Raw genomic sequence first — 56,029 nt, 5'->3', positions numbered from 1 at the left:
GTAGGCGGTGACCAGGTAGGAGACGATCGCCTGCGCGTCGATGCCCATGAAGCGGGCCGAGAGGCCGGGTTCGATCTCGTCCGGGAGGCCGGTCTGGTGCAGTCCGATCACGCCCTGGTCGGACTCGCCCGTACGCATGCAGATGATCGAGCTCGTACCGGCGTCGGTGACCGGGATCTTGTCGCACGGGAAGATCGGGACCCCGCGCCAGGTCTGGATCCGCTCGCCGTCGATCTCGACGGTGTCGGGCACCAGGCCCCGTTTGTTGAGCTCGCGCCCGAAGGCGGCGATGGCGCGGGGGTGGGCGAGGAACAGCCGGGAGCCGCGCCTGCGGGAGAGCAGCTCGTCCAGGTCGTCCGGGCCGGGCACGCCGTCGTGGGGCTGGATCCGCTGCCCGTAGTCGCAGTTGGCGAGGAGACCGAACTCCCGGTGGTTGACCAGCTCGTGCTCCTGGCGCTCGCGCAGCGCCTCGACGGTGAGCCGCAGCTGGTGCTCGGTCTGGTTCATCGGGTGGTTGTAGAGGTCGGCCACGCGGGAGTGGACCTTCAGGACGGTCTGGGCGACGCTCAGCTCGTACTCGCGCGGGGAGGCCTCGTAGTCGACGAAGGCGCCCGGGATGACGGCCTCGCCGACATGGCCGGCGGAGAGGTCGATGGCGGCCTCGCCGTAGCTGTTGGTGCGCTGGCGGGGCAGGGCGGCGACGCCCGCGAGGTGTCCGGCCAGGGAGCCGGCCCGTTCGGCGAGGGCGAGCACGTCGGCGCGGGTGAGTTCGAGGACCGTGCAGGCGGTGGCCGCGCGGGCGGTCCACTCCCAGGTGGCGTCCTCGGCGAGGAGGGCTTCCTCGCCGAGGTAGGCGCCGTCGGCGAGGACGCCGAGGACGGCCTCGTCGCCGTACGGCCCCTCGCCGATCCGCTCGACCCGGCCGTGGGCGAGGAGGACGACGCGGTCGGTGCTGCTCCCGCGGGCGGCGATGACCTCGCCCGCCGCGTACTCCCGCTGGCGGCAGCGGGCCGCGAGCTCGGCGAGGGCGTCCTCGTCCTCGTAGCCGCGCAGGGCGGGCAGCTCCCCGAGCTCGGCGGGGATGACCGCGACCCGCTCGCCGGTCTGCACGAAGGTGACGCGGCCGTCGCCCACGGTGTAGCTGAGCCGCCGGTTCACCCGGTAGGTGCCGCCCTGGACCTGCACCCACGGCAGCGTCCGCAGCAGCCAGCGGGAGGAGATCTCCTGCATCTGCGGGGCCGACTTGGTGGTGGACGCCAGGTTCCGCGCGGCGGCGGTGCCGAGACTCTGCTGCGGCGCCGCCTGATCCGCGCGGCTCTCGCCGTCGACCGAGCCAACCGAACCAACGGACATGGAACTCCCTCTCGTATGACAGATCTGCGAAGGGAAGCCTGTCAGCACGGAGAGTGCCCACGCCATTACACAAAAGAGTGGGTGTTGACGGTGTTCCGCTGGGCATGGCGCACGGTTTTCCACTCGAACAGCGGAGCGCCTCGGGTGTCCGCTGCGAACTCTGTCCTGATCGGCTCGCACGTGGCTCGAACGGATGGCAGCGGAGGGCGCCGCTCCGGTACCTCAGTGGGGCCGGTATCCCCCTGTCTGAAAGGAGCCGGTCATGTCCTCACCCATGTCCGCGAACCGCTTCCTCGACGCGCTGCGCGACGAGGGGCTCGACGTCGTCGAGGTCGGCGGATGGCGCACCCACAACCGCAACCACAAGGGCCCCTGGGGCCCCGTGCACGGCGTGATGATCCACCACACCGTCACCCGGGGCACCAGCAACACCGTCCGCATCTGCCGGGACGGCTACGCCTCCCTGCCCGGGCCGCTGTGCCACGGCGTGATCGCCAAGGACGGCACCGTCCACCTGGTCGGCTACGGCAGGGCCAACCACGCAGGTCTGGGCGACGACGAGGTGCTGCGCGCGGTCATCGCCGAGAAGGGCCTCCCGCCGGACAACGAGGCCACCACCGACGGCAACCGGCACTTCTACGGCTTCGAGTGCGAGAACCTCGGCGACGGCGAGGATCCGTGGCCCAAGGTCCAGCTCGACGCCATCGCCAAGGCCGCGGCGGCCGTCTGCCGGGTGCACGGCTGGACCCAGCGCTCCGTGATCGGGCACCTGGAGTGGCAGCCGGGGAAGGTCGATCCGCGCGGCTTCACGATGGCGTCGATGCGCGAACGCATCGCCGACCGCCTGCGCTGACCCCCGCCCGCCCCCGCCGGCACCGGCCCACGCCCCTGCCGGCACCCGGCCACAGCCCCGCCGGCACCGGCCCACGCCCCCGCCGGCACCGGCCCACAGCCCCGCCGGCACCGGCCCACGCCCCCGCCGGCACCGGCCCACAGCCCCGCCGGCACCCGACCACGACCCTGCCGGCACCGGCCCACGCCCCCCGCCGGCACCCGGCCACGGCGACCCGGCCCCGACCGGGGACGGCCACGCCCACTGTCCGCGAGAATGGGCGGGTGAACGCGCACGACCTCGACCGCCTGCGGCCCCGGCTCCCCTCGCCCCTGGAGGTCGTCGAGGACGAGCGGTTCACCCGGCTCGGCCTCGCGCTGCTGCTCAAGCGGGACGATCTGATCCACCCCGACCTGCCCGGCAACAAGTGGCGCAAGCTCTCCCTCAACCTCCGGGCGGCGGCCGGCCGCCCGGTGCTCAGCTTCGGCGGGGCCTACTCCAACCACCTGCGGGCGACGGCCGCCGCCGGCCGGCTGCTCGGCTTCCGCACGCTCGGCGTGGTGCGCGGCGAGGAGCTGGCCGGGCGCCCGCTGAACCCCTCGCTCGCGCGGTGCGCGGCGGACGGCATGCGCCTGCTGTTCGTGGACCGCGCCACGTACCGGGCCAAGCACGAGCCCGCCGTCCTGGCCGGGCTGCTGCGGCAGGCCGGGGCCCCCGAGGACGTCTACGTGGTCCCCGAGGGCGGCAGCAACGCGCTCGCCGTCGAGGGCTGCACGGAGCTGGGCCGCGAGCTTGCGGGCCAGGCCGACGTGGCCGCGGTCGCCTGCGGGACGGGCGGCACGCTGGCCGGTCTCGCGGCCGGATTCCCCGGCCTCGCCCTGGGCGTCCCGGTCCTCAAGGGCGGCTTCCTGGGCGAGGAGGTGCGGGCGCTCCAGACGGCCGCGTTCGGCGGCCCGCGCGGTGACTGGCGGCTGGACGAGCGCTTCCACTGCGGCGGCTACGCCCGTACGACACCGGCCCTCGACGCCTTCGCCGAGGATTTCGGGGCGCGGCATGAACTCGCCATCGAGCGGTTGTATGTCGCCAAAATGCTGTGGGGTCTCGTGGCGCTCGCCGAGGAGGGCGCCTTCGCCCCCGGCACCCGGATCGCGGCCGTGGTCACCGGCGCGCCGGAGCCTCAGGCGGTCTCCTCCCGGTAGGCCGCCGCCTCCTCCAGGTCGAGCCGGCGCAGCAGGGTGCGCATCATCTCGTCGTCGATCCGGCGCGCGTCGCGCAGCTGTACGAAGACCTCGCGCTCGGCGTCGATCATCTCGCGGGAGAGCCGCCGGTAGGTGTCGTCGGCGGTCTCTCCGGTCAGCTCGTTGACGGCGCCGAGCCGCTCCCACACGGCGTTGCGGCGCCGTTCCAGGACGGTGCGGAGCCGGTCGGCGAGGGGCGGCGGCAGGGCGTTGCGCTCGTCGGCGAGGAGCGCGTCGAGGCGGGCCTCGGCGGCCTGCGAGGCCTCGCTCTGGGCCTGCGCCTCGGCGAGGGTCTCCTGGTATCGGTCGCGTCCGGGCAGCTTCAGGCGGCGGATCAGCGGCGGCAGGGTCAGGCCCTGGACGACCAGGGTGCCGATCACGGTGGTGAAGGTCAGGAAGAGGACCAGGTTGCGGGCCGGGAACTCGACCCCGTCGGTGGCGACGGGGATGGAGAAGGCGATGGCGAGCGAGACGACCCCGCGCATGCCGGCCCAGCCGACGACCAGCGGCGCCCGCCAGTCCACCTCGGGCTCGCGTTCCCGGATGCCCGCGGACATCCAGCGGGGCAGGAAGGTGGCGGGGTAGACCCAGACGAAGCGGACGACGACCACGGCGACGAAGACCCCGACCGCGTACCAGGCCGCCTCCCCCATGCCGTACCGGCCGAGGCCGCGGACGACATAGGGCAGCTGGAGGCCGATCAGCGCGAAGACGGCGGACTCCAGGACGAAGGCGACCATCTTCCAGACCGCCTCCTCCTGGAGCCGGGTGGCGAAGTCGACCTGCCAGTTCTTGTGCCCGAGGAAGAGTCCGACCACGACGACGGCGAGCACGCCGGAGGCGCCGACCTCCTCGGCGGCGGCGTAGGCGACGAACGGGATGAGCAGCGAGAGGGTGTTCTGGAGCAGGGCCTCGGTCAGATGGGTGCGCAGCCAGTGGATGGGCACCATGAGGACCAGGCCGACGCCGATGCCGCCGAGCGCGGCGAGCGCGAACTCGCCGAGGCCGCCGGCCCAGCTGATGCCCTCCCCCACGGCCGCGGCGAGCGCCACCTTGTACGCGGTGATGGCGGTGGCGTCGTTCACCAGCGACTCGCCCTGGAGGATCGTGGTGATCCGGTGGGGCAGCCCGAGCCTGCGGGCGATGGCGGTGGCGGCGACCGCGTCCGGCGGGGCGACGACCGCGCCGAGGACGAGCGCCGCGGTCAGCGGCAGGTCGGGCACGAGGACGTAGGCGAGCCAGCCCACGGCGAACGTCGCGAAGAGCACATAGCCGACGGAGAGCAGCGCCACGGGCCGGATGTTGGCGCGCAGGTCGAGGTAGGAGGACTCGACGGCGGCCGTGTACAGCAGCGGGGGCAGGATCAGCGGCAGCACGATGTGCGGGTCGAGGGTGTAGTCCGGCACGCCGGGCACATAGGCGGCGGCGAGACCGACGGCGACCAGGAGCAGCGGCGCGGGGACCGGGGTGCGGCGGGCGAACCCCGCCACCGCGGCGCTCGCCGCGACCAGTGCCACCAACTGCAGTGCGTCCATGCCCGATCCCGTCTGCGCCTCGCGCCGCTCCCGCTCACGTCACTCCCGCCACAACGTAACCTGGCCATCATGAGCGAGTGCCCGCACCTTGCCGACATGCCGCGCCCCGAACCGGCGCCGCTGAACCCCACCTGCCCGGAGTGCCTGGCCGACGGCACCCACCCCGTCCAGCTGCGGCTCTGCCTCAGCTGCGGGCACGTCGGCTGTTGCGACTCCTCGCTGGGGCGGCACGCGACGGCGCACTTCACCGCGACCGGCCACCCGGTGATGCGGACCTTCGAGCCGAACGAACGCTGGCGCTGGTGCTTCGTGGACGGTTCGATCGTCTGACGGCTGGGTACGTCACCCCTCCGCGGGTCTCCGCGGCCGCCTGGCGGGGGCCGGTCCTCAGGGCCCCCGGCGACACGGCGGGACGGATCGCGATAGCGTCTCGGCGGACTGCGCAACCGACTGCGCACCGCCTGGTCCGGGGGGTTCTTCCCCGGACCCCGAAAGAGCTTGTGCCACCTTGGAGGTGAGGGTGTCCCAGATCGCAGGCGAGCCCGGGACCCAGGACTTCGTGGAAGTCCGGCTGCCCGCTGCGGGTGCCTACCTGTCCGTGCTGCGTACGGCCACGGCCGGTCTCGCGGCGCGCTTGGACTTCACCCTCGACGAGATCGAGGACCTGCGGATCGCCGTCGACGAGGCGTGCGCGATCCTGCTCCAGCAGGCCGTGCCGGGGTCGGTGCTGAGCTGCGTCTTCCGGCTGGTCGACGACTCGCTCGACGTCACGGTCTCGGCTCCGACGACCGACGGCCGGGCCCCCGAGCGGGACACCTTCGCGTGGACGGTGCTCTCGGCGCTGGCCGGCAAGGTGGAGTCGTCGGTGGCGGACGACCGCACGGTCTCCATCAGCCTGTACAAACAGCGCGGCGCGGGGCCAGGCCCGGCGTGAGGCGCGGGGACGCGACGGCCGGCATCCCTGAGCAGCAGGCACGGCCGCATCCGGATGCCGAGGCCGGGTCGGTCTCGGTCGAGACTGGAGTCGAGGTCGCTACGGATCACGCGGAGCAGGCGGACCAGATGAGCGAGCAGGACCAGCAGAACGAGGTTCCGGGGACCCCGGAGGCTCCGGGGTCGCCGGAGGCCGCCGAGCGCCCCGAGCCCCCGGAGCACGCCGAGGCCCCGGAGCACCCCGATCCGCACGACCGCAGCGGGGCGCGGGCGCTCTTCATCGAGCTGCGCGCCCTGCCGGAGGGCTCCGCGGAGAAGGCGGCGCTGCGCGACCGGCTGGTGCGGATGCACCTGCCGCTGGTGGAGCACCTGGCCCGGCGCTTCCGCAACCGCGGCGAGCCGCTGGACGACCTGACGCAGGTGGCGACGATCGGTCTGATCAAGTCGGTGGACCGGTTCGACCCGGACCGGGGCGTGGAGTTCTCCACGTACGCGACCCCGACGGTGGTCGGCGAGATCAAGCGCCACTTCCGTGACAAGGGCTGGGCGGTACGGGTGCCCAGGCGGCTCCAGGAGCTGCGCCTGGCCCTGACCACGGCGACCGCGGAGCTCTCCCAGCAGCACGGGCGCTCTCCCACGGTGCACGAGCTCGCCGAGCGGCTCGGGATCTCGGAGGAGGAGGTCCTGGAGGGCCTGGAGTCGGCGAACGCCTACTCGACGCTCTCCCTGGACGTGCCGGACACGGACGACGAGTCGCCCGCCGTCGCGGACACGCTGGGTGCGGAGGACGAGGCCCTGGAGGGGGTCGAGTACCGGGAGTCGCTCAAGCCGCTCCTGGAGGACCTGCCGCCGCGGGAGAAGCGGATCCTGCTGCTGCGCTTCTTCGGCAACATGACCCAGTCGCAGATCGCGCAGGAGGTCGGCATCTCGCAGATGCACGTGTCCCGGCTGCTGGCCAGGACGCTGGCCTCGCTTCGCGAGAAGCTCCTGGTGGAGGAGTAGGGCTCAAGCTTCCTGGCCGGGGCGCTTGATGCCGAGCGCCTCGGTCGTGGACGGGCTCACCAGCAGGACGAGGCCGGTCACGGCGAGCACCGCGAGGGCGATGCCGGCGGGGATCATGACGCTGTTCGCCTGGAGCAGCTGCCAGGCGACCGGCAGCGCCAGGATCTGGGTGATGACCGCGGGGCCGCGGGCCCAGGAGCGTCGCAGCAGCAGGCCGCGGGCGGCGGCGAGCGGGATGAGGCCGAGGGCGATCAGGGTGGCCCCGCCCATGGCGCCCGAGGTGAGGTCGCCGGAGGCGTCGGTCAGGGTCTTCACCAGCAGGTACAGGCCGCCCGCCACCAGGGCGAGGCCCTCGGCACCGGCCACCGCGGCGGCGGCCGTGAGGCGCCCGGGCCGCGCGGTCCGCTCCGTACTGCTCATCTCTGCACTCTCGGCACTCTCGGCACTGCTCATGCAGGCAGGGTAGCCGGGGCCGCCCGGAGGGCGGGCGGCGCGGGCCTGGGCTGGGCCCGGTACCGCCGGGTAGGTACGCTGGCGACCATGCGCGCGCTTCTCGTGGTCAACCCGGCAGCAACCACCACCAGTGCCCGCACCCGGGACGTGCTGATCCACGCGCTCGCCAGCGAGATGAAGCTGGAGGCCGTCACGACCGAGTACCGCGGTCACGCCCGTGACCTGGGCCGCCGGGCCGCCGACTCGGACGACATCGACCTGGTCGTGGCCCTCGGCGGCGACGGCACGGTCAACGAGGTGGTGAACGGGCTGCTGCACGCGGGGCCCGATCCGGACCGGCTGCCGGGCCTCGCGGTGGTGCCGGGCGGTTCGACCAATGTGTTCGCCCGGGCGCTGGGGCTGCCGAACGACGCGGTGGAGGCGACGGGCGCACTGCTCGACGCGTTGCGTGAGCGGCGGACACGGACGGTGAGCCTCGGGCTGGCGTCCGGTACGCCGGGCACGGAGGACGAGGCGGTGCCGGAACGCTGGTTCACGTTCTGTGCCGGCTTCGGTTTCGACGCGAGCGTGATCGGCCGGGTCGAACAGCAGCGCGAACGCGGCAAGCGTTCGACCCACGCGCTCTATCTGCGTCAGGTGGTGCGCCAGTTCCTGGGCGAGCAGAACCGGCGGCACGGGACGATCACCCTGGAGCGCCCGGGTGAGGATCCTGTGGAGGATCTGGTCCTCTCCATAATCTGCAACACCTCCCCCTGGACCTACCTGGGGAATCGTCCGGTGTACGCGTCCCCGGAGGCGTCCTTCGAGACGGCCCTCGACGTGCTCGGACTGAGCCGGCTCTCGGCCCCTTCGGTGGCCCGGTACGCGACCCAGCTGCTCACCTCGACCCCCGAGCGCGGGCCGCACGGCAAGCATGCGCTGACCCTGCACGATCTGACCGACTTCACCTTGCATTCGAAGGTGCCGCTCCCTCTCCAGATGGACGGAGACCACCTGGGGCTGCGCACGAGCGTGACGTTCACAGGCGTTCGCCGTGCACTGCGTGTGATTGTGTGACCGGAAGGGTCGAAAGTCCTTCCACTCGAACGTTTAGGCTGCCAACCACCCCCTAGAAGTACGGCTGTGACCGAGCCGACACCGAGGAATCAAAAAAAACTTTCCAGAAGGGGTTGTATCCGTTGCTGGGGTTTGGGAGTCTCTTCTTGGCGATCGGGACGGCCCGCAACACCGGCCTCCTCTGAAAGCCAGAACCCCTCCTCAGTAACCAGGACCACACCAGTTCACCTGGCAGTCGGCCCTTCCCTTGCGGGGGGATTCGTGAAAGCGTTCACATTCACAAGCAACTCGCACGTAACACCGAGAGAGGTAGCAGCCATGGACTGGCGTCACAACGCCGTTTGTCGTGAGGAAGACCCCGAGCTGTTCTTCCCCATCGGCAACACCGGTCCTGCGCTGCTGCAGATCGAGGAAGCCAAGGCCGTCTGCCGTCGCTGCCCCGTGATGGAGCAGTGCCTGCAGTGGGCGCTCGAGTCCGGCCAGGACTCCGGCGTCTGGGGTGGCCTCAGCGAGGACGAGCGCCGCGCGATGAAGCGCCGCGCCGCCCGCAACCGGGCGCGCAACGCCAGCGCCTGAGCCACCGTGACAGCCTGAGGCACGCGGCGCGTACACCGTGTACGCAATCACCGCCCTCGAGCCGCAGCACGCAGCAGTAACCCACAGCATTCGAGCCCCGGACCGATTTCCCTCGGTCCGGGGCTCGCTGCTGTGGGTTGCCGCCGTGAACCGCGGAACTCCCCCTCGGGGAAGGGCGGTTCCTACTTCTGCGGCTGCACGGGGATGTCGAGGACCACGCGGGTGCCTCGCTCGGCTCCCGGCTGCATGTCGAAGCTGCCGCCGAGCTCGCCCTCGACCAGGGTCCGCACGATCTGCAGACCGAGGTTGCCGGCCCGCTGCGGGTCGAAGCCCTCGGGCAGACCGCGCCCGTCGTCCTTCACCGTGATCAGCAGCCGGGCGTCGGCCCGGGGCTCGCCGCGCACGGCGGTGACCTCGACGGTGCCCTGCTCCCCCGGCGCGAAGGCGTGCTCCAGGGCGTTCTGCAGGATCTCGGTGAGGACCATGGACAGCGGGGTGGCGACCTCGGCGTCGAGGATGCCGAAGCGGCCGTTGCGCCGGCAGGTCACCTTGCCCGGGGAGATCTCGGCGACCATGGCGATCACCCGGTCCGCGATCTCGTCGAACTCGACCCGCTCGTCCAGGTTCTGGGACAGCGTCTCATGGACGATGGCGATCGAACCGACGCGCCGCACGGCCTCGTTGAGGGCCTCGCGGCCTCCCTCGGAGTCCATCCGGCGGGCCTGGAGGCGCAACAGGGCCGCCACCGTCTGGAGGTTGTTCTTCACCCGGTGGTGGATCTCCCGGATGGTGGCGTCCTTGGTGATCAACTCGCGCTCGCGGCGGCGCAGTTCGGTGACGTCCCGCAGGAGCACCAGGGAACCGATGCGGGTGCCCTTGGGCTTGAGCGGGATGGCGCGCAGCTGGATCACCCCGCCGTTGCCCTCGACCTCGAACTCGCGCGGGGCGTAGCCGGAGGCCATCGTGGCCAGGGCCTCGTCGACCGGGCCGCGGGAGGGGGCGAGCTCGGCGGTGATCTGGCCGAGGTGCTGGCCGGTGAGGTCGGCGGCGAGGCCGAGCCGGTGGTAGGCGGAGAGCGCGTTGGGCGAGGCGTACTGGACGACGCCGTCGGCGTCGAGCCGCATCAGTCCGTCGCCGGCCCGCGGCGAGGAGTCCATGTCGACCTGCTCGCCGGGGAAGGGGAAGGTGCCCGCGGCGATCATCTGGGCCAGGTCGGAGGCGGACTGGAGGTAGGTGAGCTCCAACCGGGACGGGGTCCGGACGGTGAGCAGGTTGGTGTTGCGGGCGATGACGCCGAGGACGCGGCCCTCGCGGCGCACGGGGATGGACTCGACCCGGACCGGGACCTCCTCGCGCCACTCGGGGTCGCCCTCGCGGACGATCCGTCCCTCGTCGAGGGCGGCGTCCAGGAGCGGGCGGCGGCCGCGCGGGACCAGGTGGCCGACCATGTCGTCCTGGTAGGAGGTGGGCCCGGTGTTGGGCCGCATCTGGGCGACGGAGACGTACCGGGTGCCGTCCAGGGTGGGGACCCACAGGACGAGGTCGGCGAAGGAGAGGTCGGAGAGCAGCTGCCACTCCGACACCAGCGTGTGGAGCCAGTCGAGGTCGGACTCGCTCAGAGCGGTGTGCTGGCGGACGAGGTCGTTCATGGAGGGCACGTGTGCGAGCGTACCCGCGGAATTACAGGGCGGTGAACCTGGATCTCCGGCCCTCCGTGTTGGAGGATGGGCCCGGATAGGCCAGACTCCTATGGATGGACAGACGAGAATGGTCTAGTCCACAATGCTGTACAGAAGCCTCCACCCTCCCCGCACAGGAGGGTGGACGAGGTACCCGGCGCTCTCTGCCCTGACTGCGCCGAGACCTCCCATACGGCCGAGGGCACCGCACACCCACGGCCGGGCAACTCCGGGCTGCGGTGCCGGACGGGTTGAGGGTCCCGTCAGGCGCCGCGGCCCGCGGGTGTTTCCGGGGCCTTTTCGACCCCCGCCTCGGCCTTCGCGCCGGCCTTCGTCGGCGGCCAGGCCCGCATGGCCGCCTCCGCCAGCGCCTCCAGCTCCTGCCTGCTCGCGCCGTCGCGGGCCTGCTGCGACATGCCCTGGAGGACGGCGCCGCTGAAGCGGGCGAGGGCCCGGGGGTCGGTCCCCGCGGGGAGTTCGCCGCCCTCCACGTCCCGGCGGATCCGCGCCTCGAAGGTCGCGATGTTGGCCGCGCGCCGCTCCCGCAGGGCCTCCTCGACCTCGGAGGTCGAGCAGTTGGTCGCGGCCGAGATCACCAGGCAGCCCCGCGGATGGGCCGGGTCCGTGTACTCCGCCGCCGCCTCCCTGAGCATCCGGCCGATCGCGTCGCGCGCGGTCGGCTCCTCCGCGAGGGCGCGGCCGCCGAAGGCCCCGTGAGAGCGCGCGTACTCCTCGACGACCTCTTCGAAGAGCGTCTTCTTGTCGCCGAAGGCCGCGTAGAGGCTCGGGGCGCTGATGCCCATCACCCGGGTGAGGTCGGCGACGGAGGTCGTCTCGTACCCGTGCTCCCAGAACGCCATCGTGGCCTGCTCCAGCGCCGTCGGACGGTCGAAGGAACGGGGCCGGCCGCGCTGTTTCGAGGTCATGGCCCCAATTCTATAGCGGTCGCTAAGAAAGATGGTACGGTTCTTTTCGTAACGACCACTACAGAAACGAGGGGGGCGTCGCCATGGGCGTGCTCAAGGGGAAGACGGCACTGGTCACGGGCGGCAGCAGGGGCATCGGCCGGGCCGTCGCCGAGCGCCTGGGGCGGGACGGCGCGCGGGTCGCCGTGCACTACGGGAGCAACGAGGCGGCGGCGAAGGAGACGGTCGAGGCGATCCGCAGCGCGGGCGGCGAGGCCTTCGCCCTCGGGCAGGAGCTCGGGGTCCCGGGCGACGCGGCCGCGCTGTGGGCCGCGTTCGACGCGGCCGTCGGCGAGGACCGCGGTCTGGACATCCTGGTGAACAACGCGGGGATCGGCGCCTCGGCCCCCTTCGCCTCGATCGGCGAGGAGGAGTACGAGCGGATCTTCGCGGTCAACACGAAGGCCCCGTTCTTCCTGGCCCAGCAGGGCGCCGAGCGGCTGCGCGACGGCGGCCGGATCGTGAACGTGTCCACGGGGCTCTCGCACGCGGCCGTGATGCCGGAGCTGATCGCGTACGCGATGTCGAAGAGCGCGCTGGACGCCTTCACCCGCTATCTGTCGAAGGTGCTGGGCCCGCGCGGGATCACGGTGAACGCGGTGGCGCCGGGGATCGTCGACACCGACATCAACGCCGGCTGGCTGCGGGGGAACGCGGAGGCCTGGGCCGGGGCCGCGGCGATGTCGGCCCTCGGGAAGGTCGGCGAGCCGGCGGACATAGCCGATGTGGTGGCCTTCCTGGCCTCCCACGACGGGCGCTGGGTGACGGGGCAGTGGATCGACGCGACGGGAGGCTCCCTGGCCTGACCCGGCCGGGGCCGGCCCCGGGGCGCGAGGGCTCCAAGTGGCTGGCGGGGCGGGTGCGGCCGACGATGGGTGGGGCGGGTCACCGACGGACCCCGGGGGCTCGTCCGCGGGCCGGAACGGCATGCCCCGAGGGCTTCGGCTCTGCTAGATTTGGGCTTAGATTGGTCTATACCACCAGGCTCCTTTCCAGCCCCTCACCAGATCGGCAGGCACAGCGTGGAAGTTGTCATCGTCAAGGACGCCAAGGCGGGCGGCGAGCTGATCGCGGACGGCATCGCCGACCTCCTGCGCCGCAAGCCGGACGCGCTGCTCGGCGTGGCCACCGGATCGACCCCGCTGCCCATCTACGACGCCCTGACCGCCAAGGTCGCGGCCGGCTCCGTGGACGCCTCCCGCGCCCGCATCGCCCAGCTGGACGAGTACGTGGGGCTGCCCGCCGGGCACCCCGAGTCCTACCGCTCCACGGTGCTCCGCCAGGTCGTCGAGCCGCTCGGGCTCTCCCAGGACGCCTTCATGGGCCCCGACGGCTCCGCCGAGGACGTCCAGGCGGCCTGTGAGGCCTACGACCGGGCGCTCGCCGAGGCCGGCGGCGTCGACCTCCAGATCCTGGGCATCGGCACCGACGGGCACATCGGCTTCAACGAGCCCTGCTCCTCGCTCGCCTCCCGCACCCGGATCAAGACGCTCACCGAGCAGACCCGGGTCGACAACGCGCGCTTCTTCGACGACGACATCGACCAGGTGCCGCACCACGTCATCACCCAGGGCATCGGCACCATCCTGGAGGCCCGCCACCTGGTGCTGCTCGCCACCGGCGAGGGCAAGGCCGAGGCCGTGGCGCAGACGGTCGAGGGCCCGGTCGCCGCGCTCGTGCCGGCCTCCGCGCTCCAGCTGCACCCGCACGCGACCGTCGTCGTGGACGAGGCCGCCGCCTCCAAGCTGAAGCTCGCGGACTACTTCCGCCACACCTTCGCGAACAAGCCGGCCTGGCAGGGCATCTAGCGCCCGCCGTTCCCGCCCGGCCCGGAGCCCACGCGAGAGGGGCCCGGCACCTGGATCAGGTGCCGGGCCCCTCTCGCGTACGCGACCCGCGGGCTAGCGGCCGACGATCGCCTCCGCCGCGGCGCGGCCGCAGACCCGGGCGGCGCCGTGCGTGGCGATGTGCAGGGCCCCGCGGGGCCCCGACTCGTCGAGGCCCATCTCGACCACCACGGTGTCCGGGCGGGCCGCGAGCAGGGCGTCCAGGGCATTGGTCATCCACGGGTGCCGGTGGGCGTCCCGTACGACCGCGACCAGGCGCCGCTCCCCCGCCGCGGCGAGGACGGTGTCCACCGGGGCGTCGGCGCCGTAGGAGCCGGTCTCGGTGCCCGGGAGCAGCCGCTCCAGTTCGGCGGCGATGCCCCAGGGGGTCTCGTCGCCGACCGCGAAGTTCGCGACCGGGGTGAAGGCGGCGACATAGGGCGCGCCCGTCATCGGCTCGTACGGGCGCTCCCCCGGCGTCAGCCTGAGGGCCCTGCGGGCCGCGACGAGACCGACGTCGGTGCCGGGCGCGGTCCCCTCCTGCACTGCCGCGCCCGGCCCCGATCCAGCCCCCCGAGCCCGGTGCGCCTGGGTCCAGGCCGCCAGGGCGCGTACACGCGCCGCGGCGTCGGCCAGCCGCTCCTCGGGCAGTTCACCGGTCCGTACCGCGTTCACCAGCGCATCGCGCAGGCGCAGTACGGTGTCCTCGTCGGCCAGCCCGCCGCCGACGCAGATGGCGTCGGCGCCCGCGGCGATCGCGAGGACGGATCCGCGCTCGATGCCGTACGTCGACGCGATGGCCTGCATCTCCATGCCGTCGGTGACGATCAGCCCCTCGAAGCCCAGCTCCCGGCGGAGCAGACCGGTGAGGATCTGCGGGCTCAGGGTGGCCGGACGCGTGGGGTCGAGCGCGGAGAGCAGGATATGCGCGCTCATCACGGCTTTGGTACCCGCGGCGATGGCGGCGCGGAAAGGTACCAGCTCACGGGCGTGCAGTGTGTCGAGGTCCACATCGATGCGGGGCAGCGCGTGGTGCGAATCGACATTGGTGTCGCCGTGCCCGGGGAAGTGCTTGGTGCAGGCGGCGACGCCCACGGCCTGGAGGCCGTCGACATAGGCGACGGTGTGCCGGGCGACCAGCTCGGGGTCGGCGCCGAAGGAGCGCACCCCGATGACCGGGTTGTCGGCGTTGGAGTTCACGTCGGCGGAGGGCGCCCAGTTGAGGTCCACCCCGCACTCGGCGAGCCGGCGGCCGAGCTCGCGGGCGACGGCCCGGGTGAGCTCGACGTCGTCGACGCTGCCGAGCGCGTAGTTGCCGGGGAAGGAGGAGCCCTCGTTCACCTCGAGGCGGGTGACGTCGCCGCCCTCCTCGTCGATGGCGACCAGGACGTCGTCACGCTCGGCGCGCAGTTGCGCGGTGAGGGTGGCGAGCTGCTCGGGGGCGACGATGTTGCGGCCGAAGAGGCCGACCGAGGAGAGTCCCTCGCCGATGCGGCGGAGCAGCCAGTCGGGCGCGGTGGTGCCGACGAAGCCCGGCTGGAGGACGGTGAGGGCGTCCCGGGTCAGGGTGTCCGAGCCGCTTACGAGAATGGTCATGGGGCGGACGTCATCCCTTCACTGCGCCGGCCGTCAGGCCAGCGGCCATCTTGCGCTGGACGAGGAGGAAGAGGATCACGATGGGGACGGCCATCATGGTCGAGCCGGCCATCATCGGGGCGTACTCGGTGCCGTTCTTGGTGATGAAGTTGGAGAGCCAGACGGTGGCCGTCTGGTTCTGCTGGCTCATCAGCATCAGGGCGTACAGGTACTCGTTCCAGGCCTGGATGAAGCCGTAGACCGAGGTGGCGACCATGCCCGGGGCGAGCAGCGGGAAGACGACCCGGATGAAGGCGCCGGTGGGGGTGCAGCCGTCGACCTGCGCGGCCTCCTCCAGCTCCTTGGGGATGTTGACGATGAAGCCGCGCAGCGTCCACACCGTGAAGGGCAGGATGAAGGTCAGGTAGGTGATGATCAGGCCGCTGAGCTTGTCGTACTGCCCGAGGTCGTTGAGCAGCAGGAAGACCGGGATGATCATCGCGACGAGCGGGACCATCTGGACGGCGAGGATGCCGACGATGACGATCTTGCGGCCGCGGAAGGCGAAGCGGGAGATGGCGAGGGCGGCGAGCAGGCCGACCGCGATGCCGATGACGACCACGACGGTCGAGACGACCAGGCTGCGGACGACCGGTCCCCAGAAGTCCGCGATGTCCAGGGCGCGCTTGAAGTTCTCGAGCGTGAAGGTGGACGGGAAGAAGTGCGGGTCGGGGTCGATCGCGTCCTTGGCCGGCTTGAAGGCCGTGTTGAGCATCCAGTAGACGGGGAAGCCGGCGGTGACGAAGACGAGGAGACCGAGCAGGTTCCAGCCCAGCTTCGACTTGCGCGGGCGGCGCGGGGCGCGGGGGGCCGCGGTGGCCTTGACGGTGCTCACTCGACATCTCCGATCTTGAGCATCTGGCGCATGTACACCGCCACGACGCCCAGCAGCAGCAGGACCGTGACGAGCGCGATCGCGGAGCCGGTGCCGTAGTCGTTGACGACGAACGCCTTGTCGAACGAGTACGTGGTGAGCAGCTGGAACTCGGCCTCGGGGTGGCCGTTGCGCATCACGTAGACCTGCGGGAAGACACCCATGTCCCAGATCACCGAGAGCGTCGTCAGCATGACGAGGATGGGCTTGAGGATCGGCAGGGTGACGTAGCGGAAGACCTTCCAGGCGCCGGCGCCGTCGAGGCGGGCGGCCTCTTCGAGCTCCTTGGGCACCTGGGTGAGGCCGGCGCTCAGGGTGATCACGACGAAGGGCACGGCGCCCCAGACCACCAGGAGCATGATCACGGCGAGGCCCTGCGGGCCGCTGGCGAACCAGTTGTGGCCGATCATGTCGACCCCGGGCAGCCGGCTGAGCAGCCAGTTGAGGACGCCGTAGTCGGCGTCGAAGAGCCACTTGAAGATGGCGGTGGCCACGATGATGGGCATGCCCCAGCTCGCCACGAGGACGATGTTGATCAGGAGCTTGACCCAGCCCGAGACGCGCTGGAGGAGCAGGGCGATGGCCATGCCGACAACCATGGTGACGATCACGGCGCCGGCGGCGAAGATCACCGTGCGCAGGACGACGGTCCAGAACTCGCCGTCGCCGAGGATGTTCGTGAAGTTCGACAGGCCGGCCGACTCGGCCTCCTGGAAGCCCCACAGCTGCGGCTGTCCGAACTTCTGGAACGAGAGGGTGATCAGGCGGATCAGCGGATAGCCGAGCACCAGGAGGAGCACGAGCAGACATGGCGCGAGGAGCAGCCATGGAATCCCGGCCCCGCTCGTGGACTTCCCGCGCGGGGCGGGGGTACCGGCTCCGGAGCCGGATGGTGGCGATTGCCGCACCGGCGGCACCTTCGCGGTGGTTGTGTCTGCGGCACTCATCCCGTGCTCCTCAGCGATCCCTCTCGTGGTACGGGCGGCAGGGCCCCGCCGCAGTGGCGGGGCCCTGCCCATAGGTCACTTGGTGTTGATGACCTTGTCGATCGCGGCGTCGGCGTCCTTGGCCGCCTGCTCGACCGACTTCTTGCCGTTGGCGATCTCGATGAGCATCGTCTTGAGGGTCTGGGCCTTCTCGACCTGGCCCCAGCCGGGGGCGGTCGGGACGAACCAGCTGGACTCGGCCGCGGTCGCCGCGACGGTGGTGGCCGGGTCGCTCTTCAGCGGGGCGAGGTCCGCCTTGTTGTTCGGCAGGTTGCCCTTGCCGATGAGGCCCTTCTGGCCCTCGGGGCCGGTGAAGGCGGCGATCCACTCGGCCGCGACGCCCTGCGCCTGGGACTTGACCGGGATGGCCAGGTCCGAGCCGCCGAGGAAGACGGGGAGGTTCTTGCCGGACGGGCCGGGCATGACGAAGTTCTCGAGCTTGTCCTTCAGACCGCCGACCTTGTCGGTCTTCGGGTCGGCGGCGGTGGCGCCCTCCCAGCCGGCGGCGAACATCGTCGCGGACTTGCCCTGGCCGAAGACGACGGGACGGTCGGACTCGTCCTTCGTCTTGTCGCCGTGCATGTACTTGTCGACGATGTTCTTGTACTCGGTGAGGCCCTTGACGGACTCGGGCGAGGAGAGGTTCGCCTTCCAGGTCTCGCCGTCCTGCTTGGCGATGGAGCCACCGGCCTCGAAGACGAAGGACATCGCGGCGTACCAGTCCGGCGAGGGCTGGTACCAGGCGCTGAACTTGTCGCCCTTCTTGGCCTGGATCTTGTCGAGGGCGGCGGTCAGCTCGGCCCAGGTCTTCGGCGCGGTCTTGACGCCCACCTCGGCGGCGATGTCCTTGCGCCAGGTGCCCACGCGGCCACCGGCGTAGTAGGGGACGCCGTAGGTCTTGCCGTTGTAGGTGACCGAGTCCTTGAGCGCGTCGAGCCACTTGTCGGAGTTGTCGAACTTCGACGGGTCGACCTCGGCGAAGGCGCCCTTGGCCATGTAGCTGATCATCTCGGTGTTGCCCATCTCGACAACATCCGGGGCCTTGTCGGTCGCGAGCACCGCGTCGAGCTTGGTGTTCTTGTCCGGCCAGCCGTAGTACTCGTGCTTGATCTTGATGCCCGGGTGCTTCTTGGTCACCGCGTCGTCGGCGGCCTTGACCAGCTCGGGCCAGTTGTTCTGGGCGTCGACCGTCAGCCAGACGGTGAGCTCCTTGGCGTCGCCGCCGGCCTTCGCCCCGCCCTTGTCGTCGGAGCCACCACACGCGGCAATGCTGACCATCATGCCCGCGACGCCGATCGCCGCGATGAGCTTGCGCTTCACGCCACCCTCCTCAGGGATGCTGCAACCCCTGCCCACCGCGCGAAGACATACGTCGAGTAATGCTCGTGGGGCTGGGACCTGGTCTTTAATGGTGTAGACCAGTACCGGGAGCTTGGCCTAGACCTTTAGGGGTGTCAAGGGTGTATAAGAAGGGCAGTCGGGTCCGTTATCGGACCGACACCTGAGGGAGGGCGACGACCCGTGACCGGTCCGTGCCACCATGTGAGCCGCGACAGACGGAGGAGCCGGTGACGGCAGCAGCACAGGAGTCGGGAAGGCAGGCCATGGCCACGGACGCGGGCAGCACGGAGACAGAGGGCGGCGCCGCCACCCGCACCGCGCGCGTGCCCAAGTACTACCGACTGAAGCGGCACTTGCTCGACATGACGGAGACCCTGCCGCCCGGCACGCCGGTCCCGCCCGAGCGCACCCTCGCCGCCGAGTTCGACACCTCGCGCACCACCGTGCGCCAGGCGCTCCAGGAGCTGGTGGTCGAGGGCCGCCTGGAGCGGATCCAGGGCAAGGGCACCTTCGTGGCCAAGCCCAAGGTCTCCCAGGCCCTCCAGCTCACCTCGTACACCGAGGACATGCGGGCGCAGGGCCTGGAGCCCACCTCGCAGCTCCTCGACATCGGGTACGTCACCGCCGACGACACCCTCGCCGGACTGCTCGACATCTCCCCCGGCGGCCGGGTGCTGCGGATCGAGCGCCTGCGCCTGGCGAGCGGCGAGCCGATGGCCATCGAGACCACCCACCTGTCCGCCAAGCGCTTCCCCGCGCTGCGGCGTTCGCTGGTGAAGTACACCTCGCTCTACACGGCGCTCGCCGAGGTGTACGACGTGCACCTGGCCGAGGCCGAGGAGACCATCGAGACCTCCCTCGCCACCCCGCGCGAGGCCGGACTGCTCGGCACGGACGTGGGCCTGCCGATGCTGATGCTCTCCCGGCACTCCCTGGACGCCCAGGGCGAACCGGTCGAATGGGTGCGATCGGTGTACCGCGGCGACCGCTACAAGTTCGTCGCCCGCCTCCAGCGCCCCAACGACTGACCGGCACCGCCGACTGACGCCCGATCCGTTATACGGACAGGGGTTCCTAACAACGAGACCGTCCCCTAGATTTCCCCGTCATTACGAGGTGATCAGTGAGGGGACGGTTTCGCCATGTCAGAAGCGACACAAGGGAAACAACCGGTCATCACACCGCTGAGGGTGGTGGTCGCGCTCTGCCTCTTCGCGCCGTTCGTCGCGATGCTCTGGGTGAGCTCCTACGCGAAGGTGGACCCGACCTTCATCGGCATCCCGTTCTTCTACTGGTACCAGATGCTGTGGGTCGTCGTCTCCACCGGACTCACCATGCTCGCCTACCAGCTCTGGAAGCGCGACCAGCGCGCCCGCAAGGGAGGTGACGCGCGATGAAGGACGGCGTGAACGGCGTCGCGCTCGGCGTCTTCGTCTTCTTCTTCCTGGCCGTCACGGTCATGGGCTTCCTGGCCGCCAAGTGGCGCCGGGCCGAGAACGAGCACAGCCTCGACGAATGGGGCCTGGGCGGGCGCTCGTTCGGCACCTGGATCACCTGGTTCCTGCTCGGCGGCGACCTCTACACCGCGTACACCTTCGTCGCCGTCCCGGCGGCCATCTACGCGGCGGGCGCGGCCGGCTTCTTCGCCGTGCCGTACACGATCCTGGTCTACCCGCTGATCTTCACCTTCCTGCCCCGCCTGTGGTCGGTCTCCCACAAGCACGGCTACGTCACCACCTCCGACTTCGTCCGCGGCCGCTTCGGCTCCAAGGGCCTGTCGCTGGCGGTCGCCGTCACCGGCATCCTCGCCACCATGCCGTACATCGCGCTCCAGCTCGTCGGCATCCAGGCCGTCCTGGACGTGATGGGCGTCGGCGGCGGCGAGAACACCAACTGGTTCGTCAAGGACCTGCCGCTGCTCATCGCCTTCGGTGTCCTCGCGGCCTACACGTACTCCTCCGGCCTGCGCGCCCCGGCGCTCATCGCCTTCGTCAAGGACACCCTGATCTACATCGTCATCGCGGTGGCGATCATCTACATCCCGATCAAGCTGGGCGGCTTCGACGAGGTCTTCGGCAAGGCGGCCGAGGCGTACAAGACGGTCAACCCGGCCACCGGCAAGCCCAAGGGCGCGCTCGTGCCCGGCGAGGCCGGTCAGTGGACGTACGCGACGCTGGCGCTCGGCTCCGCGCTCGCGCTCTTCATGTACCCGCACTCGATCACCGCGACGCTCTCCTCCAAGAGCCGTGAGGTGATCCGCCGCAACACCACGATCCTGCCGCTGTACTCGCTGATGCTGGGCCTGCTCGCGCTGCTCGGCTTCATGGCGATCGCCGCCGGCGTGAAGGTCACCAACGGCCAGCTCGCCATCCCGCAGCTCTTCGAGAACATGTTCCCGGCCTGGTTCGCGGGCGTGGCCTTCGCCGCCATCGGCATCGGCGCGCTGGTGCCGGCCGCGATCATGTCGATCGCCGCGGCCAACCTGTTCACGAGGAACATCTACAAGGACTTCCTCAAGCCGGACGCCACCCCCAAGCAGGAGACCAAGGTCTCCAAGCTGGTCTCCCTCCTGGTGAAGGTGGGCGCCCTGGTCTTCGTCCTCACCATGGACAAGACCGTCGCCATCAACTTCCAGCTGCTCGGCGGCATCTGGATCCTGCAGACCTTCCCGGCGCTGGTCGGCGGTCTGTTCACCCGCTGGATGCACCGCTGGGCGCTGCTCGCCGGCTGGGCCGTCGGCATGGTCTACGGCACCGCCGCCGCGTACGGCGTGGCCAGCCCCACCCAGAAGCACTTCGGCGGCTCCTCCGCCGAGATCCCGGGCATCGGCGAGATCGGCTACATCGGCCTCACCGCCTTCGTGCTGAACGTGCTGGTCACCGTGGTCCTCACCCTCGTCCTGAAGGCCGTCAAGGCGCCCGACGGCGTCGACGAGACCTCGCCCGCCGACTACACGGCGGACGCGGGCGACGCGGGTGTCGCCACCGAGCTCCCGACGGTCGGCGCCGCCGGGCACTGAGCCCCCTGGCGTCCGCTCCGCCCGCCCCCGGAAACCCGGCGGCGGGCGGAGTCGTGCCGGGGGCACACTGTCCGCCATGGACTTCACGATCAGAACGGTGCGCCCCGAGGAGTACGAGACGCTCGGCGAGCTCACCGGCCGGGCCTACCTCGACGACGGGCTGCTCGCCTTCGGCGACAGCGACTGGTACCTGAACCACCTGCGGGACGTGGCCGGGCGGGCCGCGCTGACGGATGTGCTGGTGGCCGTCGACGAGAAGGGCGCCGTCCTGGGCGGTGTGACCTTCGTCCCGGGCCCGGGGGCGATGGGCGACATCGCCCGCGAGGGCGAGGCCGCGATCCGGATGCTGGCCGTCGGCCACGCGGCCCGCGGCCGAGGGGTCGGCGAGGCGCTCGTCCGGGCCTGTGTCGAGCGCGCGCGGGCCGTCCCGGGCTGCGCGCGGATCGTCCTGTCCACCCAGGAGAACATGCGCACCGCCCACCGCATCTACGAACGCCTCGGCTTCCTGCGCGTCCCCGAGCGGGACTGGCGCCCCATCCCCGAGGAGCCCGAGTTCGTACTGCTCACCTACGCCCTGGAGTTCTAGCCCGACCGAACGACACACAACATGTGGGGGGTGCCAAGAGAGGCGCCCCCCACATGTATGCTCGTCCTCGCTGTCGCCGCAGGGGAATCCGGTGAAAATCCGGAACTGTCCCGCAACGGTGTGCTTTTGCGTGTTTCGCGTACGGGTGAGTCCGAGCACCTGCCGACAGCGCGCCCGGTCCGTCCGTTCCGGGTGCCGACAGACGTCCGGGCCTCGCGGAATGGGCCGGTGGACGCGGCGCCGCCATGCCTTCGGCCCGCCCGTCCCCGCCTCCCGTCCTGGCCCCGGGCCGAGCGAGGGAGAGCCCCCACGTGACCATCGCGCCCGCCGATCCGGCCGCAGCGATCGAGAACGACGGACCCGGGACCGTACTCCTGCGGACCCTGACCGATCTCACCGCCGACCTGCCGGACACCGACCCCGGCAAGGTCGCCGCCGCCGCGCTGCGCGGCCGCAGCGCGGGCTCGGACGAGGCGGAGCTGCGCGAGCTGGCCACCGAGGCCGCCGCCGGGCTCATCGCCGAGGACCCGGCCTACTCCCGGCTCGCCGCCCGGCTGCTCACCCGCACCGTCGCCGACGAGGCGGCCGGCCAGGGCGCGGTCTCCTTCTCCGCCTCCGTCGCCGTCGGCCACCGCGAGGGCCTGATCGCCGACCGCACGGCCGAGTTCGTCGCCCTGCACGCCGAGCGCCTGGACACGCTGATCGACCCGGCCGGCGACGACCGCTTCGGCTACTTCGGCCTGCGCACCCTCTACTCGCGCTACCTGCTGCGCCACCCGATCACCCGCAAGGTGATCGAGACCCCGCAGCACTTCATGCTGCGCGTCGCCTCCGGTCTGGCCGAGGACACCTCGGACCGCGCCGTGGACGAGGTGGCGGCGCTGTACGGGCTGATGAGCCGGCTGGACTACCTGCCGTCCTCCCCCACCCTCTTCAACTCCGGCACCCGCCACCCGCAGATGTCCTCCTGCTACCTGCTGGACTCCCCGCAGGACGAGCTGGACTCCATCTACGACCGCTACCACCAGGTCGCGCGCCTGTCGAAGCACGCGGGCGGCATCGGCCTGTCGTACTCCCGCATCCGCGCCCGCGGTTCGCTGATCCGCGGCACCAACGGGCACTCCAACGGCATCGTGCCGTTCCTGAAGACGCTCGACGCCTCCGTCGCCGCGGTCAACCAGGGCGGCCGCCGCAAGGGCGCCGCCGCGGTCTACCTGGAGACCTGGCACGCGGACATCGAGGAGTTCCTGGAGCTCCGCGACAACACCGGCGAGGACGCCCGCCGCACCCACAACCTGAACCTGGCGCACTGGATCCCGGACGAGTTCATGCGCCGGGTCAACGCCGACGCCGAGTGGTCGCTGTTCTCCCCGGCCGACGTGCCCGAGCTGGTCGACCTGTACGGCGAGGAGTTCGACGCCGCGTACCGCAAGGCGGAGGCCGCGGGCCTGGCCAAGAAGTCCATGCCGGCCCGTGACCTGTACGGCCGCATGATGCGCACCCTCGCGCAGACCGGCAACGGCTGGATGACCTTCAAGGACGCGTCCAACCGCACCGCCAACCAGACCGCCGAGCCCGGCACGGTCGTCCACTCCTCGAACCTCTGCACCGAGATCATCGAGGTCACCAACGACGGCGAGACCGCCGTCTGCAACCTGGGCTCCGTCAACCTCGGCGCGTTCGTGGCCGGTTCGGACATCGACTGGGAGCGCCTGGACGAGACCGTCCGCACCGCGGTCACCTTCCTCGACCGGGTCGTCGACATCAACTTCTACCCGACCGAGCAGGCCGGCCGCTCCAACGCCCGCTGGCGCCCGGTGGGCCTGGGCGCGATGGGCCTCCAGGACGTCTTCTTCAAGCTGAAGCTGCCGTTCGACTCGGCCGAGGCGCGCGCGCTGTCCACCCGGATCGCCGAGCGGATCATGCTCGCCGCGTACGAGGCCTCCGCGGACCTCGCCGAGCGCAGCGGCCCCCTCCCGGCCTGGGACAAGACCCGCACCGCGCAGGGCGTCCTGCACCCCGACCACTACGACGTCGAGCTGAACTGGCCGGAGCGCTGGGCCGCGCTGCGCGAGCGGATCGCCGCCGTCGGCATGCGCAACAGCCTTCTGCTGGCCATCGCGCCGACCGCGACGATCGCCTCGATCGCGGGCGTCTACGAGTGCATCGAGCCGCAGGTCTCCAACCTGTTCAAGCGCGAGACGCTGTCCGGCGAGTTCCTCCAGGTCAACTCGTACCTGGTCGACGAGCTGAAGCGGCTCGGCGTGTGGGACGCGCAGACCCGCGAGGCGCTGCGCGAGTCCAACGGCTCGGTGGCCGACTTCGGCTGGGTGCCGGCCGAGGTGCGCGAGCTGTACCGCACGGCCTGGGAGATCCCGCAGCGCGGTCTGATCGACATGGCAGCCGCCCGCACCCCGTTCCTCGACCAGTCGCAGTCCCTGAACCTGTTCATGGAGACGCCGACCATCGGCAAGCTGTCGTCGATGTACGCGTACGCCTGGAAGCAGGGTCTGAAGACCACGTACTACCTGCGCTCCCGCCCGGCGACCCGGATCGCCCGCGCCGCCCAGGCCGCGGCGCCCATCCCCGTCCAGCAGGCGACGCCCGACGCGGACGCCATCGCCTGCTCCCTTGAGAACCCCGAGTCCTGCGAGGCCTGCCAGTAATGAGCTCCACCGAGAACAAGAACCTGCTCGACCCGGGCTTCGAGCTGACTCTCCGTCCCATGCGCTACCCGGACTTCTACGAGCGCTACCGGGACGCGATCAAGAACACCTGGACCGTCGAGGAGGTCGACCTCCACTCGGACGTCGCCGACCTCGCCAAGCTCACCCCCGGTGAGCAGCACATGATCGGGCGTCTGGTCGCCTTCTTCGCGACCGGCGACTCGATCGTGGCCAACAACCTGGTCCTGACGCTCTACAAGCACATCAACTCCCCCGAGGCGCGGCTCTACCTCTCGCGCCAGCTCTTCGAGGAGGCCGTGCACGTCCAGTTCTATCTGACGCTGCTCGACACCTACCTCCCCGACCCGGACGACCGGGCGGCGGCCTTCGCGGCCGTCGAGAACATCCCCTCCATCCGCGAGAAGGCGCAGTTCTGCTTCAAGTGGATGGACTCGGTCGAGAAGATCGAGCGGCTGGAGACGCAGGCCGACCGCCGGCGTTTCCTGCTCAACCTGATCTGCTTCGCCGCCTGCATCGAGGGCCTGTTCTTCTACGGCGCCTTCGCCTACGTGTACTGGTTCCGGTCGCGCGGCCTGCTGCACGGCCTGGCCACCGGCACCAACTGGGTGTTCCGCGACGAGACGATGCACATGAACTTCGCCTTCGAGGTCGTGGACACCGTCCGCAAGGAGGAGCCGGAGCTCTTCGACGACGAGCTCCAGGCGCAGGTCACCGCGATGCTGCGGGAGGCCGTCGAGGCGGAGCTGCAGTTCGGCCGCGACCTGTGCGGTGACGGCCTGCCGGGCATGAACACCGAGTCGATGCGCGAGTACCTCCAGTGCGTCGCCGACCAGCGCCTCACCCGCCTGGGCTTCGCCCCGGTGTACGGCTCGGAGAACCCGTTCGCCTTCATGGAGCTCCAGGGCGTCCAGGAGCTGACCAACTTCTTCGAGCGCCGCCCGTCCGCCTACCAGGTGGCGGTCGAGGGCTCGGTGGACCTGGACGAGGACTTCTAGAGGCCCCCATGCCGAAGGGCCCCGCTCCACGCCGGGAGCGGGGCCCTTCGGCGTACCTGCGGGCCGGTCAGTCGTTCGGGACGACCGGGTAGCGCGGGGTGCCCTCGGCCATCTGCCTCAGGGCGTCCTTGCGGTCGCGCTTGGAGAGCTTGTCGATGTACAGGAAGCCGTACAGGTGGTCCGTCTCGTGCTGGAGGCAGCGGGCGAAGTAGCCCGTGCCGCGCACCTTGATCGGGTTGCCCTTCGCGTCCTGGCCGTGCACCTCGGCGTAGTCCGGGCGGGCCAGCTCCGCGTAGGCGGTCGGCACCGAGAGGCAGCCCTCGTTGGACTCGTCGAGCACGCGGAGCTCGGCCGGCAGCTCCTGGAGGACCGGGTTGCAGACGGCGCCGACGTGCCGGACGCCCTCGTCGTCCATGCAGTCGTAGACGAAGACCTTCAGGTCCACGCCGATCTGGTTCGCGGCCAGGCCCACGCCCTCGGCGGTGCGCTGGCTGGCGAACATGTCGTCGATCAGCTGGGCCAGTTCGTCGTCGAACTCGGTGACGTCCTTGCACTCCCGGTGGAGCACGGGGTTGCCGACGACCGTGATCGGACGCGAGGTGCCCCGCTCGCGGTGTGCGAGCTCACGCGCCTCGCAGTCCTCCGTGTCCACGACGAAGCCGTCGTTGATCTGCTCGTCCGTCTCCTGCTGCGCCATGTCCGGCCGCGCCCTTCTGAAAACCCGATTCCGTCGGAGGACAGCCTACGGGCCCGGCGCCCCCGCCTCAGCAGACCTCTTCGAGATCACGCCACTCGCGGCTGTCCGGGCTGTCGGCGACCCAGCCGTCGAGCAGCCCGCGCACCAGGCCCGCGGGGGCGGCGATGCCGCACTCGCGCTCCGGCACCCACAGCTCGCCGGGCGAACGGTGGCCGAGCGGTCCGGGATGCCCGGGCTCGCTGTGGTCGTGCGGGTCCAGGTGCTCGCCCTCGCCCTCGGCGCTGGGCATCGTCGACTCCGAGCAGGCCCGGCAGAGCAGGCGTACGGAGGAGGACCAGTCCTCGGCGGCGAAGCCCGCGTCGGCGGCCAGCTGCTCCAGCGCGTCCCGGTCGGCCTCGGTGGCGGCCTCCAGGAGGACGACCCAGGTCGGCACCGGCGAGGGCGCCCACAGCTCGATCTCGTCGAAGACCGGGTACGAGGGGCCCGCGGTGGTGGTCCGCTCGCCGTTCGGGACGCCGTCGTGCAGCACGACCTCGCCCCAGCGGCGGCCCGAGGAGGGCAGCGGGATGGACAGCACCTCGATCCGGGCCGGGTCGAGCCGGCGGCCCCACACGACCTCGGCCTCGCCCTCCGGGGAGAGCCGCACGGCCGCGCTGCCGAGCTCCATCCCGGCCGGCTCACCGGTGCCCGCGGCGGCGCCGGGGACCTTCAGGCCGTAGGCCTGCCAGGCCCGGCGGGCCAGCGGCCAGTCCTGGAGCGCGGTGGCGGCGATGCCGACGTTCCACCAGTCGGGGGCGCCGGTCTCCTTGTCGAGCAGCGCCACGGCCCGCAGCCCGGCGGCCCTGGCCTGCTCCCAGTCGTGCCGGAACTTGTGCAGCAGCGCCAGGTTGAACCAGGACTCGGAGAGCCAGGGCTCCAGGTCCGCCGCACGCGTCAGCAGCGCGCCCGCGTCCTCGTACCGGCCGTCGCCGATCAGCGTGAACGCGCGGTCGGTGGCCTGCCGCCACGAGGCGGAGGGCCGATGCCGTACCTTCCCGAAGATCCTCACGATTCCCGCCTGCCGGTCGCTTCACCCTCTTGTTCGCATCCAACCATGCCCGGTCGGACGCGCGCTCATTACCCATGGGTTACCCCGGGGGGACTGGGGCGATGCCCCTGGTGGCACTGGTTCGGGCGAGCACCCTGGCGAGGGATTCGACGACGTCGGGGTGGTAGTCGCGGGCGGTGCCGAGCCGGAGGCGCTCCAGGGCCCCGAGGCCGCCGCCCGCGGTGGTGGCGGCCAGGTCGTCGTAGGCGTTGACGACCCGGACGATCCGGGCCGGCAGCGGCTGGTCGCGGTAGGGGTCGGCCTGCCGTTCCACGACGACGGCGACGGCCGCCGCGACCCCGGTCTGCCGGACCACGGCGCCGCCGAGCAGGGCGATCCTGCGCTGCTCCTCGGCCGGGAGCAGGGCGGTCGCACCGCCCTCGACGGGGTCGACGAGGGAGAGCTGTCCGATGTCGTGCATGAGCGCCGCGTATTCGAGGACGGTCAGCGCGGAGCCGGTCAGGCCCAGCTCCCGGCCGACGGCCCGGCTGAGCTCGGCGACCCGGCGGGCGTGGCCCTGGGGGGTGCAGCCGGCGATCTCGGTGGCGCGGGCCAGGGAGGCGATGGTCTGCCGGTTGGTGGTCCGCACGGCCGCGTACCGCCGGTAGGAGACCTGCGTGAGCAGCAGCGGTACGGCGAAGACGGGCAGCGCCCACAGACCGGCGACGGCCACGCCGAGGGCCATGACGGTGCCGGTGGCGCAGACGGCGGAGCCGATGCCGGGCAGGGCGCGCAGCTCCTCGCGGAGCAGCGGGCCGTAGGGGTGGCCGGTGCGGGCGCGGTGCAGCAGGGCGGCCAGGACGGCGTCGCAGAGGGCGGTGAGGAGCAGCAGGAGGAGCAGGTACAGGGCGTAGGAGGGGCCGTGGCCGAGGCGGGCGGTGACGGCGCCGGTGTTGAAGAGCGGCTGGAAGCAGAGGGCGGCGAAGCAGACGGTGAGGACTCGGCGGGACAGGTGGTCGAGGTCGGGGCCGGCGCCGCGGGCCACATGGGGGACGATCCCGGCGAGGCCGGCCGCGACGGTGACGGCGACGGTCTGCAGGACGCCGTGGGTGGTGGTGTGGCCGGCGCTCTCGCCGAGCAGGGCGTACGCGAGGGCTCCGGCGGCGGCGAGCGGGGCGGGTTCGCGTTCGCCGGGCTGCGCGCCCCAGCGGGCGAGCTCGCCGAGGGCGATGAGGGCGCCGAAGGCGAGGGCGTTGCCGGGCTCCTCGACGCCGAGCCAGAGGGTGGTGCCGACGCCGGCGAGGGTGAGCAGCAGGGCGGCGCCGTGGACGACGCCGACGACGCCGACGACCCCGACGACGCCGAAGCGGCCCGCGCCCGCGGTGAGGCCTCCGCCGGGGGCCTGTCCGCCGCTCCTCACGCGTGCTCCTGGGCGGGCGCCGCGTCGGCGGGGGCCCCGGTGGGCTGGGCGGCGGCCGGGGCCGCGTCGTCGGGCCGTGGGGGGCGGGCGCCGGGCACGGGGGCGGCGGCCTCGTCGGCGGTGACCTCGGTCTGCCACCCGTGCCGGGCCAGGGCGCGGGCGAGGGCGTCGACCATGCGGGGGTCGAACTGGGTGCCCGCGCAGCGCCCCAGCTCGGCCAGGGCCGTCTCGACGGGGCGGGCGCGGCTGTAGGACCGGGTGGAGGTCATGGCGTCGAAGGCGTCGGCGACGGCGACCACCCGGGCGTACTCGGGGATCTGGTGGCCCTTGAGACCGTACGGGTAGCCGCTGCCGTCCATGCGTTCGTGGTGGTGGAGGATCGCGGTGCGGGCCTCGCCGAGGAAGCCGATGCCACGGACCATCTCGTGCCCGTACTCGGGGTGGAGCTCGATGATCCGGCGCTCCTCGGGGGTGAGCGGGCCGTCCTTGCGCAGCACCCGGGTGGGGACGCCGAGTTTGCCGACGTCGTGGAGGATGCCGGCGAACCGTACGACCTCCAGGCGGGGCTCGGCCATGCCCAGCTCCCGGGCGATCAGTTCGGAGGCGCGGCCGACGCGTTCGCTGTGGCCGCGGGTGTAGCGGTCCTTGATGTCGACGGCCTGGACGAGGGCCCGGATGGTGGCCTGGTGGGCGGCCCGCTCGCGGTGGTACTGGGCGAAGACCCAGCAGGAGATGTACATGGGCAGCAGCACGAAGAGCGCGGCGACCGGCCCGTAGGGGCTGCGCCAGAGCACGGCCATCATCAGTCCGGCGAGGCCGTGCACGGCGTGCGGGGCGAGGGTGCGGCCGAGCAGTCCGCGCCAGGCGGCCCGCGGCGGGAGCTGTTCGGCGGTGAGGCGGATGCCGCCGTCGAGGGCGGTGAGGGTGAGGCAGAGGGCGAGCGCGGCGGCCCCGGCCGGCAGCAGCGCGTACGGGAAGTCGGGGACGTCGGGCCCGACGCCGAGCGCGGAGCGGCAGTGGAAGAGCCGGGCAGCGCCGGAGGCGGCCCAGACGGCGAGGGCGAGTTGGGCGGCCCGCCAGGCACGGCGCACCCCGGCCGGCGGGCGTTCCACGCCGGCCAGGACGGCGCCGGGTAAGGCGGTGAGGGCGGCGGCCGCCGGGGGCAGGAGCAGCGCGGAGGCGAGCAGGACGGGGAAGAAGGAGCCCGCGGTGGGCGGGGCGTGGCCCACCGCCCGCGCGACGAGCGAGCAGCGGGCGGGCAGCTCGCAGGCCGCGTAGAGGGCGGCGAGCAGCAGAACGGTGGGCCAGGGGGTGCCGGCGCCGGGCCGTAACGCGGGCAGGGTGGCCGCGATGGCGGCGAGCAGGGCGCAGCCGACGTAGACGCGTGCCGTTCGCGGAATGACCTCGACGCCCATCACGCCCGTCACGCTAGCGAGTCGGGGCGCGGCCTACGGGCCGCCCGGGGCGATTCGCACCATCGGGTGATACAAGCCGATGGGCACACCGGGGACCGGCCCCGGCGGCCTCGGCCCGGGAGGCCCCGGTGTCCTCGGGCCCGGAGGGGCCCTTACTGCTCCTGGGGAGCGGTGGCCACGTCCTGCTCGGGGACGATGTGGCCGGATCGGATCAGGTCGATCCGGCCCATCACCTTGGCCCGCAGGTCGACCGGCACGTCATCGCTGCCGCAGCAGCGCTTGACGAGCTTCTTCACCGCCTGTTCGAGGCCGTACTTCTCCAGGCACGGCGAGCACTCCTCGAAGTGCACCTCGAACTTGGTGCAGTCGGTGTCGGGCATCTCTCGGTCGAGGAACTCGTAGAGATGGTCCAGGACCTCTGAGCAGTCCGTCTCGTGCGGATCTCCGCAGCTCATGAGCCCGAGCCTTTCAGATCGTGCGACTCTCCGGCGCCCGCGGGAACCAGCCCGCGGTCGCGAGCGTAGTCCTCGAGCATGCCGCGCAGCTGGCGGCGGCCCCGGTGCAGCCGGGACATCACCGTACCGATGGGTGTCCCCATGATGTCCGCGATCTCCTTGTACGCAAAGCCCTCGACATCGGCCAGATAGACGGCGATGCGGAACTCCTCGGGGATCGCCTGCAGCGCTTCCTTCACGTCGGAGTCAGGCAGGTGGTCGAGGGCCTGCGACTCGGCGGACCGCAGACCGGTCGACATGTGCGACTCGGCACGGGCGAGCTGCCAGTCCTCGATCTCCTCGGCAGCGGAGCGCTGGGGCTCGCGCTGCTTCTTGCGGTACGAGTTGATGAAGGTGTTGGTGAGGATGCGGTACAGCCACGCCTTGAGGTTGGTGCCCTCGCGGAACTGGTGGAAGGAGCCGTACGCCTTGGCGTAGGTCTCCTGCACCAGGTCCTCCGCGTCCGCGGGGTTGCGCGTCATGCGCAGCGCGGCCGAGTACATCTGGTCGAGGTAGCCGAGGGCGTCCCGCTCGAAGCGCGCGTTGCGCTCCTCGGTCGTCTCCTCGGGGCCGTCGTCGGTCCCTGTGTCGGTCCCAGTGACCGGACCCACCTCCTCCAGCGCTGCGGCGAACCCGAACGCGGACCCGCTCGCTTCGGAGGATAGACGAGGAACCGCTCCGCCCGCCGCCCGAACAGAGGCGACCTTGGGTGCGGGCAGCACCGTCCTGCCCCAGCCGTCGGCCGGGGGGACCCCCGCCAGGTCAGCGCCCTGCACACGCTCGGGGCAGATGGTCGAACCCATGCGACGGACTCCCTCTTCCTTTGCTCTTCACGCTCCGATGTCCCTCACAACAGCGGCCCCCCGCCCGGCATTCCCAGGCCCTCCGGCTCACCGAAGTGACGTGATCCACGCGGTCACTTCGCGCACGATCACCTCGACGGCACCGTCCTGCGAGAGGGGGGCGCTCTTGGCGACGGCGAAGCCGTGATCGCCGTACGGCACCTCCGCGAGCGTGTACGGGCCGTCCGGGAACTCGGCCGGCCTGCCGAAGGGGTCGTTGCCGCCCTGGACGACGAGGGTGGGCACCCCGGCGCCGAGGAGCTCGTCGGCCCGGGAGCGCTCCGGCTTGCCCGGCGGGTGCAGCGGGAAGCTCAGCGCGAGCACCGCGGCGGCGCCGAGCTCGGCGGCGGTGCGGCAGGCGACCCGGGCGCCGGCGCTGCGGCCGCCGGCGATGACCGGCAGGCCGGGGGCGGCGAGGGCGGGCCACAGACCGCGCCAGCCGGTGTCCAGGGTCTTCGGCGCGGGGGCGATCTTCTTGCCGGCCACCCGCCAGGGCTGCTCGACCAGCGCGACGCTCACGCCCTCGGCGGGCAGCGCCGCGGCCAGGGCCACCAGGTCGCGGGCCTCGATGCCGCCGCCGGCGCCGTGGCTGACGGCGAGCACGGTCCACGGCTTCTTCGCGGCGGCCCAGGTGATCCGGGCGTCCCCGGCGGCGGTCGGAACGATCTCGGTCTTGGTCACGCCCCCATCCTGCCGCGCGGGGCGGGGAAAACCGGCGCACGGAATCAGAACAGCGTGCCCACCTCCGGGCCCTCCAGCTCCGTCAGCAGCTCGGGCCCGTTGTTGCGCACGTTGCTGACCGCGGTCGCCACCGGGTAGGCGCGCATCAGCCCCTCGGGCGGCGGGGCGAGCAGCGAGCGCAGCTCGTCCAGGCCGGTGCGGTGCGGGTCGAGCCAGGCGTCCCAGCGGTCCGGGGTGAGCATCAGCGGCATCCGGGGGTGGATGTCGGCGAGCGAGCGCGGCCCCTCGGCGGGTGCGACGCCCAGCGGCCCGGTCTCGGCCTCGGTGGTCACCACGGAGCAGGTGACCCACCAGGCCGCGGGATCGCCGTCGGGCAGGGTCCGGTCGCGCCAGAACTCGTAGATCCCGGCCATCGCGAAGACCGAGCCGTCGGCGGGGGTCACGAAGTACGGCTGCTTGCGGGGCCGCTTCTTCTTGCCCTCGACCTCCAGGTCGCGCTCGCCCGCGCCGGTCACCCACTCGTAATAGCCGTCGGCGGGCAGGATGCAGCGGCGGGCCGCGAAGGCCTTCTTGAAGGAGGGCTTCTCGTGCAGGGTCTCCGCGCGGGCGTTGATCATCCGGGCGGCGCCCTCCGGGCTCTTCGCCCAGGACGGCACGAGCCCCCACTTCAGCGCGCGCAGCTGGCGAACCGGCCGGCGTGATTCCGCGTCTTTGAGAGGACGCTCCAGAACCGCGTAGACCTCCTTGGTCGGGGCCACGTTCCAGTCGGGGGCCAGGGTCTCCTCCGGCTCCCACTTCTCGACCTCGAAGACGTCCACCAGGTCCTCGGGGCGCCTGCTCGCCGCATACCGTCCGCACATGAGTGCCACACTGCCATCCCCGACCGCCGACCGAGGAGCCCGTCCGCGAAATGAGCCCTTCCCTGGACCTGCTCGGTACGCAGACCGCACCCGCGCAGTGGATCGTGATCGCCACGGCGGTGGCCGCGCTCGCCGCGGTCGTGCCCCGCGCGCTATGGCGCCTGTCCCGCAACGCGATCACCATCGCCCACGAGGGCGGCCACGGCCTGGTCGCGCTCGCCACGGGCCGGCGGCTCCAGTCGATCCGGCTGCACTCCGACACCAGCGGGCTCACCGTCTCGCGCGGGCGCCCCACCGGCCCCGGCATGATCCTGACGGCCGCCGCCGGCTACACCGCCGCCCCGCTGCTGGGCCTCGGCGGGGCCGCGCTCCTGGGCGCCCACCGGGTGACGCTGCTGCTGTGGCTGGCCACGGCGCTGCTGCTGGCGATGCTGGTGATGGTCCGCAACGCGTACGGGATCTTCACCGTGCTGCTCACCGGCACCCTGTTCCTGCTGGTGTCCTGGCTGACCGGCCCGGACGTCCAGTCGGCCTTCGCGTACGCGGTGGTGTGGTTCCTGCTGCTCGGCGGGGTCCGGCCGACCTTCGAGCTGCAGGGGAAGCGGCGGCACGGAGGGGCGCCCGACTCGGACGCCGACCAGCTCGGCCGGCTCACCCATGTGCCGCCCACGCTGTGGCTCCTGTTCTTCCACGCCGTCTCGATCTGCTCGCTGATCGGCGGAGGACGCTGGCTCCTGGGCGTGTAGTACCCCCGTAAAGTGAGGGCATGACCGAAAGCTCCGCGCACACCGATCCGCTCACCGGCCTCTGGCCCGCCCCGTATGCCGGCGGCGCCGTGGACGCCACCGTCACCGTGCCCGGATCGAAGTCGGTCACCAACCGCGCCCTGGTGCTCGCGGCGCTGGCCGCCGAGCCCGGCTGGGTGCGCCGGCCGCTGCGCTCGCGCGACACCCTGCTGATGGCGGAGGGGCTGCGCACCCTCGGCGTGCGGATCGAGGAGACCGTGTCGTCCAGCTCCGCCGTCGCGGGCGGCCCGGACGGCACCGGCGAGGCCTGGCGGGTCATCCCGGCCGGTCTGCGGGGCCCGGCGACCGTGGACGTCGGCAACGCCGGCACGGTCATGCGCTTCCTGCCGCCGGTGGCGGCCCTGGCCGACGGGCCGGTGCGCTTCGACGGCGACCCGCGCTCCCACGAGCGCCCGCTGCACGGCGTCATCGACGCGCTGCGCGCGCTCGGCACCCGGATCGACGACGACGGACGCGGCGCGCTGCCGATGACCGTGCACGGCGCCGGCTCCATCGAGGGCGGGGTCGTCGAGATCGACGCCTCCTCGTCCTCCCAGTTCGTGAGCGCCCTGCTGCTGTCGGGCGCGCGCTTCAACCAGGGCGTGGAGGTGCGGCACGTCGGCGGCCGGCTGCCCTCGCTGCCGCACATCCGGATGACGGTCGACATGCTGCGCGCGGTCGGCGCGCAGGTCGACGAGCCGGAGCACGGCGGGCGGCCCGACGTGTGGCGGGTGGCGCCGTCCGCGCTGCTCGGCCGTGACCTGGTGGTCGAGCCCGACCTGTCCAACGCGCAGCCGTTCCTGGCCGCCGCGCTGGTCACCGGCGGCCGGGTGACCGTGCCGGACTGGCCGGCGCGCACCACCCAGCCCGGTGACGCGCTGCGGGAGATCTTCACCGAGATGGGTGGCTCCTGCGAGCTGACCGAGCGGGGGCTGACCTTCACCGGCACCGGCCGGATCCACGGCATCGACGTGGACCTGGGCGAGGTCGGGGAGCTGACCCCGGGCATCGCGGCGGTCGCCGCGCTCGCCGACTCCCCCTCGACCCTGCGGGGCGTGGCGCACCTGCGGCTGCACGAGACCGACCGGCTCGCCGCGCTGACCAAGGAGATCAACGGGCTCGGCGGCGAGGTGACCGAGACCGAGGACGGTCTGCACATCCGCCCGCGCCCGCTGCGCGGCGGGGTGTTCCACACGTACCACGACCACCGGATGGCGACCGCGGGCGCGATCATCGGCCTCGCCGTGGAGGGCGTGGAGATCGAGAACGTGGCGACGACGGAGAAGACCTTGCCCGACTTCCCGAGGATGTGGACCGAAATGCTCGGAGTCTGAGGCATGCGGCACTACGGCAAGCGCACCGACGAGGACGACATCCGCCAGCGGCCCAACCGCAAGGGCAACCGGCCCCGCACCACGATCCGCCCCAAGCACGAGGACGCCGTCGAGGGCATGGTCCTCACCGTCGACCGCGGCCGGCTGACCTGTCTGGTCGACGACCGGGTCGTGCTGGCGATGAAGGCCCGCGAGCTGGGCCGCAAGGCCGCCGTGGTCGGGGACCGGGTGTCCCTGGTGGGCGATCTGTCGGGCGAGAAGGACACCCTGGCGCGGATCGTGCGGATCGGCGAGCGCAGTTCGGTGCTGCGCCGCACGGCCGACGACGACGACCCGTACGAGCGGGTGGTGGTGGCCAACGCCGACCAGCTGGCGATCGTGACGGCGCTGGCCGACCCCGAGCCGCGCCCGCGTCTCATCGACCGCTGTCTGGTGGCGGCCTTCGACGGCGGGCTCGATCCCTTCCTGGTGCTGACGAAGTCGGACCTGGCGCCGCCGGAGAAGATCCTGGAGCTGTACGGCGCCCTGGACATCCCCTACGTGGTGGTCAACCGCGAGGAGCTGTACGACGGCGGCGCGGCGGACCGGGTGCGCGAGCACCTGGGCGACCGGGTGACGGCCTTCGTCGGGCACTCGGGCGTCGGCAAGACGACGCTGGTGAACGCGCTGGTCCCCGAGGAGCGGCGGCGGGTCACCGGACACGTGAACGCGGTGACCGGCCGTGGCCGGCACACCACGACCTCGGCGCTCGCGCTGCCGCTGGACAAGGCCGAGGGCTGGGTCATCGACACGCCCGGCGTGCGCTCCTTCGGGCTGCACCACGTCGACCCCTCGCGGGTCATCCACGCCTTCCCGGATCTGGAGCCGGGGACGGAGGAGTGCCCGCGGGCCTGCAGCCACGACGAGCCGGACTGCGCGCTGGACGGCTGGGTGGCGGAGGGGCACGCGGATCCGGCCCGGCTCTTCTCGCTGCGGCGGCTGCTCGCGACGCGGGAGCGACGCGAGGGCGACTGATTCGCGCACGTTTGCGGGCGCCCACGCCTGGTAAGTGCATAATCGCACCAAGTGAGGCGAAGCAGTCACCGACGGCGTGGGAGGCACTGACGATGGCGTGGCTGCTGGTGGTGGTCGCGGGGATCCTGGAGACGGGTTTCGCGGTCTGCCTCAAGCTCTCGCACGGTTTCACCCGGCTGTGGCCGACGATCGCGTTCGCGGCCTTCGCGCTGGGCAGCTTCGGTCTGCTGACGCTGGCGCTGCGCAAGCTGGACGTGGGTCCGGCGTACGCGGTGTGGACGGGGATCGGGGCGGCCGGGACGGCGATCTACGGGATGGTCTTCCTCGGCGACCTGGTCTCCACCCTCAAGATCGTCTCGATCACGCTGGTGATCGTCGGCGTCATCGGTCTCCAGCTGTCCGGCTCGGCCCACTGAGCCGCTCGTGCCGGCGGCCGAGGAGGCCGAGCGCCACGACGGCCGCGAAGACCAGGACGGCGGCGACGATCCCCGCGGTGGTGCCGGTGAGGAGCAGGGTGCCCAGCACCACGGTCAGGGTGATGATGCCCCAGGTCGACGAGGTGAAGGCGTCGACGCGCAGCGCGAGTCGCAGCGCCCCCGAGGGCTCACGGTTCTCTTCGGTCATGACGGGACCTCCGGTGTTCGAGGGGGCCGGCCGGGTCGCACGCGGCCCGGCCGGCCCCTGGTCACGAAACTAACGGTTCATCGGATCCAGCGGGTTCCGAATCCCCAGTGGACGTGGACCTTGCGACGGTGCTTGCCCCAGCTCTTCTCGCGCCGGAATCCCTCGATCCAGCGCTTGGCGCTCTGCGGGGCGCCGCGGAGCCGGTAGCGGCTCCACACGCCGGGTCCGAAGACACTGGCCGCGCCGTAGAGTCCGTTCTTCCAGTAGCCGCGCCGGTTCCGCTTCGCTGTGCCGATGCGATAGCGGGCCGCTCCGCCGGCCGCGCCGAACGCGGCGCCGATGAGCAGGCCGCCCGCTCCGGCGCAGATGCCCGCGGTGGCCGCGACGCAGGCGCCGCCGATGACGCCGAGGCCGACGCCGGCCGCCCAGCCGTAGATCCCGCGGTGCCTGCGGATGTGCCGGCCGATCTTGCTCTTCTTGAACTTCTTCCAGGCCTTCTTGCACCAGCCGCAGCCCCACTTGCCGTCGAGGTCGTAGGAGTTCAGCGGGTCCGCGTTGACGTAGTCGTACGCGTTGGCGCTGCCGCCGTAGACCGGGTCGAGCGAGAGGAAGCGGCCGGTGGCCGGGTTGTAGAGCCGGACGCCCATCAGCGTGAGGCCGGTGACGGTCTCGCTGGAGCGCTGCTTGCCGCCGAGCCAGCCGTAGCGGGTGACGGGCTGGCCGGTGCGGGCGTTGCCGTACTCGTCGCTGTCGAGCACCTGCGGGGCGTCGGCCTGGTTCAGCGGGAGCTGGAGGGCGACGTCGCCGTGGATGTTGGTCAGCTGGAGGACGGTGTCACCGCTCGCGCTGGTGGTGGCGGCGAGCTCGCCGTCGGCCGAGTCGACGTTGCGGGTGAGCTTGCCGGAGGCCACGTCCTCGGTGATCCAGCGGGGCTCGTCGTCGTCCCCGTCGTAGTGGTTCACCTTGGAGGAGGTCTGCGTCCAGGTGCCGTCGGCCGAGGACTCGACCGTCCAGCCGCGGAAGCGGTGGGCGGCGTCCAGGGTCCAGGTCTGGCGCAGGGTCCCGGAGGTCTGCCGGCGGACCAGGTCGTTGGCGTAGTACTCCAGCGTGCTGCCGGGCAGCGCGGTGGTGCGGCCGAAGCCGTCGTAGACGTAGCCGGCGTCGACGATCCGGTCGGCGCTGTCGTAGCTGTGGGTGGCGGTGGTCCCTCCGGTGGTCGGGCAGGCGGCGCCGGCGGCACCGGTCGCCGTGGTCAGGCCGGTGCGGTTGGTGCGCTTGTCGAAGGCGTAGCTGCGGCGGGTGCAGACGTCGCCGACGGTGTCGAGGACGGTGCTGAGCCGGCCGGCCTTGTCGTACGTGTTGCTCTGCGCGGACCAGCCGGAGTGCCGGACGACCTGGCCGTGGACCGACTCGTCGACCGTGTCGGAGGCGACGGTGGCGCCGTCGCTGTCCCGGGTGTAGAGCCGCTTGACCTCGGCGCCGGTGGTGTCCTCGGTGATCGTCTGGCTGTAACCGCCGGGGAGCTTCTGGCTGATGACGCTGCCGTCGGCGTCGTACCGGGCCTCGAAGGTGCCGGCGACGGAGTCGGTGGTCTTGACCAGCAGACCGCGCGGCTCGACGGCGGTGTCGTAGGTGTAGGTGACGGTGGAGGGCACCGAGTCGCTGACCTTGACCGGGCGGTCGAGCAGGTCGTACTCGGTCTTGGTCTCGGCGCCGTCGGCGTCGGTGTAGGAGATCAGCCGGCCGAGCTTGTCGTAGGCCTTCCAGATCGTCCCGCCGGTCGGCGAGGAGGTCTTGACCTCGCGCCCGGTCTCGCCGTTGTACTCGATGGTGGTGTCGGGCACCGCGTCGCCGAGGCCGCCGGTGGTGGTCGTCGTGACCGGCCGGCCGGCCGCGTCGTAGCTGGTCGTGGTGGTGCGCGTGGTGCCGTTGGCGGTGGTGGTCACCTTGGCCGGGGTGCCCCACCAGCTGTACTCGGTGGTGACGGTCGGCAGCTGGGTCGGGTTGGACCCGCCGCCGGTGATCGCCCCGGCGGGGCCGGTGGAGCAGACCTTGTCGGCCCACTCGGGCCGGCCGGCGCAGGCGCCGGTGCCGGTCGCGGACCAGTAGGTGGTGACCCGGCTGCCGGCGTCGGTGCCGGTGGCGCCCGGGAGCAGCTCCTTGACGGTGCGTCCCTTGGCGTCGTACTCGATCTGGCTGGTGAGGGCGAGGCCCGCCGGGTCACGGATGATCTTGACCGGCAGTCCCTTGACCCAGTCGTAGAGCGTCTGGGTGACCAGCGGCTCGGCCTGGACGCCGGGGTAGGCGAGGACCTGGGCGCCGACGGTGACCTTGGTGGGCTTGTCCTCGACGGTGGCGGTGCCGTCGGTGGGGCGGCCCGCGTCGTACTCGTTGATCGTCCAGGAGCGGACGGTGGTGGCGTCGCCGGCCTTCAGCACGGTGGCGCCGCCGGAGACGAGGTCCTGCGTGAGCGTGGCGCGGTGCAGCGGGCCGAGCTCCTGGAGCTCTCGGGTGCCCGCCTCGTCGAAGATCGACCGGGTGGCGAGCAGGTCGGCGCGCTCGGCCGCGGAGCGGGTGGCGATGCCGAGCTCGTTCTGGACGGCCCGGTCGGCGGCGGACAGGCCCAGCGCCACCGCCCGGTTGCCCGGGGAGAGTTCGCGCACGGTGTTGCCGTGCTCGTCGAACTCGGTGGTGGAGATGTAGCCGCCGGGGCTCGCGGTGTTCACCTCACGGCCGGAGACGTCCGTGTAGGTGATCGTGGCGCGCTTGTAGTCGCCCGCGGTCAGGCCGGAGCCGACGTTCGCGGCCGGCACGGAGTCCGCGGGGAAGACCGCGGTCGCGTCGGTCGGCACGTCGGTCTGGCCCCAGGCGGCGACGTCCTGGGCACCCATGGCGTACGGGGCGTTGCCGCCGGTCAGCGGGACGTCGTAGACGATGCTGGTGGCGGCCTCGCCGCTGGTCTGGTCGGCCGAGCCCTGGACGAGGGCCGGGCGGCGGACCTTCAGGAGCATGCCGTCGCCGGCGAGGGGGCTGTTGCCGGCCTTGCCGTAGTCCATGTTCCACGGCAGCTCGCCCTGGGACTGCACCCAGAAGATCCGGCCCGCGCTGTCGTACGAGTACTGGGTCTGGGTGGCCTGGGACAGGGCCGGGTTCCACTGCTGGCGCAGCCGGCCCGCGAGGTCGTAGCGGTAGGTGGAGAGGGTCTTGGAGGTGGCCGCCGTCGCACCGGGCTCGGTGGACCAGGCGCGGATCTCCTTGACCTGCCCGGCGATGTCACCGAACTCGGAGGCGTTGGAGTAGCCGGTGGCCGTGGTGGTGGTCGCGTAGACGTACTCCAGCGCGCGGCAGCCCCGGGTCGTCGGGGTGGCGGCGCAGGTGGTGGCCGCGACGGCGGAGCTGGGGGCGACGACCAGCTTCGGCCGGGCCAGCTTCTTGCCGTCGACGGTCACGGCCTCGGAGACCACCGTGGTGGTGGTGTCGGACAGGCCCTCCATGCCGGTGGTGGCGACCTGCCAGGTGGTGGCGGCCGGGTCCGGCTTGGTGAAGACCGTGATGGTGCCCTCGGTGTCCTTCAGGGTGAGGGAGCCGCTGGTCGCACCGGTGAGGCTGACCTCCTCGGCGCCGGGCTCGGGCTTCCAGCCGCCGCCGCTGGTGGCGGTGAAGCCGGTCTCCTCGCCCTCCACGTCGACGAGCGCGAGGGAGGTGGCGGAGGTCTGCTTGATGTACGCCCAGTCGGTCTCGCTCTCCTCGGCGACCGTGCCGGCGCTCCACTCCTTGCCGAAGATCGCGACCTGGCCCTCCTGCGTACCGCCGGTGTTGGGGTTGCGGGAGGAGGCGGTGCGGCTGACGGAGAGGTCGAAGAGGGAGACGTCCGTCTCCGAGAGGGTGAAGTCACCCGTCATCAGGTTGACCTCGCCCGGGCCGACCTGCTCGGTGGGCGCGGTGCCCGCGGTGCGGTCCAGGGCGACGGTGTTGGCCGGCGAGCCCGCCGACGTGGAGCCGTCGGTGAACAGCGCGCGGACGTCCACCGGGCCGTCCTCGGCGAGGGTGGCGGTGACGTCCCAGTTCAGCGCGGCGGGCTTGCCGGCCGGGGCGGGCAGCGGCCAGGCGCCGACGGCGGATCCGTCCGCCGCCTTGGTGACGTTGGCGACCGGCACGTCCTTCCAGGTGTCGGTCTCGCCGCGGCGGTACTGGTAGGTGACGCCGGTGTAGGTGTCCTTGCCCGTCGCGGTGAGCGCGGTGCGGCGGGCCGCACGGTCGCCCTCGGCCGGGGCGTTGAGCGCCGCGCCGGCGCCGGCGTAGAAGACGTGGCTGGTCTGCCCGGAGACGTTGCCGGCCGCGTCACGGGTGCGCGCGGTCAGGGTGTGCTTGCCCGCGGTCACGGTGACGGTGGCGGACACGGTGGCACCGCTGACGCCGAGGGTGGTCCAGGCGCCGTCGTCGAGGGCGTACTGCACCTCCTTGGCGTCGGTCGCCGGCGGCGTGAAGGTGAAGGCGCCGGAGACGTTGCCGTTCGCGTCGGGCGTGCCGGACCAGGTCTGGGCCGGGAAGTCGCTCGACGAGATCGTCGTGGCCGCCGGGGCGGTGGTGTCGACGGTGAAGTTCTGCCAGGCGGACCAGGCGCTCGACACCGAGCCGTCGGAGGCCGTGGCCCGCCACTTGTACGAGCCGGGCGCGAGCGCGGTCGCGGGCGTCCAGGAGGCGTCCGCGCCGGAGGCGACGAAGCCGGAGGTGCCGCTCTGCAGGGCGGCGGTGCCGCCCGCGGCCCAGATCTCGTAGCTGAGCTGGACGGTGTTGCCGTCGGCGTCGGTGGACTTGCCGGTGATGGTCGGCGTGGTGTCGTTGGTGGCCGAGCCGTCCACCGGGGAGACCGCGGCGACGACGCTGGGCTTGGTGTTGTACGTGACCGACAGGTACGGGGTGTTGGAGGCGGCGTTGCCGGAGCTGAAGCGCTTCCAGCCGTACGGGTCGGTCTCGTCGGTGGCGCGCAGGCCGAGGTGGTTGCTGCCGTTGCCGTTGGAGGCCCAGCTCTGGACCATCGAGGTGACGTCGGCGTTGACCCAGCCGTCGGCGCAGGCCGAGGAGTAGCCCTTGGTCTGGGTGCTGGTGGCCTGCTTGGTGCTCCAGGTGGGCTGGGCCGTCCAGCGGGTGGCGGTGCTCGCCGCGCCGGTGGTCCACACCTCCCACGACTTGGCCGTGCAGGACCAGGAGTGGGTGGCCCACAGGTTGAGCTTCGCGGACTGGATGACCTTGCCCGAGATCTGGGCCATCGGGAAGGACAGGAAGGAACGGGCCTTCTGCGAGGACCCGTTGTTGCCCAGCTTCAGCTCGGTGGCGGCCGACTGGTCGGTGCCGTAGCCCTCCTGGACGAAGGTGTCGAAACTGGTGCCGACGGAGACCGCCGGGTCGACGGTGACCGGGAAGACCGTCTTCGAGTCGGCCAGGAAGGCCGCGTCGGGCGTCAGCGTGATGTCGACGCTGTCACCGTTCTGGGTGAGCGCGAGCCCCACCTTCGCGGTGTGGGTGTGCTCGCCGCTGCGCGGGTCGACCTGGGCGTCCCACATCACGGGGGCGGGGACGACGGCGGCGGTGCGCCCGTTCTTGGTGTCGGTGAAGGTGACCGAACCGTCGGCGTTCTTCTTCGCCTTGAGGCCCTTGGCCTCCAGGGTCAGGGTGACCGAGCCGTTGGCGTCGACCGCCCGCTTGTCCTTGAGCTCCAGGAACTGCTCGTAACCGGTGCGGGTCGACTCGACGATCAGGTCGGTGTACGGCAGCGCCTCGGCGTAGCGCGCCTGGGTGCCCTTGACCGTCGGATCGGCGAGCTCTCCGCGCCAGTTGACGGATATCTGCTTGCCGTGGTGGTCGTCGAGCCGGATCAGCGGCACCGACGGGGTCTTCTTCTCGCCCGCCTGGCCGCCGGACTTCCTGATCTTCGCGGCCGTGGCGGCGGGGGTCTTCCCGGCCAGGGAGAGGCCGAGCGGGTGGTCGGCGGCGGAGACGCTGCCGTCGGGGTGCTTGACGAGGCCGACGTCGACGGTGCGCCAGTTGCCCAGCGCGTCCTTGTAGCGCTGCGGACCGGTGGCGGCCTCCAGGGTGACCGTGCCGTCGGGGTTGGCCCACGTCGTGGTGGTCTCGGTGCGCTCCGACAGCGCCTCGACGCGCTTGCCGGAGAGCCTGGCGGCGACCTGCGCCGACGGGAGGTCGGCGGCCTCGGTGGCCGCGGGGGTCTTGGGCGCCTTCGCCGGGGCCGCCTGGGCGACCTGCATCGTCGGCAGGGTCACGGCGACGGCGTCGTTGCCGGCCCACACCACGAAGGCGGTCTCGACGACCAGGCTGGCCGCCACCACACCGGCGACGGCGGCGATTCTTCTTGCTCGGCCGCGGAGGGGGCGGCGGCCCGACGGGCCTTCCGGCGGCGGGCTTTCGTTCAAGGGTAGGCGGTTCCACGTATCGGGTGACACCGAATCTCCTCAGTAGCCTGAACATGCCAATAAGGAATGCGTCGGTGATCGTTCCACTCGCACACGGCGAACCACACCGGCAACCGCCGGGTTCAGAGGAAGACTTGAGGTTTCCCGCGGGTAGCAGGTCAGTCGCCGCCTGGCATCGTCGGGCGAACGCCCGTCTCTTGGTGCATAGTTGCAGGGAACAGCGCGTCGCGGACAAGGCGTACCCGATCGCCCCTGGCCCCTCCGGGCGCCGGGGCGACCACGAGGGAGAGCGCGAGACGCAGCGCGAGCTCGCAGGAGCGAACGGTGCCCGCCGGGTCCCCCGCCTCCGCGGCGGGCGCGAGCAGCGCCACCGCCCGGTCCCTCGCCTGCCCGAGCAGTTCCCCCGGCGAGGGCACCCCCGCGTCGGCGCGCCGCTGCTCCGGCACGGCGGCGGCACGGGCCCCGGCGCGGGCCGGCCGCGGCACCGGCAGCCGATCGCCCCAGGCCCCGGTGAGCAGCGCCCGCAGCACGGGCCGGGCGGCGGCAGCGGCGACGGTCCACTCGGCCATGGAGACGAGCCGGCGGGCGGGCGGCCCCGGCTCGCCGAGCACGGCCTCGACCCCGCGCAGATAGAGGTCGGCCTCCCGGCGCACCAGGGCCCGGGCGAGCCCCTCCTTGCTGCCGAACTCGTTGTAGAGGGTCTGCCGGGAGACCCGGGCGCGGGCGGCGACGTCGACCATCCGCACCGCGGACCAGGGCTGCGCGCCGAGGGCGGCCAGGGCCGTGTCGAGGAGGGTTTCGCGGGCAGTCGGCATCGTCGCCTCCCAGCCGGTTCGGTACTGCGCTCAGCGTTGACGGGCGACCACGCACTGTCAAGGGCCGCCGCAGGCCGATCCCTGTCCGGGGGATAGAGTTTCGACATGGCCGAATACCACGACGATCTGCGTCTGGCCCATGTCCTCGCGGATGCCGCGGACGCGGCCACGATGGACCGGTTCCAGGCGCTCGACCTCAAGGTCGAGACGAAGCCCGACATGACCCCGGTGAGCGAGGCCGACAAGGCCGCCGAGGAGCTGATCCGCGGGCAGCTGCAGCGCGCGAGGCCGCGAGACGCCATCCTCGGCGAGGAGTACGGCGTCGAGGGCACCGGCCCGCGCCGCTGGGTGATCGACCCCATCGACGGCACCAAGAACTACGTGCGCGGGGTGCCGGTGTGGGCGACGCTGATCGCCCTGATGGAGGCCGGCGAGACCGGTTTCCAGCCGGTGGTGGGCGTGGTATCCGCGCCGGCCCTCGGACGCCGCTGGTGGGCGGCGAAGGGCCTCGGCGCGTACACCGGGCGCAGCCTCTCCTCGGCGAGCCGGATCGGGGTGTCGAAGGTCGGGCGCCTGGAGGACGCCTCCTTCGCCTACTCCAGCCTGACCGGCTGGGAGGAGCGCGGCCGGCTCGACGGCTTCCTCGACCTCAGCCGCGCGGTGTGGCGGACCCGGGCGTACGGCGATTTCTGGCCGTACATGATGGTCGCCGAGGGCTCGGTGGACCTGTGCGCGGAGCCGGAGCTCTCCCTCTGGGACATGGCGGCCACGGCGGTCATCGTCCAGGAGGCCGGCGGCACCTTCACCGGCCTCGACGGCCGGCACGGACCGCACAGCGGCAACGCGGTGGCCTCGAACGGGCTGCTGCACGGGGAGCTGCTCAGCTACCTCGGCGGCTGAGCGGCCCGCCGTTCCCCGGTGGCGGGGCAGCAGGCAGCCTCGCCAGCGACGCCCGGACCTCCGCCTCCTGCTCCGCGATCCCCAGCCGCCCGTACACCTCCGCCGCGTCCCTGAGGCAGGCCCGGGCCTGGCGCGACCGGCCGAGGGAGGCGAGCGCCGAGCCGAGGGTGTGCAGCAGGGCGGCCTCCAGGGCGGCACTGGTCTTGCGGGCGAGCGGCAGCACCGCCTCGGCGGCCTCCGCGGCGAGGGCGGCCCGGCCGGACTCGGCGTGCAGCCGGGCCGCGAGGTCCCCCGCCGCCGCCTCGAACACGGCGACCTGGAGCCGGGCGAACTCCTCGCGCGCCGCGGTGGCGTGCCCGAGCGCCCCCTCCGGGTCGCCGCACAGGCGCAGTACCCGGGCCAGGTAGTAGCGCCCGGTCGCGGCGGACACCGGTCCGGTGCCGCTCATCAGCCCGGCGCCGCGCTCGGCGGCCCGCCGTGCCTCGTCGAGGCGGCCGGTGTGCGCGGCGTTGAAGGCGAACTCCCCCAGCGCGCTGCCCTCGGCCCGCTCGGCGCCGAGCGAGCGGAAGACCTCGGCGGCCGCCCCCGCGTACTCGGCGGCCTCGGCGTGCCGTCCGTGGATGCGGGCGTTGCCCGCGAGGGTGAGCAGCGCCTTGGCCCGAACCCGGGCGGCGGGCCCGGCGGTGGGGGCGGGGGTGGCGTGGTGGGGGGTGTCGGGGGCGGTGCTGGGGGCGGTGTTGGGGCTGGTGCTGGTCTCGGCGGTGGGGGTGCTGGTGCTGGTACCCGTGCCGGCGCCGGTGCTGTTGCCGGTCCCCGTGGTGGTGGTGTCGCCGCCGCCGTCGCCGCTGTCCGCGCCCGCGCAGAGCGCCACCGCCCGGGCGATCTCGGCGCGCGACTCCTCGTACCGGTTGACGTGCCAGAGCATGTTGCCCCGTACGTAACGGGCGAGGGCCTGCGGGCCGTGGGCGCCCCGTGCTTCCGCCGCCTCGGCGACCCGGGCCGCGAGGGCGGCGATGACGCTGGTCTGGGTGCGTTCGAAGAGCACCGAGCCCATCTTGTCGACGAGTTCGGCCGCCTGGGCCAGCGAAAGGCCCTCGTCCGCGCAGGCGAGGGCGACGGCCGCGGCGTGCACCGCCGCCTGCTCGCGCATCCAGCGGACGGCGTCGGCACCGGTGGCGAGGGAGCGGCCCGGGCGGTCGACGGGCGTGTCGAGCAGGCTCTGTTCGGCCGGGTCGACCGAGCGGGCGACGGCGTCGGCGTTCCGGGCGCTCGCCAGGCAGAAGTCGAGCAGCCGGGCCGCCGCCGCGGCCCGTTCCGCGCCGCTCTCCTCGTCGGCGGCCCGGTCGCGGGCGTAGGCGCGGACCAGGTCGTGGAAGCCGTAGCGGCCGAAGCCGGGCGACTGCAGCAGGTTGAGGTCGACGAGCCCTTCGAGGAGCTCGTCGGCCTCCGCCTCGCTGCGGTCGAGGAGCGCGGCGGCGCACGGCAGCGCGATGTCGGGCGCGTCGGGGAGCGCGAGCAGCCGGAAGGCGCGCGCCGCCTCGGGTGCGAGCCGGTGGTACGAGAGCGCGAAGGTCGCCTCGACGGCCCGCTCCCCGTCGTCGAGCGCGGCGAGCCGCCGTTCGTCGCGCAACCCCTCGGCGAGCGCGCCGAGGCCGAGCCCGGGGTCGGCGGCGAGCCGGGAGGCGGCGATGCGTACGGCGAGCGGCAGCCGTCCGCAGGCCGCGACGATCTCCTCGACCCGGTCCGGTTCCGCCGCGACCCGCTCGGGGCCCGCGATCCGGGTGAACAGCTCGGCGGCCTCCCCGGCGGGCAGCGGGTCGACCCGGAGGTGGTGGGCGCCGGCCAGACCGGGCAGCCGGGTGCGGCTGGTGACGAGGACCGCGCAGTCGGCGGAGCCGGGCAGCAGCGGTTCGACCTGCTCGGGGGCGGCCGCGTTGTCGAGGACGACGAGCACCCGGCGGCCGGTGAGCGCCGAGCGGTAGCAGGCGGAGCGCTCGGCGGTGCCGGCCGGCACCTCCTCGGCGGCGACCCCGAGGGCGCGCAGGAACTCGGCCAGGACGGCGGCCGGTTCGCGCGGCGCCCGGTCGGCGCCGCGCAGATCGGCGAAGAGCTGCCCGTCGGGGAAGCGGCCGGCTGCCCGGCGGGCCGCGTGCACGGCGAGACTGGTCTTGCCGACGCCGCCCATGCCGTCGAGCGCGGACACCACGACGGCCCGGCCCCCGGCCCCCGCGAGCCGCTCCGCGAGGGCGTCCACGGCGGGGCCGCGCCCGGTGAAGTCGGCGAGGTCCGCCGGGAGCTGCTCCGGCGCCTGCCAGACGGGGCCGGGCTGGGCGGCCGGTGCGGGCAGCAGGGCGGGGTCGTCGCGCAGGATCCGCAGCTGGAGCCCGGCGGGCGAGTCGGGGCCCTGCTCGCCGGCGGGCAGCGTGCCCCGGGCGTCCTCGAAGACGGCGAGCGCCTCCGCCGTGCGGCCGGCGCGGTGCAGCGCCCGCATCAGCACGGCGACGAGCCGGGGCCGTCCGGGGTGTTCCAGGCAGAGCGCGGCGGCCTCGGCGGTGAGCCCGGCCCGGTCCCCCAGCTCGGCGTCCAGTTCGAGCCGCTGCTCCAGCACGCGCAGCCGCTCCTCCTGGAGCCTGGCCCGCACCGCCTCGGCGTGCGGGCCGCCGATCCCGGCGAGCGGCTCGCCCGCCCAGAGGGCGAGGGCCGCGCGGAGCAGTTCCCGGACGTGAGCGGGGACTCCGCCGACCGCCTCCCCCTCCTCCTCCGTCTCTCCTGCCTCCTTCTTCTTCCCCGCCGGCGTCTCCCCCGCCGGCGTCTCCCCCACCGGCGTCTCCCCCGCCGCCGCGACCAGCCGGCGCCACTCCCCCGTGTCCGTCCAGGCGCCCGGTACCCGGAGTGCGTAGCCGTCGCCGATGCGGACGATCGGGGTCTCGGCGAGGTGCGGGCGGAACGCCGAGCGCAGCCGGTAGACGAGGAGTTGGAGGGCCTTGCGGGGGTCCGCGGGGGCGGAGCCTCCGCCCCAGACGCCCTCCGCCAGGACACCGTGCCCGACCGTGCGGCCGCCCGCGTCGAGGAGCACGGCGAGCAGGGCCCGCTGCTGGGGCCTTCCCAGGTCGATCTCCTCGTCCCCGTACCAGGCCCGGAAGGGACCGAGCAGGCTGAAGCGCAGCGCCCCCGTCCCCTTCTCGTCGCCCGTCGCGCGAACCGTCGCACGAACCGCCGCCCGCCCCATCTCCCGCTCCCCCTCGCAGCTTTGACCTGTGCCTTCCCCCTCGGAACCGGCAGCCGCGCGGGACGCGCCCAGGGCGCGCAACCCCATCGGGGCGAGCGGTCCGGCCGCCTATGATGCGGCACGCAACCTGCGACGGACTCATGGCTGACGGGGGTGTCATGGGACTCGAATTCGCCATTCTCGGCCCGCCCCGCGCGTGGCACGACGGACACGAACGCGCGCTCGGCCGGCCGCAGCAGCGGGCGCTGCTGTGCGCCCTGCTGCTCGCGCCGGGCGAACTGGTCCCCACGCAGCGGCTGATCGCCGCGCTGTGGGGCGAGGAAGAGGAGGACTGGCCGAAGGACCCGGTGGGACAGATCGGCACGCACGCCCATCGGCTGCGCCGGGCGCTGGACGCGCCGGACGCGCTGCTCGGTTCCTCGGGCGGCTACCGGCTGGCGGTGCCGCGCGAGGCGGTGGACGTCTTCTGGTACGAGGACGAGGCCGCCCGTGCCGCGGCCCTGCTGTCCGGGGACCCGGAGGAGGCCAGGGAGCTGGCCGTCCGGGCCCTCGGCCGCTGGACCGGGGATCCGCTCGACGGGGTGCCGGGGCCGCTGGCCCGCCGCACCCGGGACCGGCTCGCGGACTCGCGGCACGCGGCGGCCATGACGCGCTTCGCGGCGGAACTGGCCCTGGGCCGGCACGCCGAGGTGCTGCCGGCGCTGCGCGACCTGGCGGCGGCGCACCCGGAGGACGAGGAGGCGCACCGGCTCTGTCTGCTGGCGCTGTCCCGCTGCGGGCACCGGGCGGAGGCCCTCGCGCTCTTCTCGGCGCTGCGCGAGCGGCTCGACCGGCGGCTCGGGCTCGACCCGGGCGGTGCGGTGACCGAGCTGGCCGAGCGGATCCGCCGGGACGACCCGTCGCTCGCCTCGGCCGCGGCCGTGCCGCCCCGCCGTCCCCCACGGCCCTGCCAACTGCCGCCGGACATCCCCGACCTGGTGGGGCGCGGGGCACAGGTCCGGGAGGCGGAGCGGCTGTTGCGGGCGGGGGCCGACCGCAGCCCGGTCGTGGCGCTCTCGGGGCCGTACGGGACGGGCACGTCGACCCTGGCGGTGCATCTGGCGCACCGGGTGCGCGACGCCTTCCCGGACGGGCAGCTGTACGCGCGGGGCGACGCGGCCGGGGACGTACGGGAGGTCATGGCCGGTTTTCTGCGCTCGCTGGGCGTGCGGCCGCCCGAGGACGCGGGCGCGGGGACGCTCGCCGCCCACTACCGGGCGGCGCTCGCGGGCCGCCGGGTCCTGGTGCTGCTCGACGGGACGCCGGAGCCGGCCGCCCTGCTGCCGGGTGTGGCGGGGTGCGCTGCCCTGGTCGCGGGGACGGGTGGCGAGCTGGGCGCGGAGGTGGCGCGGCTGCGGGTCGGTCCCCTCGACCCGGACGACGCGTACGAGCTGCTGGCCCGGATCGCGGGCCCGGACCGGATCCACCGCGAGTCCGGCGCGGCACGTGAACTGGCCGCGCTGTGCGGGCACCTGCCGGCGCGGCTGCGCTCGGCGGCGGCCCGGCTCGCGGCCCGGCCGCAGTGGTCGGTGGCGGACCTGGTGGGCCGGCTCTCCGCGTGACGCGCGGCGGCCCCGGCCGGAGAGGGGGTCCGGCCGGGGCCACGTACGGGGCTGGTCAGGCGATCAGTAGAGGTCCGAGTAGACGATGTCCCGCGAGGTGTTGGTGAAGCTCCGCGCGGTCAGGCCGCTGAAGCTGCCGCACTGCCGGTCCGTGTACCAGATGCTGAGCCCCTGCTCGTTGGTGACCTGGAGACAGGCGTACGCGCTGCCGCCCTTGTTCCAGCCGCGGGATGAGCACTCGCGCCCGTCGGCGCCGTAGACGACGAGCCGGCCCTCCGTCCGCATGACCGCCCTGGTGCCGCAACCGACGGTGTTCGAGGCCCACATGGGTGTGGCGCGGGACCAGTCGCCGGCGTTCGCGGTGCGGTAGAAGACCAGGTTGCCGTCGCCCTGCATGATGAGCCGCGCGTAGTCGGTGCTGACGTGCCAGCCCGGGTAGAGCGGCTCGTCGTTCCAGAGGGTGTGGGTGCCGGAGTCGTACGCGGCCTGCGCCGTGCCCGATCCCGCCAGTGTCCCGGCCAGCGCCAGGAGTCCGGCCGCCACGGCCCCCGCCGTCCTGCGCAGCGCCTTCTTCGTCATCGTCATCCCCGTTGCCCTTCTGTGGTCCGGCTTGCGCGGCCGATCCTCGAAGGCGCCGGTAGACAACCGATGAACGTCCGCTCAGCGGACAGGTGTGCCCTCTTGTTGCGGGGGCCCGCCGGTGTCACTCTGAGACTCCCCCCACTTGTGAACTTGTGAAAAAGTTCTCGAACAGGAGGTGGTCCCCTCCATGCTCGTCCGTGACGCCATGAGCACGGTGGTCCTCACCATCGGCCCGGCCCATACCCTCCGCCAGGCGGCCCGGTTGATGTCGGCGCGACGCGTCGGCGCCGCCGTCGTCCTCGACACCGACACCAGCGGGCTCGGCATCCTCACCGAGCGCGACATCCTCAACGCGATCGGCCGGGACCGGAACCCCGACCACGAGACCGCGGACGCCCACACCACCAAGGACGTGGTCTTCGCCGCGCCCACCTGGACCCTTGAGGAGGCCGCGGAGGCGATGACCCGCGGCGGCTTCCGCCATCTGGTGGTCCTGGACGACCACGGTCCGGTCGGCATCGTCTCCGTACGCGACATCATCCGCTGCTGGCTGCCGGTGCACAGCGTCGCCGGCTGACGCGAGAGGGCCGGACTTCCCGTACGGATACGGGAAGTCCGGCCCTCTACTGCCTACGGCAGGCGCCCTCAGCCGCGCAGGGCCTGGACCGCGGCGTCGAGCCGCTTGCCGAAGTCTCCGTCCGCCTTGCGGAAGTTGTCGACCGCCCGCTCGGCGATGTCGTCGCGCGAGACCTTGGCGATGAAGCCGGCCAGGTTATCGACCAGGCGGCCCTTCTCGTCCTCGGACATCAGGCGGTAGAGGTCGCCCGCCTGGACGAAGTCGTCGTCCTCGGCGTGCGAGGGGGCGGCGTGGTCGCCGGTGAGACCGGTGACGGAGGAGCCGGCCCACAGCGGGCGGTCGGTCTGGTGCGGGCCGCCGAAGGAGTTGGGCTCGTAGTTCTTCGCACCGCCGTGACGCCCGTCGTACAGGAAGCCGTCACGGGAGTGGGTGCGCGCCTCGGTGGCGTGCGGGCGGTTCACCGGCAGGTGGTCGGCGTTGATGCCGACGCGGTAGCGGTGGGCGTCGCCGTAGGCGAAGAGGCGGCCCTGGAGCATCTTGTCCGGGGACGGGCCGATGCCGGGCACGAAGTGCGCCGGGCTGAAGATCGACTGCTCGACCTCGGCGAAGATGTTCTGCGGGTTGCGGTTGAGCTCCAGCTTGCCGATCTCGATCGGCGGGTAGTCCGCGTGCGGCCACACCTTGGTGAGGTCGAAGGGGTTGAAGCGGTAGTTCGCCGCGTCGGCCGCCGGCATGATCTGCACCTGCACGGTCCAGCTGGGGAAGTCGCCGCGCTCGATGGCCTCGCGCAGGTCGCGCTGGTGCGAGTCGGGGTCCTCACCGGCGAGCCTGTTCGCCTCGGCCTGGGTGAGGTTCTTGACGCCCTGGTCCGTCTTGAAGTGGTACTTGACCCAGAAGACCTCGCCGGCCTCGTTGTTCCACTGGTAGGTGTGCGAGCCGTAGCCGTTCATGTGGCGGTACGAGGCGGGGATGCCGCGGTCGCCGAAGAGCCAGGTCACCTGGTGGGTCGACTCGGGGCTCAGCCCCCAGAAGTCCCAGACGTTGTCCGCCTCCTGGCTGCCCGTGTACGGGTCGCGCTTCTGGGTGTGGATGAAGTCGGGGAACTTGATGGCGTCCTTGATGAAGAACACCGGGGTGTTGTTGCCGACGAGGTCGTAGTTGCCCTCCTCGGTGTAGAACTTCAGCGCGAAGCCGCGCGGGTCGCGCACCGCGTCGGCCGCACCGAGGTTGCCCGCGACGGTGGAGAAGCGCAGGAACGTCTCGGTCTGCTTGCCGACCTCGGAGAGGAACGCGGCCCTCGTGTACGCCGTGACGTCGGCCGTCACGGTGAAGGTGCCGTAGGCGCCCGCGCCGCGCGCGTGGACCACGCGCTCCGGGATGCGCTCTCGGTTGAAGTGGGCGAGCTTCTCCAGGAGCAGCTGGTCCTGGAGGAGGACCGGACCGCCGACGCCGGCCGTCTCGCTGTTCTGATTGTCCGCGACCGGCGCCCCGGCCTCGGTGGTGAGCGGTCCCTGCGTCACGTGCGCCTCCTGCGTCGGTTGTGCTGCAAACCTGCGGGCCCTGTCCTGAGCCTTTCCCGTACTCGATCCTACGATAGACATTGTCTAAGTCAAGCTTGCTTCCAAAGTCACACCCGTTCGGGACACGCTTGCCCCGACTGTTAGGCTGACCCCCATGAGCGACCTGTTGGAACGACTGCGCGGCCGAGGCTGGCGGATGACCGCACAGCGGCGTGTCGTCGCCGAGGTCCTCGACGGTGATCACGTGCACCTGACCGCCGACGAGGTCCATGCCCTCGCGGTGACGCGGCTGCCCGAGATCTCCCGGGCGACCGTGTACAACACGCTGGGCGAGATGGTCACGCTCGGCGAGGTGCTGGAGGTCGCCACCGACGGCCGCGCCAAGCGCTACGACCCGAACGCCCACCGGCCGCACCAGCACCTGGTCTGCGCCCGCTGCGGCGCCATCCGCGACGTCCACCCGGCCGGCAACCCGCTGGCCGACCTCCCGGACTCGGAGCGCTTCGGCTTCACCATCTCGAACGTCGAGGTCACCTACCGGGGCCTCTGCCCGAGCTGCGCCTCGGTCTGAGCGGGTGGTCGCGCCCCGGGGCGTGACCACCGGCCGGCCCGCTCCCTGACACGACGAAGGCCCGGATCCTGAGGATCCGGGCCTTCGTGCTACTGAGTAGCGGGGACAGGATTTGAACCTGCGACCTCTGGGTTATGAGCCCAGCGAGCTACCGAGCTGCTCCACCCCGCGTCGGTGAACCCAACCTTACGGGACCGTTCGGAGCAGGGCAAATCAGTAGGACGGGTGACGCGTGGGAGCGTCGCGTCACGCCGTGAGCTCCTGGTGCAGCGCCTCGCTCAGCCGCGCCGCCCGCTCCGCGACCTCCGCGGGACCGAGCTCCACCGCGCGGGCGCACCAGCGGCGCCCCTCGGTGAGCTCCCCGCGGCGGGCGGCGAGCAGGGCGAGCCGCAGCGCGGCCCGGCCGTGCCCGGCGTGGGCGGCACGCGTCCACCACAGGGCGGCCTCCCGCTCCCCGCCCTCGCGGGCGAGCAGCAGCCCCAGGTTGAAGGCCCCGTTGCGGGAGCCGGCCTCGGCCGCCTCCCGGTACCAGCGGGCCGCCTCGGCGACGTCACCGCGGGCGGCGGCGAGCATGCCGACCCGCACCTGGGCACGGCGGTGGCCCTGCTGGGCGGCCCGCTCGTACCACTCCTCGCACTCGCTCTTCTCCTCGCGCGGCGCGCCGAGCTCCGGCGGTCCGGACGCCGGGCGGCGCGCGTCGAGGACCGAGGCCAGCCGGAAGGCCGCCTCGGCGCTGCCGCCGCCCGCGGCGCACCGCAGATACCGCTCGGCGCTCTGCTCGTCGCCGTCCCGCAGGCAGGCGATGCCGACCTGGAGCGCGGCCTCGGTGTGCCCGGCAGCGGCGGCCCGCTCGTACCAGGTCAGCGCCGTACGGTCGTCGTCGCGGCCGGCGTGCAGGATGCCGAGGTTGAAGGCGGCGTCGACGCTGCCGGCCTCGGCGGCCTTGGAGAACCAGGGCTCGGCGCCGCCCGCGTCACCCGCCTGGAGGAGCAGCACGGCCAGCGCGTTGGCGGCCTCGCGGTGACCCGCGTACGCGGCGCGGCGGTACCACTGCTCGGCCTGCGCGGTGCGCTCCTGTGCGGCGCAGAGCAGGCCGAGGTTGTACGCGCCGTTCACATCGCCCGCGTCCATGGCCGCGCGATACCAGCGCTCGGCGGTCTGCTGCTCCCCCCGGGCGGCGTGCAGTGCGCCCAGCGCGTTGGCGGCGTTGCCGTCGCCGTCCTGGGCGGCCCGCAGCCACCACACGGCGGCGCTCTCCTCGTCGCCGGCGTCGCGCAGCAGGAAGCCCAGCGCGCAGGCGGCCTTCGCCTCGCCGTCCTTGGCGGAGGTCAGGTACCAGCGCCCGGCCTCCTTGAGCTCGCCGCGCTTCTCCAGGAGGGCGCCCAGGTGCAGGGCGGCCCGCCGGTGGCCGCGCGCGGCGGCCTGCCGGAACCACTGCTCGGCCTCGGCGAGCCCGCCCTTGGGGACCGCGGTGCCGTCACCGGCCGGGGCGGCGCCGTCGGCGGCCGTCCGCAGCCCGGTGGCGGTGTCGTAGGTGTGCGGGCCGCGGGCCGGCTCGGTCGCGCGGCGCTCCAGGGCGAGGGCGAGCCGGTAGGCGGCCTCGCGGTGTCCCTGTTCGGCGGCGGCGCGCAGCCAGCGCTCGGCGCCCACGTCGCTGCGGTGCTCCAGGAGGTCGGCGAGGGCGTACGCGCCGAGGGCGTGGCCCTGTTCGGCGGACTGGCGCAGCCAGTACTCGGCGCCGGGCTCGTCGCCGCGCTCGCGGTGGTGGCGGCCGAGCGCGTGCGCCGCGGGCGCGGAGCCGGCGACGGCGGCGACCCGCCACCAGCCGGCGGCCTCGTCGGGGTAACCGCGCTGGTGCAGCAGCACGCCCAGGTTGTTCGCGGCGGCGCGGTCGCCCTCGGCGGTGGCGCCGCGCAGATACGGCTCGGCGCCGTCCAGGTCGCCCCGGCGCAGCAGCAGCGCGCCGAGGACGCTCATGGCCGCGGCGTCGCCGCTCTCGGCGGCACGCCGGTGGCGGGCCTCGGTCTCGGCCTCGGTCTCGTGGTCGGCGGTGGTGTCGACGGCCTCATCGACGGCCCCCGCGGCCTCGATGATCTCGTCTGCGGCGTTCCTCGCGTGCCGCTGCACAAACCGCCCTGTCTCCAACAGAGTTGCCCTGTCCCCCATAAATACCATCGTCGCACCACCTGCAACCCGCGTACACCTCGTATACCGCAGCCAGTGAGGTCACTTCAGCGTTTTGTCGACATGCCCACAGAGAGACAAGTCAAACACGGATCACTCCAACTCGCCCCCTCCGCACGGCTCTTCGGAGCATGCGTCGCCTCCCCGGACATGACGAAGGCCCGAATCCTGATGGATCCGGGCCTTCGTCTTCAGTAGCGGGGACAGGATTTGAACCTGCGACCTCTGGGTTATGAGCCCAGCGAGCTACCGAGCTGCTCCACCCCGCGTCGGTGAAACCAACCTATCACGACGCGGGGGCGGAGCCGGTCAGTGCCGTCAGCCTCCCGGGGCGGCCGGCGGGCTCGCCGAGGTGCTCGGGGTCGCCTTCGGCGCGGGCTTGGCTCCCGGCGTGCCGCTCTGGAGCTTCGCCCCGGCGTCCGCGGCGCGCCGCAGGGCTTCCTCCAGGTCGTCCTGGGCCTTGCCGTACGCCGTCCAGTCCTGCTTCTGCAGGGCCGCCTGGCCTTCGTCGTACGCCTTCTGCGCGTCGGCGATGGCCTGCTTCAGCGCGGCGTCGTTGGTCGTCGGCTGCTGCGGCGGCTTGGTGCCCGGCGGCTGGGTCGGCGGCGGGGTGGTCCCTTCGACTCCGAAGACCGCGTTCAGCGCCGCCGTGAGGTTGTCCTCGAACACCGTGGTGTCCTTGGTGGTGTCCCCGTCCGGCTGGTCCGCGTCCACATAGGACACCGCGACCTTCTTGAGCAGCGGGTACTGCGCGTTCCGGCCCTGGGCGTAGACCGGCTCGACGTAGAGGAAGCCGCCGTCGAGCGGCACCGTGAGCAGGTTGCCGTAGAGGATGTCGGAGTCGGCACCCTTCAT

General features: G+C 72.6%; 48 protein-coding genes, 2 tRNA genes and 1 riboswitch (2 of these 51 running past the window's edge). Of the genes, 23 read left to right on the top strand and 27 right to left on the bottom strand.

The window, feature by feature from the left end; all coding sequences use genetic code 11:
• Positions 1 to 1,353, bottom strand: partial view of a family 2B encapsulin nanocompartment shell protein gene (locus tag ACH414_RS08480; RefSeq protein ID WP_382537553.1) — the 5' portion only. 72 nt of this gene lie to the left of the window's left edge; only the first 1,353 of its 1,425 coding nucleotides appear in the window; its start codon is at positions 1,351 to 1,353; its stop codon lies off the left edge, out of view.
• A gap of 262 nt (positions 1,354 to 1,615) precedes the next feature.
• Here ACH414_RS08480 and ACH414_RS08475 point away from each other — a divergent pair, with 262 nt between their 5' ends.
• Together ACH414_RS08475 and ACH414_RS08470 are read left to right on the top strand one after the other, a co-directional pair.
• Entirely contained in the window at positions 1,616 to 2,206 is a 591-nt protein-coding gene (locus tag ACH414_RS08475; protein ID WP_382537550.1) for an N-acetylmuramoyl-L-alanine amidase, read from the top strand.
• A 263-nt stretch (positions 2,207 to 2,469) separates the two neighbouring features.
• Entirely contained in the window at positions 2,470 to 3,384 is a 915-nt protein-coding gene (locus tag ACH414_RS08470; RefSeq protein ID WP_398941250.1) for a 1-aminocyclopropane-1-carboxylate deaminase/D-cysteine desulfhydrase, read from the top strand.
• On the opposite strand, the gene ACH414_RS08465 is transcribed toward ACH414_RS08470, so the two are convergent.
• Positions 3,363 to 4,958 carry a Na+/H+ antiporter gene (locus ACH414_RS08465; RefSeq protein ID WP_382537545.1) on the bottom strand — a complete coding sequence of 532 codons (1,596 nt, stop codon included), beginning with the start codon at positions 4,956 to 4,958 and terminating at the stop codon, positions 3,363 to 3,365. The two genes, ACH414_RS08470 and ACH414_RS08465, sit on opposite strands and share 22 nt — an antisense overlap.
• A 69-nt stretch (positions 4,959 to 5,027) precedes the next feature.
• Between ACH414_RS08465 and ACH414_RS08460 the strand changes: the two genes are divergently transcribed.
• From ACH414_RS08460 to ACH414_RS08450, 3 genes are all read left to right on the top strand, one after another.
• The gene (locus ACH414_RS08460; protein ID WP_382537542.1) at positions 5,028 to 5,288 is read left to right on the top strand and encodes a UBP-type zinc finger domain-containing protein; all 261 of its coding nucleotides are present in this window, start codon (positions 5,028 to 5,030) and stop codon (positions 5,286 to 5,288) included.
• A gap of 190 nt (positions 5,289 to 5,478) precedes the next feature.
• Positions 5,479 to 5,892, top strand: a complete 414-nt coding sequence (locus ACH414_RS08455; protein ID WP_019889334.1) for an anti-sigma regulatory factor — start codon at positions 5,479 to 5,481, stop codon at positions 5,890 to 5,892.
• A complete protein-coding gene (locus tag ACH414_RS08450) occupies positions 5,889 to 6,893 on the top strand; it encodes a SigB/SigF/SigG family RNA polymerase sigma factor (protein WP_386565907.1) in 1,005 nt (334 codons plus the stop codon). The genes ACH414_RS08455 and ACH414_RS08450 overlap by 4 nt, the downstream gene beginning before the upstream one ends.
• 3 nt (positions 6,894 to 6,896) lie before the next feature.
• Here the strand turns inward: ACH414_RS08450 and ACH414_RS08445 are convergent, their stop codons facing one another.
• On the bottom strand, positions 6,897 to 7,313 hold the full coding sequence (locus tag ACH414_RS08445; RefSeq protein WP_386565909.1) for a hypothetical protein: 417 nt from the start codon (positions 7,311 to 7,313) through the stop codon (positions 6,897 to 6,899).
• Positions 7,314 to 7,433: 120 nt separating this feature from the next.
• Between ACH414_RS08445 and ACH414_RS08440 the strand changes: the two genes are divergently transcribed.
• Positions 7,434 to 8,402, top strand: a complete 969-nt coding sequence (locus ACH414_RS08440; protein ID WP_382537534.1) for a diacylglycerol/lipid kinase family protein — start codon at positions 7,434 to 7,436, stop codon at positions 8,400 to 8,402.
• 318 nt (positions 8,403 to 8,720) lie between these two features.
• The gene (locus tag ACH414_RS08435) at positions 8,721 to 8,978 is read left to right on the top strand and encodes a WhiB family transcriptional regulator (protein ID WP_003953983.1); all 258 of its coding nucleotides are present in this window, start codon (positions 8,721 to 8,723) and stop codon (positions 8,976 to 8,978) included.
• A 182-nt stretch (positions 8,979 to 9,160) separates the two neighbouring features.
• On the opposite strand, the gene ACH414_RS08430 is transcribed toward ACH414_RS08435, so the two are convergent.
• Together ACH414_RS08430 and ACH414_RS08425 are read right to left on the bottom strand one after the other, a co-directional pair.
• The gene (locus ACH414_RS08430; protein ID WP_382538436.1) at positions 9,161 to 10,627 is read right to left on the bottom strand and encodes a sensor histidine kinase; all 1,467 of its coding nucleotides are present in this window, start codon (positions 10,625 to 10,627) and stop codon (positions 9,161 to 9,163) included.
• Between the two features lie 293 nt (positions 10,628 to 10,920).
• Entirely contained in the window at positions 10,921 to 11,583 is a 663-nt protein-coding gene (locus tag ACH414_RS08425) for a TetR/AcrR family transcriptional regulator (protein ID WP_398941247.1), read from the bottom strand.
• Between the two features lie 83 nt (positions 11,584 to 11,666).
• On the opposite strand from ACH414_RS08425, the gene ACH414_RS08420 reads away from it, so the two are divergent.
• Together ACH414_RS08420 and nagB are read left to right on the top strand one after the other, a co-directional pair.
• Positions 11,667 to 12,428 carry an SDR family oxidoreductase gene (locus tag ACH414_RS08420; protein ID WP_382537528.1) on the top strand — a complete coding sequence of 254 codons (762 nt, stop codon included), beginning with the start codon at positions 11,667 to 11,669 and terminating at the stop codon, positions 12,426 to 12,428.
• 216 nt (positions 12,429 to 12,644) lie between these two features.
• Positions 12,645 to 13,430, top strand: a complete 786-nt coding sequence (gene nagB / locus ACH414_RS08415; protein WP_382537525.1) for a glucosamine-6-phosphate deaminase — start codon at positions 12,645 to 12,647, stop codon at positions 13,428 to 13,430.
• 93 nt (positions 13,431 to 13,523) lie between these two features.
• On the opposite strand, the gene ACH414_RS08410 is transcribed toward nagB, so the two are convergent.
• The 4 genes from ACH414_RS08410 to ACH414_RS08395 form a co-directional block, all read right to left on the bottom strand.
• On the bottom strand, positions 13,524 to 15,044 hold the full coding sequence (locus ACH414_RS08410) for a glycoside hydrolase family 3 protein (RefSeq protein ID WP_391769504.1): 1,521 nt from the start codon (positions 15,042 to 15,044) through the stop codon (positions 13,524 to 13,526).
• 10 nt (positions 15,045 to 15,054) lie between these two features.
• Positions 15,055 to 15,918 carry a carbohydrate ABC transporter permease gene (locus ACH414_RS08405; protein ID WP_382537519.1) on the bottom strand — a complete coding sequence of 288 codons (864 nt, stop codon included), beginning with the start codon at positions 15,916 to 15,918 and terminating at the stop codon, positions 15,055 to 15,057.
• Complete coding sequence (locus tag ACH414_RS08400) at positions 15,915 to 16,904, bottom strand: carbohydrate ABC transporter permease (RefSeq protein WP_398941245.1); 990 nt, start codon at positions 16,902 to 16,904, stop codon at positions 15,915 to 15,917. Before ACH414_RS08400 ends, ACH414_RS08405 begins: the two co-directional genes overlap by 4 nt.
• 75 nt (positions 16,905 to 16,979) lie before the next feature.
• A complete protein-coding gene (locus ACH414_RS08395) occupies positions 16,980 to 18,263 on the bottom strand; it encodes an extracellular solute-binding protein (RefSeq protein WP_382537513.1) in 1,284 nt (427 codons plus the stop codon).
• A gap of 284 nt (positions 18,264 to 18,547) precedes the next feature.
• Between ACH414_RS08395 and ACH414_RS08390 the strand changes: the two genes are divergently transcribed.
• The 6 genes from ACH414_RS08390 to ACH414_RS08365 all read left to right on the top strand — a co-directional run bounded on the left by ACH414_RS08390 (position 18,548) and on the right by ACH414_RS08365 (position 25,571).
• Positions 18,548 to 19,312, top strand: a complete 765-nt coding sequence (locus tag ACH414_RS08390; RefSeq protein ID WP_382538433.1) for a GntR family transcriptional regulator — start codon at positions 18,548 to 18,550, stop codon at positions 19,310 to 19,312.
• A gap of 114 nt (positions 19,313 to 19,426) precedes the next feature.
• Entirely contained in the window at positions 19,427 to 19,681 is a 255-nt protein-coding gene (locus tag ACH414_RS08385; protein ID WP_382537510.1) for a DUF3311 domain-containing protein, read from the top strand.
• Positions 19,678 to 21,303 (top strand): monocarboxylate uptake permease MctP, encoded by a 1,626-nt coding sequence (mctP, locus tag ACH414_RS08380; protein WP_382537508.1) that lies wholly within the window; start codon positions 19,678 to 19,680, stop codon positions 21,301 to 21,303. The genes ACH414_RS08385 and mctP overlap by 4 nt, the downstream gene beginning before the upstream one ends.
• 76 nt (positions 21,304 to 21,379) lie before the next feature.
• Complete coding sequence (locus ACH414_RS08375; protein ID WP_398941242.1) at positions 21,380 to 21,889, top strand: GNAT family N-acetyltransferase; 510 nt, start codon at positions 21,380 to 21,382, stop codon at positions 21,887 to 21,889.
• Between the two features lie 82 nt (positions 21,890 to 21,971).
• A riboswitch (cobalamin riboswitch) is annotated at positions 21,972 to 22,049 on the top strand.
• Between the two features lie 151 nt (positions 22,050 to 22,200).
• Entirely contained in the window at positions 22,201 to 24,555 is a 2,355-nt protein-coding gene (locus ACH414_RS08370; RefSeq protein WP_382537503.1) for a ribonucleoside-diphosphate reductase subunit alpha, read from the top strand.
• Complete coding sequence (locus ACH414_RS08365; protein ID WP_382537500.1) at positions 24,555 to 25,571, top strand: ribonucleotide-diphosphate reductase subunit beta; 1,017 nt, start codon at positions 24,555 to 24,557, stop codon at positions 25,569 to 25,571. Before ACH414_RS08370 ends, ACH414_RS08365 begins: the two co-directional genes overlap by 1 nt.
• Before the next feature lie 67 nt (positions 25,572 to 25,638).
• Here ACH414_RS08365 and def read toward each other — a convergent pair whose 3' ends face one another.
• The 8 genes from def to ACH414_RS08325 all read right to left on the bottom strand — a co-directional run bounded on the left by def (position 25,639) and on the right by ACH414_RS08325 (position 33,007).
• Complete coding sequence (gene def, locus ACH414_RS08360) at positions 25,639 to 26,268, bottom strand: peptide deformylase (protein ID WP_382537497.1); 630 nt, start codon at positions 26,266 to 26,268, stop codon at positions 25,639 to 25,641.
• 67 nt (positions 26,269 to 26,335) lie between these two features.
• Positions 26,336 to 27,316, bottom strand: a complete 981-nt coding sequence (locus ACH414_RS08355) for a tetratricopeptide repeat protein (protein WP_382537495.1) — start codon at positions 27,314 to 27,316, stop codon at positions 26,336 to 26,338.
• Positions 27,317 to 27,395: 79 nt separating this feature from the next.
• Positions 27,396 to 28,610: an HD-GYP domain-containing protein gene (locus ACH414_RS08350; protein ID WP_382538430.1), complete on the bottom strand. Its 1,215-nt coding sequence runs from the start codon at positions 28,608 to 28,610 to the stop codon at positions 27,396 to 27,398.
• A 101-nt stretch (positions 28,611 to 28,711) separates the two neighbouring features.
• Positions 28,712 to 30,130 carry an HD-GYP domain-containing protein gene (locus ACH414_RS08345; RefSeq protein ID WP_398941508.1) on the bottom strand — a complete coding sequence of 473 codons (1,419 nt, stop codon included), beginning with the start codon at positions 30,128 to 30,130 and terminating at the stop codon, positions 28,712 to 28,714.
• A gap of 152 nt (positions 30,131 to 30,282) precedes the next feature.
• Complete coding sequence (gene rsrA, locus ACH414_RS08340; RefSeq protein ID WP_382537493.1) at positions 30,283 to 30,585, bottom strand: mycothiol system anti-sigma-R factor; 303 nt, start codon at positions 30,583 to 30,585, stop codon at positions 30,283 to 30,285.
• Positions 30,582 to 31,235 (bottom strand): sigma-70 family RNA polymerase sigma factor, encoded by a 654-nt coding sequence (locus ACH414_RS08335; RefSeq protein ID WP_046907349.1) that lies wholly within the window; start codon positions 31,233 to 31,235, stop codon positions 30,582 to 30,584. The genes rsrA and ACH414_RS08335 overlap by 4 nt, the downstream gene beginning before the upstream one ends.
• Before the next feature lie 279 nt (positions 31,236 to 31,514).
• Positions 31,515 to 32,147 carry an alpha/beta family hydrolase gene (locus tag ACH414_RS08330; RefSeq protein WP_382537490.1) on the bottom strand — a complete coding sequence of 211 codons (633 nt, stop codon included), beginning with the start codon at positions 32,145 to 32,147 and terminating at the stop codon, positions 31,515 to 31,517.
• 44 nt (positions 32,148 to 32,191) lie between these two features.
• Positions 32,192 to 33,007 (bottom strand): SOS response-associated peptidase, encoded by an 816-nt coding sequence (locus ACH414_RS08325; protein WP_382537487.1) that lies wholly within the window; start codon positions 33,005 to 33,007, stop codon positions 32,192 to 32,194.
• Positions 33,008 to 33,057: 50 nt separating this feature from the next.
• On the opposite strand from ACH414_RS08325, the gene ACH414_RS08320 reads away from it, so the two are divergent.
• From ACH414_RS08320 to ACH414_RS08305, 4 genes are all read left to right on the top strand, one after another.
• Positions 33,058 to 33,753 carry a M50 family metallopeptidase gene (locus ACH414_RS08320; RefSeq protein ID WP_398941239.1) on the top strand — a complete coding sequence of 232 codons (696 nt, stop codon included), beginning with the start codon at positions 33,058 to 33,060 and terminating at the stop codon, positions 33,751 to 33,753.
• A 20-nt stretch (positions 33,754 to 33,773) separates the two neighbouring features.
• On the top strand, positions 33,774 to 35,126 hold the full coding sequence (gene aroA / locus ACH414_RS08315; protein ID WP_382537482.1) for a 3-phosphoshikimate 1-carboxyvinyltransferase: 1,353 nt from the start codon (positions 33,774 to 33,776) through the stop codon (positions 35,124 to 35,126).
• A 3-nt stretch (positions 35,127 to 35,129) separates the two neighbouring features.
• Complete coding sequence (rsgA, locus tag ACH414_RS08310; protein ID WP_398941237.1) at positions 35,130 to 36,140, top strand: ribosome small subunit-dependent GTPase A; 1,011 nt, start codon at positions 35,130 to 35,132, stop codon at positions 36,138 to 36,140.
• A gap of 92 nt (positions 36,141 to 36,232) precedes the next feature.
• Positions 36,233 to 36,556, top strand: a complete 324-nt coding sequence (locus tag ACH414_RS08305; protein WP_382537476.1) for a DMT family transporter — start codon at positions 36,233 to 36,235, stop codon at positions 36,554 to 36,556.
• Here the strand turns inward: ACH414_RS08305 and ACH414_RS08300 are convergent.
• The 3 genes from ACH414_RS08300 to ACH414_RS08290 all read right to left on the bottom strand — a co-directional run bounded on the left by ACH414_RS08300 (position 36,522) and on the right by ACH414_RS08290 (position 44,010).
• Positions 36,522 to 36,764: a hypothetical protein gene (locus tag ACH414_RS08300; protein ID WP_398941235.1), complete on the bottom strand. Its 243-nt coding sequence runs from the start codon at positions 36,762 to 36,764 to the stop codon at positions 36,522 to 36,524. The two genes, ACH414_RS08305 and ACH414_RS08300, sit on opposite strands and share 35 nt — an antisense overlap.
• Before the next feature lie 77 nt (positions 36,765 to 36,841).
• Positions 36,842 to 43,030, bottom strand: coding sequence for a DNRLRE domain-containing protein (locus tag ACH414_RS08295; RefSeq protein WP_382538424.1), 6,189 nt, complete (start codon positions 43,028 to 43,030; stop codon positions 36,842 to 36,844).
• Positions 43,031 to 43,353: 323 nt separating this feature from the next.
• Positions 43,354 to 44,010, bottom strand: a complete 657-nt coding sequence (locus ACH414_RS08290; RefSeq protein WP_391769505.1) for a TetR/AcrR family transcriptional regulator — start codon at positions 44,008 to 44,010, stop codon at positions 43,354 to 43,356.
• A gap of 105 nt (positions 44,011 to 44,115) precedes the next feature.
• Between ACH414_RS08290 and hisN the strand changes: the two genes are divergently transcribed.
• Positions 44,116 to 44,910, top strand: coding sequence for a histidinol-phosphatase (hisN, locus tag ACH414_RS08285; RefSeq protein WP_382537469.1), 795 nt, complete (start codon positions 44,116 to 44,118; stop codon positions 44,908 to 44,910).
• On the opposite strand, the gene ACH414_RS08280 is transcribed toward hisN, so the two are convergent.
• Positions 44,891 to 48,139: an AfsR/SARP family transcriptional regulator gene (locus ACH414_RS08280; protein ID WP_398941234.1), complete on the bottom strand. Its 3,249-nt coding sequence runs from the start codon at positions 48,137 to 48,139 to the stop codon at positions 44,891 to 44,893. The two genes, hisN and ACH414_RS08280, sit on opposite strands and share 20 nt — an antisense overlap.
• 158 nt (positions 48,140 to 48,297) lie before the next feature.
• Between ACH414_RS08280 and ACH414_RS08275 the strand changes: the two genes are divergently transcribed.
• Positions 48,298 to 49,740, top strand: a complete 1,443-nt coding sequence (locus tag ACH414_RS08275; RefSeq protein WP_398941232.1) for a BTAD domain-containing putative transcriptional regulator — start codon at positions 48,298 to 48,300, stop codon at positions 49,738 to 49,740.
• 63 nt (positions 49,741 to 49,803) lie between these two features.
• On the opposite strand, the gene ACH414_RS08270 is transcribed toward ACH414_RS08275, so the two are convergent.
• Positions 49,804 to 50,325, bottom strand: coding sequence for a hypothetical protein (locus ACH414_RS08270; protein ID WP_382537460.1), 522 nt, complete (start codon positions 50,323 to 50,325; stop codon positions 49,804 to 49,806).
• Positions 50,326 to 50,509: 184 nt separating this feature from the next.
• Between ACH414_RS08270 and ACH414_RS08265 the strand changes: the two genes are divergently transcribed.
• A complete protein-coding gene (locus ACH414_RS08265) occupies positions 50,510 to 50,899 on the top strand; it encodes a cyclic nucleotide-binding/CBS domain-containing protein (RefSeq protein ID WP_382537457.1) in 390 nt (129 codons plus the stop codon).
• Between the two features lie 68 nt (positions 50,900 to 50,967).
• Here the strand turns inward: ACH414_RS08265 and ACH414_RS08260 are convergent, their stop codons facing one another.
• Positions 50,968 to 52,419: a catalase gene (locus tag ACH414_RS08260; RefSeq protein WP_398941230.1), complete on the bottom strand. Its 1,452-nt coding sequence runs from the start codon at positions 52,417 to 52,419 to the stop codon at positions 50,968 to 50,970.
• Between the two features lie 154 nt (positions 52,420 to 52,573).
• Here ACH414_RS08260 and ACH414_RS08255 point away from each other — a divergent pair, with 154 nt between their 5' ends.
• The gene (locus tag ACH414_RS08255) at positions 52,574 to 52,990 is read left to right on the top strand and encodes a Fur family transcriptional regulator (protein WP_382537451.1); all 417 of its coding nucleotides are present in this window, start codon (positions 52,574 to 52,576) and stop codon (positions 52,988 to 52,990) included.
• A 97-nt stretch (positions 52,991 to 53,087) separates the two neighbouring features.
• Here ACH414_RS08255 and ACH414_RS08250 read toward each other — a convergent pair.
• The 4 genes from ACH414_RS08250 to ACH414_RS08235 all read right to left on the bottom strand — a co-directional run.
• Positions 53,088 to 53,161: transfer RNA gene (locus tag ACH414_RS08250), tRNA-Met, on the bottom strand.
• A 75-nt stretch (positions 53,162 to 53,236) separates the two neighbouring features.
• Entirely contained in the window at positions 53,237 to 55,165 is a 1,929-nt protein-coding gene (locus ACH414_RS08245; protein WP_382537448.1) for a tetratricopeptide repeat protein, read from the bottom strand.
• 204 nt (positions 55,166 to 55,369) lie between these two features.
• Positions 55,370 to 55,443: transfer RNA gene (locus ACH414_RS08240), tRNA-Met, on the bottom strand.
• Positions 55,444 to 55,492: 49 nt separating this feature from the next.
• Positions 55,493 to 56,029, bottom strand: the 3' portion of a protein-coding gene (locus ACH414_RS08235) for a UPF0182 family protein (protein WP_386566042.1). Its footprint extends 2,424 nt past the window's final position; the window shows 537 of its 2,961 coding nt (coding positions 2,425-2,961); its start codon lies off the right edge, out of view; its stop codon occupies positions 55,493 to 55,495.

This window comes from Streptomyces sp. NPDC020422 (assembly GCF_044386705.1).
Classification (GTDB): domain Bacteria; phylum Actinomycetota; class Actinomycetes; order Streptomycetales; family Streptomycetaceae; genus Streptomyces.
This window is presented reverse-complemented; position numbering and strand designations above follow the sequence as displayed.

Excerpts from the sequence above, each read along its gene's own strand:
- ACH414_RS08475 (WP_382537550.1), top strand. The coding sequence starts at position 1,616 with ATGTCCTCACCCATGTCCGCGAACCGCTTCCTCGACGCGCTGCGCGAC.
- ACH414_RS08465 (WP_382537545.1), bottom strand. The coding sequence starts at position 4,958 with ATGGACGCACTGCAGTTGGTGGCACTGGTCGCGGCGAGCGCCGCGGTG.
- ACH414_RS08460 (WP_382537542.1), top strand. The coding sequence starts at position 5,028 with ATGAGCGAGTGCCCGCACCTTGCCGACATGCCGCGCCCCGAACCGGCG.
- ACH414_RS08445 (WP_386565909.1), bottom strand. The coding sequence starts at position 7,313 with ATGAGCAGTACGGAGCGGACCGCGCGGCCCGGGCGCCTCACGGCCGCC.
- ACH414_RS08440 (WP_382537534.1), top strand. The coding sequence starts at position 7,434 with ATGCGCGCGCTTCTCGTGGTCAACCCGGCAGCAACCACCACCAGTGCC.
- ACH414_RS08435 (WP_003953983.1), top strand. The coding sequence starts at position 8,721 with ATGGACTGGCGTCACAACGCCGTTTGTCGTGAGGAAGACCCCGAGCTG.
- ACH414_RS08430 (WP_382538436.1), bottom strand. The coding sequence starts at position 10,627 with ATGAACGACCTCGTCCGCCAGCACACCGCTCTGAGCGAGTCCGACCTC.
- ACH414_RS08425 (WP_398941247.1), bottom strand. The coding sequence starts at position 11,583 with ATGACCTCGAAACAGCGCGGCCGGCCCCGTTCCTTCGACCGTCCGACG.
- ACH414_RS08420 (WP_382537528.1), top strand. The coding sequence starts at position 11,667 with ATGGGCGTGCTCAAGGGGAAGACGGCACTGGTCACGGGCGGCAGCAGG.
- ACH414_RS08410 (WP_391769504.1), bottom strand. The coding sequence starts at position 15,044 with ATGACCATTCTCGTAAGCGGCTCGGACACCCTGACCCGGGACGCCCTC.
- ACH414_RS08400 (WP_398941245.1), bottom strand. The coding sequence starts at position 16,904 with ATGAGTGCCGCAGACACAACCACCGCGAAGGTGCCGCCGGTGCGGCAA.
- ACH414_RS08390 (WP_382538433.1), top strand. The coding sequence starts at position 18,548 with ATGGCCACGGACGCGGGCAGCACGGAGACAGAGGGCGGCGCCGCCACC.
- ACH414_RS08385 (WP_382537510.1), top strand. The coding sequence starts at position 19,427 with ATGTCAGAAGCGACACAAGGGAAACAACCGGTCATCACACCGCTGAGG.
- mctP (WP_382537508.1), top strand. The coding sequence starts at position 19,678 with ATGAAGGACGGCGTGAACGGCGTCGCGCTCGGCGTCTTCGTCTTCTTC.
- ACH414_RS08375 (WP_398941242.1), top strand. The coding sequence starts at position 21,380 with ATGGACTTCACGATCAGAACGGTGCGCCCCGAGGAGTACGAGACGCTC.
- ACH414_RS08365 (WP_382537500.1), top strand. The coding sequence starts at position 24,555 with ATGAGCTCCACCGAGAACAAGAACCTGCTCGACCCGGGCTTCGAGCTG.
- def (WP_382537497.1), bottom strand. The coding sequence starts at position 26,268 with ATGGCGCAGCAGGAGACGGACGAGCAGATCAACGACGGCTTCGTCGTG.
- ACH414_RS08345 (WP_398941508.1), bottom strand. The coding sequence starts at position 30,130 with ATGGGCGTCGAGGTCATTCCGCGAACGGCACGCGTCTACGTCGGCTGC.
- rsrA (WP_382537493.1), bottom strand. The coding sequence starts at position 30,585 with ATGAGCTGCGGAGATCCGCACGAGACGGACTGCTCAGAGGTCCTGGAC.
- ACH414_RS08325 (WP_382537487.1), bottom strand. The coding sequence starts at position 33,007 with ATGTGCGGACGGTATGCGGCGAGCAGGCGCCCCGAGGACCTGGTGGAC.
- ACH414_RS08320 (WP_398941239.1), top strand. The coding sequence starts at position 33,058 with ATGAGCCCTTCCCTGGACCTGCTCGGTACGCAGACCGCACCCGCGCAG.
- aroA (WP_382537482.1), top strand. The coding sequence starts at position 33,774 with ATGACCGAAAGCTCCGCGCACACCGATCCGCTCACCGGCCTCTGGCCC.
- rsgA (WP_398941237.1), top strand. The coding sequence starts at position 35,130 with ATGCGGCACTACGGCAAGCGCACCGACGAGGACGACATCCGCCAGCGG.
- ACH414_RS08305 (WP_382537476.1), top strand. The coding sequence starts at position 36,233 with ATGGCGTGGCTGCTGGTGGTGGTCGCGGGGATCCTGGAGACGGGTTTC.
- ACH414_RS08300 (WP_398941235.1), bottom strand. The coding sequence starts at position 36,764 with ATGACCGAAGAGAACCGTGAGCCCTCGGGGGCGCTGCGACTCGCGCTG.
- ACH414_RS08295 (WP_382538424.1), bottom strand. The coding sequence starts at position 43,030 with ATGCAGGTCGCCCAGGCGGCCCCGGCGAAGGCGCCCAAGACCCCCGCG.
- ACH414_RS08290 (WP_391769505.1), bottom strand. The coding sequence starts at position 44,010 with ATGCCGACTGCCCGCGAAACCCTCCTCGACACGGCCCTGGCCGCCCTC.
- hisN (WP_382537469.1), top strand. The coding sequence starts at position 44,116 with ATGGCCGAATACCACGACGATCTGCGTCTGGCCCATGTCCTCGCGGAT.
- ACH414_RS08280 (WP_398941234.1), bottom strand. The coding sequence starts at position 48,139 with ATGGGGCGGGCGGCGGTTCGTGCGACGGTTCGCGCGACGGGCGACGAG.
- ACH414_RS08275 (WP_398941232.1), top strand. The coding sequence starts at position 48,298 with ATGGGACTCGAATTCGCCATTCTCGGCCCGCCCCGCGCGTGGCACGAC.
- ACH414_RS08270 (WP_382537460.1), bottom strand. The coding sequence starts at position 50,325 with ATGACGATGACGAAGAAGGCGCTGCGCAGGACGGCGGGGGCCGTGGCG.
- ACH414_RS08265 (WP_382537457.1), top strand. The coding sequence starts at position 50,510 with ATGCTCGTCCGTGACGCCATGAGCACGGTGGTCCTCACCATCGGCCCG.
- ACH414_RS08255 (WP_382537451.1), top strand. The coding sequence starts at position 52,574 with ATGAGCGACCTGTTGGAACGACTGCGCGGCCGAGGCTGGCGGATGACC.
- ACH414_RS08245 (WP_382537448.1), bottom strand. The coding sequence starts at position 55,165 with ATGGTATTTATGGGGGACAGGGCAACTCTGTTGGAGACAGGGCGGTTT.